The organism is Micromonospora citrea, assembly GCF_900090315.1.
In the GTDB taxonomy this organism is placed as follows: domain Bacteria; phylum Actinomycetota; class Actinomycetes; order Mycobacteriales; family Micromonosporaceae; genus Micromonospora; species Micromonospora citrea.
Genome location: NZ_FMHZ01000002.1, coordinates 1,088,902 through 1,146,201 on the forward strand (window position 1 = coordinate 1,088,902; position 57,300 = coordinate 1,146,201).

The window sequence follows — 57,300 nt, forward strand, 5'->3', positions numbered from 1 at the left end:
GCCACTGCGCCACCGTCTCGATCACCAGATCCGCCACGTCTGGCGGCCCGTCATGCCGCACAACAACCTGCTTAACGCCGTGCACGCGCTCATCGACAAGGACCTGCTATGACCACTCCCCCCACCCCGCCGGCCACCGCCCAGACCTCCGTGCCGTCCCAGCCGGAGCGGCGCCGCTGGTGGCACTCCATCCTCGCGCCGGCCGGCCCCATCCCGCTGCCCCGGCCACCGGCACCGCCGGTCCCCAGCACGGTGACGTTCCGGCATGACGTGCCGCAGCCGATCCTGATTCCGGCGAAGGGCGACGCCTTCGACTTCCGCCTGCACGCCGTCTACACCTGGACGGCACAGAACATGGTCTACGAGGAGCTGCGGCTTCGAGCTGAGCGGTACGTCGCCTGGGCGGGCGGCATCGTGCGGGAGCGGGCGGTGGACCTGTCCCGCCAGTACGATCCGCACCGCTCGCGCGAGTTGGAGCGGGCGCTGAACGACCGGCTGGCCGGCCAGCGCTGGCCGCGGGAGGGCACCCAGCCGTACTTCTGGGTACAGGTGCGGGTCAGCCCGGACGAGCGGGTACGGGAACGGCTGCGCCCGTACTGGGAGGAGCGGATCAAGCTCGAATGCGATCACGAACTGCAGAAGATCAGGGCCCAGCAGGCGGACGATCTGACGCGCCGGTGGTGTGCCGTGCTGCAGAGCCTGGAGGACGATCCGGTCACCGCACACGCGGCGCGGCTGACCGGTGAACAGTTCGCCGAGGTCTTCCGCCGCTACGTCCAGGAGCGTCGGGAGACCGTGCCGGACCTGGTGGAGCTGTTGCGCGAGGCCGTTCGCGGGCACGGTGACCTCGGCATGGGACCGTCGGAGTACACCGAGGCGTGGGACGCGGCGATCCGGACCTACGAGCGACGGCACGGGCTCTCCGAGCGGGCGAACTGACCGACGGGCCGCCCTGCGGGCCGCCGGGTCACCGGCACCTACCCGGCGTCGCTGGTCCGGCGGTCGCGACGGAGGCCGGCGGACCGCCGACGGCGGACGGCACGACGTCGCGCGGGCCGCGCCCGGGGCCCCGGCCGGCGACCAGGGCCGCCGCCAGGGTGAGCAGCGCCCCGGCGAGCACCGGCAGCCGCAGGCCGGGGCCGCCCGGCAGCAGCGCGTCCAGCAGCAGCGCGCCACCGAGCTGCCCGGCGACCAGCGCCAGCCCGGTCCGCAGCACCCCGACCGCCGGGACCCCCACCAGCAGGGCGGCCACGATGGCGACACCGAGCAGACCGCCGGTGTAGAGGTACCAGTCGGGCGGCCAGGTCGGGCCCGGTCCGGTGAGGGCGCCCGCCAGCGCCGCGACCAGCAGCACCACGGGCGTGGCGGTGGCGAAGTTGACGACCAGCCCGGCGGCGGGCGAGCCGGCGGCGGAGACCCGCGCGTTCAACGCGGACTGGAGCGCGACGCCCAACCCGCCGGCCACCGCGAGCAGGACCAGGCCGAGAGCGAGGTCGCCGACGGGCTGGCCGAGCTGCGCCAGCGTCACGGCCGCCACGCCGAGCAGCGCCCCGGCGACCCGGGGCCGGGTGAGTGCCAGCCGGCCCACCGGCGCCAGCCCGGCCCGGTCGACGGCCAGCCCGCCCAGGCTGCCGCCGGCCACCTGGGCGATGGTGAAGACCGCCACCCCGAGAACCGGCACGATGTACGCGCCGGCCAGCACGATCGCCGCCCCGCCGAGCCCACCCAGGTACGTCCACCAGGGCAACCGTGCCCGGCGCAGCGCGACCAGGCCGGTGCGGGCCGACGGCAGCGCCAGGACCCCGAGGCCGACCAGCAGCGCCCCGCCGAGGTTGTTGACCACCGCGCCCAGCGTCGCGTTGCCGGCCCGCTCACCCAGCTCGGCGTTGACCGCGCCCTGGGCCGCCGAGGCGACGCCGGCGAGGGTGACCACGACGAGCGCCGCCCACGGCGGCAGGACGCGCGACACCGGGGACGGGGCCGCGGCGCCCGCCGCCGTGGGCGGGTGGCTCACAGCCGGCAGGCGTGGATGTTGGTGACCAGGATCGCGCGGGCGCCGAGCTCGTACAGCTCGTCCATGATCCGGTGCACGTCGTCGCGGAGCACCATGGCCTGCACCGCCACCCAGCCCTCGCGGTGCAGCGGGGACACCGTCGGCGACTCGATGCCCGGGGTCAGCGAGCTGGCCCGGTCCAGCAGGCCGGCCGGAACGTCGTAGGCGAGCATCACGTAGCGGCGGGCGACCAGCACCCCGTGCAGCCGGCGCAGCAGCTGCGCGGCCTGCGGGTGGTCCGGCGCGCCGGCGCGGCGGACCAGCACGGCCGAGGAGCGCAGCAGCGGCTCGCCGAAGACCACCAGCCCGGCCTGGCGCAGCGTGGCGCCGGTCTCGACCACGTCCGCGACCACGTCGGCGACGCCGAGGCGTACGGCGTTCTCCACCGCGCCGTCGAGGCGGATGACCTCCGCCTCGACGCCCAGCTCCGCGAGGTGCCGTTCGACCAGACCGGGGTACGCGGTGGCGATCCGGTGCCCGCCCAGCTCCTGGACGGAGGCGATGTCGTCGGGGCGGGCCGCGAAGCGGAACGTGGCCCGCCCGAAGGCGAGGTCCACCACCTCCTCGGCGGGGGCGCCGGAGTCGATCAGCAGGTCCCGGCCGGTGATGCCGAGGTCCAGGTCACCGGAGCCGACGTAGGTGGCGATGTCCTTGGGGCGCAGGTAGAAGAATTCGACGTCGTTGGGCTCGTCCCGGCAGACCAGGTCCTTCGGGTCGATTCGCTGGCGGTAGCCCGCCTCGCGCAGCATCTGGGCGGCCGGCTCGGCCAGGGTGCCCTTGTTGGGAATGGCGACACGCAGCATGACGGAGTGCTCCTTCGATCGGTGCTGATCAACGACGGGGCGCACTCACAGATGTCGGTAGACGTCCTTGAGGTCGAGACCGCTGGCGAGCATCAGCACCTGGACCTGGTAGAGCAGCTGGGAGATCTCCTCGGCGGTACGCTCCGGCCCCTCGTGCTCGGCGGCCATCCACGACTCGGCCGCCTCCTCGACGACCTTCTTGCCGATGAAGTGCACACCCTTCTCGAGCGCGGCGACCGTGCCCGAGCCAGGGGTGCCGGCGGCGGCCTTGGCCTGCAGCTCGGCGAACAACTCCTCGAACGTCTTCACGCCGCGATTCTTCCAGCCACCCGCCGACGACACGTGCGCCGGGTCCGGCCGCGTCATCTTCCACACGCCGCCTCTCCCGCGCAGTGGGACGACCCGCGCCGGCGCCGTCCCGCCCGCCGGGCGCGGCCGTCAGCCGCCGAAGCCGACCCGGTGGCCGCTGGTGGCGAGGCCCCGGACGGCGAGCGCGGCGTCGAGCGCGGCGACGGTGGCCGCCCAGCCCTTGTCCTCCGCCGAGCCGGGCAGCCCGGCCCGGTCCCGGGCCTGCTCGATGGTGTCCACGGTGAGCACGCCGTGGGCGACCGGCTTGCCCTCGTCGAGCGCGACCCGGGTCAGCCCGTCGGTCACCGAGCGGCACACGTAGTCGAAGTGCGCGGTGGCGCCCCGCACCACCACGCCGAGCGCGACCACCACGTCGCAGCGCCGCGCGAGGGCCTGGGCCACCACGGGCAGCTCGACCGAGCCGGCCACCCGCGCGGTCACCGCGCGGGCCCCGCACGCCGCGGCGGCGGCCACCGCCCGGTCGAGCATGTGGTCGGTCAGGTCGCCGTGCCACCGGGCGGCGACCACGCCGACGGTCATCCCGGCGGCGTCCACCGTCGTCACGCCCGGTTCGCCGAAACCCGCCATGTCTACGCTCCGATCTCGTCGCCGGGCACCGGCCGGCCCATCGGGGCCTCGGTGACCTCGTCCAGCTCGTCCAGCAGGTGCCCCATCCGGTCCCGCTTGGTGCGCAGGTAGCGCACGTTCTCGGGGTGCGGCCGCACCGGCAGCCCCTCCCGGCCGGTGATGGTCAGCCCGTAGCCCTCCAGCCCGGCCCGCTTGGCCGGGTTGTTGGTGAGCAGCCGCATCGAACGCACCCCGATGTCGTAGAGGATCTGCGCGCCGGTGCCGTAGTCGCGGGCGTCGGCCGGCAGGCCCAGGTCGAGGTTGGCGTCCACGGTGTCGCGGCCCTGGTCCTGGAGCTGGTACGCCTGGAGCTTGTGCAGCAGGCCGATGCCGCGCCCCTCGTGGCCGCGCACGTAGAGGACCACCCCCCGCCCCTCGTGGGCGACCCGCTCCAGGGCGGCGTTGAGCTGGGGGCCGCAGTCGCAGCGCACCGAGCCGAAGACGTCGCCGGTGAGGCACTCGGAGTGCACCCGCACCAGCACGTCCCGCCCGTCGCCGATCTCGCCCATGACCAGGGCGACGTGCTCGGCCGTGTCGTGCTCGCTGCGGTAGCCCAGCGCCCGGAACACCCCGTGCCGGGTGGGCATCCGGGCCTCGGCGACCAGCTCGACCTGCTTCTCCGTCCGCCGCCGGTGGGCGACCAGGTCGGCGATGGTGACCAGGGTCAGCGAGTGCTCGGCGCAGAACTTCTCCAGGTCCGGCACCCGCATCATCGTGCCGTCGTCGTTGACCAGCTCGCACAGCACGCCGGCGGGGCGCAGCCCGGCCAGCCGGGTCAGGTCGACGGCCGCCTCGGTGTGCCCGGGCCGGCGCAGCACGCCGCCCTCCCGGGCGCGCAGCGGCACCACGTGGCCGGGGCGGGCCAGGTCGGCCGGGCCGGTGCCCGGGTCGGCGAGCAGTCGGATGGTGTGCGAGCGGTCGGCGGCGGAGATGCCGGTGCTGACGCCCTCCCGGGCGTCCACGGTCACCGTGTAGGCGGTGCCCCGCCGGTCCTGGTTGGTGTGGAACATCGGCGGAAGGTCCAGCCGGTCGCACTCGCTCTCGGTCAGCGGCACGCAGATGTAGCCGGACGTCCACCGCACCATAAACGCGACCAGCTCCGGCGTCGCCAACTCGGCGGCGAAGATCAGGTCGCCCTCGTTCTCCCGGTCGGCGTCATCGACCACGACGACGGGCCGCCCGGCGGCGATGTCCGCCACGGCCTGCTCGATGCTCCCGAACGTGCTCATGCCGCCACTCCGCTTCGCTCCGTGCCATCATGAGGCACCACCGCACCGCGCCCGATGATTCGCTCACTCCGCTCGCTCATGCCGCCACTCCGCTTCGCTCCATGCCGTCATGAGGCACCACCGCACCGCGCCCGATGATTCGCTCACTCCGCTCGCTCATGCGACGGCCTCCGAGTAGGTCGGCGGGATCGGGGCGGGCGTCGGGCGGGTGACCCGCGAGGTACGCCACCAGCTCACCAGACCCCAGGCGCAGAACGCGCCGTAGAAGAGGTACATGGCCGCCGAGGGGTAGAAACCGCCGCGCAGCAGCAGCGGCACGCCGACCGCGTCGACGGCGATCCAGATCAGCCAGAAGTCCACCCAGCCCCGGGCCATGCCGTACGTGGCCAGCAGGCTGCCGGTGAGGATCCAGGCGTCCGGCAGCGGCCCCCAGGAGCCCAGCGCGGCGAGCACCGGATGGAACGCGGCGGTGCCGAGGACGGCGGCGGCCAGCAGGCCCAGCCGCTCCCGGCCGGTGGCCCAGCGGGGCGCCACGGCGGCCCGGCCGCCGTCGTCGCCCTGACGCCGGTTGCGCGACCAGCGCCACCAGCCGTAGAGGCTGACGGAGAAGAAGAACACCTGCCGGCCGGCCTGCCCGTACAGGTCGTGCGCCTGCGGGGTGGCGAAGACCCCGCCGAGGAAGACGGTGAGCAGCAGCGCGTTGCCGATCATGCCGACCGGCCACGCCCACACCAGCCGGCGCAGACCGAGCAGCGCCGAGGCCAGACCGAACCCGTTGCCGACGATCTCGCGGACCAGCACCGGCGAGCCGGCGATGCTCACCTGCGCGTCGAGCAGCCACCCGAGCGGGCCCATCACGCGGCCCCGCCCGTCGTGGCCGCGCCCGGCAGCCCGGTGACCGTGACGCCTCCCGCGTCGGCGGGCCGGAGCCCCCCGGACGGGCCGGCGTCGGCGGGACCGGGTTCGGTCAGGCGTGCGCCCAGCAGCCGCTCGACGTACTTGGCGAGCACGTCCACCTCGAGGTTGACCGGGTCGCCGACGCGGCGGGCGCCGAGGGTGGTCAGCTTCAGCGTGGTCGGGATCAGCCCCACCGAGAACCAGTCCGCACCCACGTCCGCGACGGTCAGCGAGACGCCGTCGACGGTGATCGAGCCCTTCTCCACCACGTACCGGGACAGGGCGGCGGGCAGCCGGAACCGGACCGTCTCCCACTGCGCGGCCGGCTCGCGGGCGAGCACCTCGCCGACGCCGTCGACGTGCCCCTGCACGAGGTGCCCGCCGAGGCGGCTGTTCAGCGCGGCGGCCCGCTCCAGGTTGACCGGGTCGCCGGCGCGCAGCGCGCCCAGCGCGGAGCGGCGCAGCGTCTCCCCCATCACGTCCGCGGTGAAGGTCCCGTTCTCGACGTCGACCACGGTCAGGCAGACGCCGTTGACCGCGATCGAGTCGCCGTGCCGGGCGTCCGAGGTGACCAGCGGGCCGCGGACGGCGACCAGCGCCGAGTCCCCCGCCGTCTCGGTGACGCGGACGACCTCACCCAACTCCTCGACGATGCCGGTGAACATGTCAGCCCTCCCTCTTCCGGGGCAGCGCGGTGATCCGCAGGTCGGGTCCGATCTGCGTAACGTCGACGTACTCCAGGTCGATGGCCTCGGCGATGGTGGTCACACCGGCGTCGACCAGGGCGGTCGGGCCGGCACCGAGCAGCCGGGGCGCGACGTAGCCGACGATCTTGTCGACCAGGCCGGCGGCGAGGAACGCCCCGGCCAGCGTGGGGCCGCCCTCCAGCAGCGCCGCGCGGACCCCGCGCCCGTGCAGCGTGGCGAGCAGCGCCGGCAGGTCGACCCGGCCGTCGGGCCCGACGCCGACCTCCTCGGCGGTGGCGATCCACGTGCGGGCCGCGCCGTCGCGGACCCGGGCGTCGGCGGGCGTACGCGCCGACGAGTCCACCACCACCCGCAGCGGCTGGCGGATGGCGAGCGTGCCGTCGCGCAGGTTGCGGGCGGTGAGCCGGGGGTCGTCGGTGAGCACCGTGCCCACCCCGGCGATCACCGCGTCGACGGTGCCACGCAGCGCGTGCACGTCCATCCGGGCCGCCTCGGAGGTGATCCACATGCTCGTGCCGTCGGCGGCCGCCGACCGGCCGTCCAGCGTGGCGGCGAACTTCCAGATCACGTACGGCCAGCCGCGGCGCATGGAGGTGAGCCAGGCGATGTTGCCGGCCTCCGCCTCGGCGGCGCGTACCCCCAGGTCGACCTGGACCCCGGCGGCGCGCAGCGTGGCGGCCCCGCCGGCGGCGACCGGGTTGGGGTCGGGCACGGCGATGACGACCCGGGCGACACCGGCGGAGACCAGCGCGGTGCTGCAGGGGCCGGTGCGGCCGGTGTGGTCGCAGGGTTCCAGGGTGACCACGGCGGTGCCGCCGCGGGCCCGCTCCCCCGCCTGGGCGAGCGCGACGATCTCGGCGTGCGGCCCGCCGGCGTAGGCGTGGAACCCCTCGCCGACGACCTGGCCGTCGGCGTCGAGCAAGACGCAGCCGACCACCGGGTTGGGGCTGGTCGTGCCGAGACCGCGCGCGGCGAGTTCCACCGCGCGACGCATCGCCTCGTCGACGGAGACGCCGGCCATGCCCTGCCCTCTCACTCGCCGGTCGGCGCGCGGGCGGGCACGGGAGGCAACGGCACGGGCCGCGGGCGTGCGGCGGCGGAGTTCCGGGTACGGCGGGGCCGCCCCGGGGGGCGCGCACGGCACGCTGAGGTCAGCGGCCGGGCAGGGCCCGTCCGTCCCGCGCGCTGTCTCCCATCCGGACTGTCTGGGGGCGGGGATTGCCCGCTCCCAACCGTCGGCCCCGGATTCTCACCAGGTCCACCGGTGGCACGAGGCCGACCGGGTCGCGGGCTTACCACGGTCACGCCGTGGATCACCGCCGGTTCGGAATTACACCGAGTCCCGCCAGCGCGTGGTGGGTACACCGGCAGTCTTACACGCCCGGCGGGGGGTGTCGCCACCGAGGCGAGCTACTTCACAGCGGGAATATCCGCCTCACGTGACCCCGCGCCGCCGGTCCACCGCAACGTACGAGCCGGGCTGGCTCTTGGCCACCGTCTTCATCTCGGAGGCGACCGCGATGGCCTCCAGCGGGTCGGTGAACCGCTTGTCGGCGTCGGAGATGGAGACACCGATGGAGAGGGTGACGAGGGCGGCACGCCGGATGTTGCCCCGGCGGTCCTTCAGCTCCACGTAGCCTCGCGCCGCGTCGGCGGGGTCGTAGAGCGAGTCGGCGGCCTTCTCGAAGTCGGCGGAGACCCGGGAGGTGAGCGGCCGTACCTGCTCCGGGGTGCAGACGATGACGAAGTCGTCGCCGCCGACGTGGCCGAGGAAGGCCGGCGGCAGCCCCACCGAGACCACCGCCCGGTGCAGGCTGCGGGCCAGGGCGGAGATGAAGTCGTCGCCGCGCACGAAGCCGTACCGGTCGTTGACGCTCTTGAACCGGTCGATGTCGATGTAGCCGACGGCGTAGTCGACGCCGCTGCGGACCCGGTCGGAGATCTCCCGGCGGATCCGGCTGTTGCCGGGCAGCCCGGTCAGCGGGGAGACCTCGCGGAACTCCTTGTTGCGCCGCAGGGTCGAGCTGACCCGGGCCACCAGCTCGGCGGTGTCGAAGGGCTTGACCAGGTAGTCGTCGGCGCCGGCGCTGAGCCCGTGCACCTTGTCCACCGTCATGCCCTTCGCGGTCAGCATGATCACCGGCAGGGCCGAGGTCATCGGGTCGGCGCGCAGCCGTCGGGTCAGCTCCAGCCCGTCGACGCGCGGCATCATCAGGTCGACCACCGCCAGGTCGGGACGCTGGCGCTCGATCACCTCGAGCGCCTCCTGCCCGTCGCTGGCGTGGATCACCTCGAAGCCGTGCAGCCGCAGGTTGAACTCGACGAAGCGCGCGATGTCCTCGTCGTCGTCGACGACGAGGATGATGTCCTTGCGGTCGCCGGCGGGCTCCACGTCAGGCCCCGGGGGCGGCGCGTTCCGCGAGTGCCCGCAGCTTCCGGACGGCCTCGGCGGGGTCGTCGGCGCCGTAGACGGCGGTGCCGGCGACGAAGGCGTCCGCCCCGGCCTCGGCCGCCTGCTCGATGGTGTCGGCGGCGATCCCGCCGTCGACCTCGATGCGCAGCTCGAGGTGCCCGGCGTCGACGTGGCGGCGGGCGGCGCGCACCTTGTCCAGCAGCTGCGGGATGAAGCGCTGCCCGCCGAAGCCGGCCTTGATCGTCATGATCAGCAGCGTGTCGAAGCTCGGCAGCAGCTCCAGGTACGGCTCGATCGGGGTGTCCCGGTCGATCGCCAGCCCGGCCTTGGCGCCGGCCGAGCGGAGGTCCTTGGCCAGCGCCACCGGGTCGTCGCACGCCTCGGCGTGGAACGTGACGTTGTACGCCCCGGCGTCGGCGTAGCCGGGCGCCCAGCGGCGCGGATCCTCGATCATCAGGTGCACGTCGAAGGGCAGCTCGGTGGCGGCCCGCAGGCTCTGCACCACGGGCAGCCCGATGGTCAGGTTGGGCACGAAGTGGTTGTCCATGACATCCACGTGCAACCAGTCCGCGGCGTTCTCGACGGCGCGGACCTCTTCGGCGAGGCGGGCGAAATCGGCGGCGAGGATGCTGGGCGCGACGATCGGCGGCGGTACGGTCACCGGGCCAGTGTACGAACGCGGCCGGCGGCCCCCGCAGCGCCACCGGCGGGGACGCCGGGTGACCCGGCAGTGACCAATGGTGCACAATTGCCGTCCGGGCCGGGCGAAACCGGACGAAGGGCCGGCCGCGACTGGCCGGACGGCGGGAACGCGGCGAGACTCCATGGGGGACGGTGACGGGTGCCGCCAGCCCCGCGTGGCGGGCGGCGGTCGAGGCGTCGGCACCCGGAAAGGGCGGATGATGCGACGGTGGCTCGCGGCGCTGGCGCTGGCCGGCTCGGTGACGACCCTGCTGGCCGGCTGCACGGGGCCGGGCGGGTCCGACGCCGACCTCACCGACGACTGGCCGACGCTGGGCGCGCCGCGACCGTTCGTGCCGGCCGCCGACATCTGCCTCCCCCGGATCACCGCGACCGTGCAGGCCGGCACCCACGAGGTGGTCGACTGCTCCCGCAACCACCTCGCCGAGGCCGTCCACGTCGGCACGTTCACCGGTGCCGCCGCGGCGGGCGACCGGCCCGCCCCGGGTTCGCCCGGGCTGCGCCCCGCCCGCGCCGAGTGCGACCAGCGCGCCCGGGAGGTGCTCGGCGGCGACTGGCACGCGGCCCGGATCACCCTGAACGTCGCCCTGCCGTCGGCGCCCGCGTGGCGCGGCGGCGCCCGCTGGTTCCGCTGCGACCTGAGCGAGACCGACAGCATCGACAACACCCGGCCGGTGAACCGCACGGGCAGCCTGCGGGGCGCGATGATCGGCGACTCGCCGCTGATCCACCGCTGCTTCGACCCCAAGCTGATCGGCCAGAACCTCAACTACATGGCCCCGGTGCTCTGCACCGAGCCGCACCGGGCCGAGTTCGTCGGCGTGTACGCCGAACGCGACATGACCTGGGCGGAGTTCCAGCGGTCCCACCGGCGGACGCACACCCGCTGCATGGCGCTGATCGCCGCCTTCGCCGACGTGCCCAACAACAGCGACCTGCCGTACCGGGCGGGATCCATCTTCTATCCCCCGTCGGAGCGGGAGTGGAACGAGGGCGACCGCGGGGTGCGGTGTTTCCTGTGGAGCGACGACCGGAAGCTGACCCGTTCGATGCGCGGCGCCGGGCCGAAGGGACTCCCCGCGATCTGAGCGCGGTGCCGTATGCTGCCGCACCGTGGCGTGTCCGGCCGCATCCACGCCCGCCGGACCACGATCGGCGGGAGGTCGGGCGATGCGACGGAGGTGGACCGCGGCGGCGGCCGGCGCGGCGGCGGCCCTGGCGCTCGCCGGCTGCGGCGCCCCTGCCGGCACCGACGGGAACCTCACCGACGACTGGCCGGCGCCCGCCGCCCCGCAGGCCTTCGTCCCCGCCTCCGGCGTCTGCCACACGGTCGTGCAGGAGGTCGGCTACCTCACCGCCTACAACCCGGTCGACTGCGCCGCCTCCCACCAGGCGGAGACGGTGCACGTCGGCACGCTGACCGGGGCGGCGGCCGAGCGCACCACGCCCCCGCCGGCCGGCTCGGCCGGCATGCGCGCCGCCCGGGCAGAGTGCGACACGAAGGTCAACGAGGTGGTCGGCGGGGACTGGCGCTCCGGCCGGCTCGGGCTGAGCGTGGTGCTGCCGTCGCCGCGGGCGTGGGGCGGCGGCGCCCGCTGGTTCCGCTGCGACCTCAGCGAGCGGACCAGCCTCGACGAGGCGCACGCGAAGGCCCGGACGGGCAGCCTGAAGGGCGCCCTGGCCGGCGCGGCGCCGCTGGCCCACCGGTGCTTCAACCCGAAGGTCAGCGACGACGACGTCCGGGAGATGGTGCCGGTGGCCTGCACCAGCAAGCACCACGCCGAGTTCGTCGGCGTGTGGCGGGCCCCGGACACCAGCTACGAGGCCTTCAGCCGGGACAGCCTCAAGGTGCACCGGGCGTGCCGCGGGCTGGTCGCCAAATACGCCAAGGTGCCGAACAACAGCGACCTGCAGTACCGGGCCGGCACCATCTTCTACCACCCGTTCGAGCGGGAGTGGCGCAACGGCAACCGGGGCGTGCAGTGCTTCCTCTGGGTCAGCGACCGCAACCTGACCCGGTCGATGAAGGGCGCCGGCACGAAGGGCCTGCCGGTCACCTGACCGAGGGGCGGCCACCGACAGGTGACCACCCGATCCGGCAACCCGCCCGACCACCAGGGCGCGCGACGGCCATCGCACGCCCTCGATGGAGCCCACGACGTCGGTCGAGACGTGCTCCGCGGTGGCCTGCGTGTAGCCCGGCAGCAGCGCGGCCAGCCCGTGCACGAGGTCGGTGACCGGTTCGGTGGGCAGCTCCGCCGGCGCCGGACGAGCCCGGCGACGGTGGTCAGCACGTCGCCGGGAGCCGGGACCGCGCAGCCGGCGTCGCCGTGCAGCGGGCAGGCGACGCCGGCGTACGGCAGCCGGGTGGGCCAGACCGCGACACCCGGTGGGGTCACGCCGTCCGCGGTGAGGACGCCGGGTGTCGCGGCGAACAACGTCGGGTCACCGGCCGACGCGGTGGCGCCACGCGGCGCCCGGTTGGCCTCGAGCGCGACCAGCGCGCCGTTGGCGGCCAGCACGTCGTCGAGCCGCCGGACCAGCCCGGCCGGCGGTTCGCGCCGCCCGCTCTCCACCCGGCTGATCACGCTGTGGTGGTAGCCCACGCGCTGGCCGAGCTGCGACTGGGTGAGGCCGGCGGCACGCCGCCACCACCGCAGTTCCCGTCCGAACTCCACCCACGACCGCGCCGCGGCGGCCTCCTCGGCGTCCATCAGCCCCTCCCGTGCCCGTCCTGGGCGGCCCTCCCGGATCCGGGTGGTGCAGCACTACAGGAGCGGAAAACGGGCCTGGTCAATGTGGTCCGGGGCGGTCCACGCCGCTGGTCGACCGCCGGGGCGGGCCGGTCAGCCCCGGCGCAGCACCGCCAGGAACATCGCGTCGGTGCCGTGCCGGTGCGGCCAGAGCTGCACCGTCGGCCCGTCGCCGAGACCGGGCATCCCCTTCGGCAGCAGCGGCCGGGCGTCGACGAAGTCGACAGGCACGCCGGAGCGGCGGGCCGCCTCGGTCACCGTCACGTGCGTCTCCACGGTGTGCGGGGAGCATGTCACGTAGGCGACCAGGCCGCCCGGGCGCGCCGCCCGCAGCGCCGCCGTGAGCAGCTCGCGCTGCAACCGGGTCAGCGGCGGCAGGTCCGACGGCTCGCGCCGCCAGCGGGACTCCGGCCGGCGACGCAGCGAGCCCAGCCCCGTGCAGGGGGCGTCGACCAGCACCCGGTCGAAGTGCGCCTCCGGCAGCTTCGGGTCGGCGCCGACCGTGCGGCCGTCGGTGTTCAGCACGTTCACCGGCAGACCCCGGGTGGCCTGGGCGACCAGCCGGGCCCGGTGCTCCGAGACCTCGACGGCGGTCAGCCGCGCGTCCCGCTGCGCGGCGAGCGCGCCGAGCAGGCCGGACTTGCCGCCCGGGCCGGCGCACAGGTCGAGCCAGCGCCCGTCCGGGCCGTCCAGCGGGGCCACCGCCAGGGCGTTGGCCACCAGTTGGGAGCCCTCGTCCTGCACGTGGGCCCGGCCCTGCCCCAGCGCCGGCAGGTCGCCGGGCGCGCCGCCGGAGAGATAGACGGCGTACGGGGAGAACGCCCCCGGCGCGCCGCCGACCTCGTCGGCCAGCTCGGTCGGGTCGGCCAGCCCGGGCCGGGCGCACAGGTGCACCGGCGGGCGTTCGTTGTCCTCGATGAGCAGCCGGGCGGTCTCGCCGAGGTCGCCGCCGAGCGCCTCGGCGAAGGCCCGCACGATCCACTGCGGATGGCTGTACGCCAGCGCCAGGTGCCCGACCGGGTCGCTCTCCATCGGCGGGGCGAGCTTGGCCACCCAGGCGTCGGCGTCCCGGCCGGCGACCTCCCGCAGCACCGCGTTGGCGAATCCCGTCGCACCGGGACCGACGGCACGGACCAGGTCGACGGTCGAGGAGACCGCCGCGTGCGCCGGCACCCGGGTGTGCAGGAGCTGGTACGCCCCGATCCGCAGCGCGTCGCGCACCGGCGGGTCGATGCGCTGCACGTCCCGCCCGGCGGCGTCGGTGAGGATCGCGTCGAGGGTGCCGAGGTGACGCAGCGTGCCGTAGGTCAGCTCGGTGGCGAAGGCCGCGTCCCGGCCGGTCAGCCCGGCGTCGCGCAGCAGCGACGGGAGCACGAGGTTGGCGTACGCGTCGTCCCGGTGCACCGCCGCGACGGCCTCGTACGCCACCTGGCGCGGCAGGTCCACGGCCGGTCGGGCCGGGCGGCGCCCGCCGTCGCGCCGGTCGCCGCCGGGGCGGGCGCCCCACCGGCCGCCCTGCGTTGGCCGCTCGCCGCGCCGGCCGTCCGCGGGGCGTTCACCGTGCCCACCGGCGGGCCGGCCACCGCCGGCACGCTCGCCGCGCCGGTCGGCGGGGAAACGGTCGCCGGCGGGCCGCTCGGGGCCCGTCACGCGAGTTCCTCCCCCGCCGCGACCCGGGCGCCGCGCGCCCAGTCCGTCGCCGCCATGGCCCGCTTGCCCGCGGCCCGCACCTCGCCGAGCCGCACCGGCACGGTGGCCGTGCCGGCCAGCACCCGGGACTTCTCGACCAGCAGCTCGCCCGGCTTCAGCTCGGGGCCGTCGGCCACCGGCGCGACCGGGCCGAGCTTGACCCGCTCGCCCCGGAACGTCGTCCACGGGCCCGGGGCCGGCGTGCAGGCCCGGATCCGCCGGTCCACGGCGAACGCGGGATCCGACCAGCGCACCCGGGCGTCCTCCACGGTCAGCTTCGGCGCCAGCGACACCCCGTCGGCGGGCTGCGGCTCGGCCCGCGCCGTGCCGTCGTCGATCGCGTCGAGGACGGCGACCAGCAGGCCCGCGCCGGAGTGGGCGAGCCGCTCCAGCAGGTCGCCGGAGGTGTCGGCCGGGCGGATCTCGTCGGTGAGCGTGCCGTAGACCGGGCCCGTGTCCAGGCCCTCCTCGAGCTGGAAGACGCTGGCGCCGGTCAGCTCGTCGCCGTGCAGCACCGCGTGCTGGACGGGCGCCGCCCCGCGCCAGGCGGGCAGCAGCGAGAAGTGCAGGTTGATCCACCCGTGCCGGGGGATCTCCAGGGCGGCCGGCGGCACCAGCGCGCCGTAGGCCACCACGGGGACGCAGTCCGGGGCCAGCGCGCGCAGGCGGTCCAGGAACTCGGGCTCGCGGGGGCGGGCCGGGGTGAGCACCTCGACGCCGTGCTCGTCGGCCCAGGCGCCGACCGGGGAACGGGACAGCCCTCGGCCACGCCCGGCGGGCGCGTCCGGTCGGGTGACAACGGCGACCAGCTCGTGCCGCGAGGCCGCCACGGCGGCCAGGGCGGGCACGGCGACGGCCGGGGTGCCGGCGAAGATCACGCGCACGGGCGGCTCACCGCCCCAGGCCGAAGGGGCTGCTGGAGGCGTGCGGGTTGAGCTTGACCGTGGGCGGGGCGGCCGGGTCGTACCACTCCGCCTGGCGGATCGCCTTCATCGCCTCCTTGCGCCCGGCCGGGTCCAGCCGGTCCACGAAGAGCACCCCGTCGAGGTGGTCGGTCTCGTGCTGCACGCAGCGCGCCATCAGGCCGGTGCCGACGATCTGCAGCGGGTCGCCGTAGCCGTTGAAGCCCTTGGCGATGACGTTCTGCCGGCGCTTGGTGTCGAAGTAGAGGCCCGGGATGGACAGGCAGCCCTCCGGGCCGTCCTGCTCCTCCTCGTCGGGAAACTCCAGCACCGGGTTGACCAGGTGGCCGAGCACGTCGTCAACGTCGAAGGTGAACACCCGCAGGCCCACACCGAGCTGCGGCGCGGCCAGGCCGGCGCCGTTCTGCTCGCGCATCGTGTCGGTCAGGTCCGCGATGAGCTTGCGCAGCTCGGCGTCGAAGTCGACCACCGGATCGGCCGGCGTGCGCAGCACCGGATCCCCGAACAGACGGATGGGCTGGACGGTCACTCGGCGTGGCTCCTTCGGCTGGACGGCGTGGTGCCGTACCAGTCTACGGAGTGCCGGGAGCCGCCCCGGCCGGCGTACCGGGATGCGGCGGGGCCGATGCCGTGTCGGTGGTCACCGGAAGGGTCTCGTAGCCGCGCAGGGTCAACCGGGCCCGGTGCCGGGGCCGGCCGGCCAACGCCAGCCCGGGCAGCCGGCGCAGCAGCAGCGGGAATGCGACCTGCGCCTCCAGCCGGGCCAGGCCGGCCCCGAGGCAGTAGTGCGGGCCGGCGCCGAAGGAGAGCGGGTGGCTCTGCGGACGCCACGGGTCGAACCGCTGCGGCTCCGGGTAGCGCCGGGGGTCCCGGTTGGCCGCGCCGAGCAGCAGCAGGACCCAGGCGCCGGCGGGCACCTCGACGCCGCCCACGGTCGCCGGCGCGTCGCTGATCCGGGTGGTGAGCTGCACTGGCGAGTCGTAGCGGAGCAGCTCCTCGACGTGGCCGGGAGCGAACTCCGGGTGCCCGCGCAGCGCGTCGGCCTCGCGCGGATGCTCCAGCAGCACGACCAGGCCGTTACCCAGCAGGTTGGTGGTCGTCTCGAAGCCGGCGACCAGCAGCACCACGAGGTTGGCCAGCAGCTCGTCGCCGGAGAGCCGGCCGCCGTCGGCGTCGTGCGCCTGCACCAGCGCGGTGGTCAGGTCGTCGGTGGGCGCGCGCCGGCGGGCCCCCACCAGCTCGGCGAAGTAGTCACGCAGCTCGGTCGCGCCGCGGTCGGCCACGGCCAGCTCGTCCGGGGTGATCTCCGGCTCCAGGACGCCGGTCAGGTCCGCCGCCCAGCGCCGGAACAGCGGCCGGTCCGCCCCCGGCACGCCGAGCAGCGTGCAGATCACCCCGACGGGCAGCGGGTACGCGAACTCGGTGAGGAAGTCGACCGGCTCCCCGCCGGCGCCCCGCGCCGCCATCGCGTCGACCAGCTCGTCGGCCTGGGCCGCCACCACGTCCCGCATGGCGGCGATCCGGCGCGGGGTGAAGGTGCCGGCCGCGAGCCGGCGCATCCGGCTGTGGTCCGGCGGGTTGGTGCGCAGCATCGACCGGGAGATCGACGTGATGGCGGGGCTGTCGCGCCAGCCGGGCAGGAACTGGTCGCGCAGGGGCTCGTCGAGCACCCCGAACCGGGGGTCGCGCAGTATCTCGTCGGCCTCGGCGTAGCCGGTGACCGCGTAGATCGCCGGCCCGGCCTGGGCCACCGGCCCGTGGGCGCGCAGCCGCTCGTACGTCGGATAGGGGTCGACCCGCCCCTGCGGCGACATGAGCAGGCCGAGGGCCTCGGCAGCGTCCATCGTCCATCCTCCCGCCGGGGATCGAACGACTTCATCATGCCTCGTACGCCGCCCGACGGCTGTCCCGCCGGCCGGCGGCCGCGACGGTCGCCCGGTCGGCGCGACGGTCGGGGCGGCCGTTTCCGCGCCGGTCCGGCCGTGGCCGGGTCAGGCGCCGGTGCCCGGCTCCCCGGCCAGCACCGCGCCGCCGCCGAGCAGGGCGTGCTCGGGAAGCGGCAGCTCGATGGAGTGGGCGGCCTCCCAGTCGTGGATCAGGCTGGGCCGGGCCTGGGCGGCGAAGTAGTCGATGGCGCTCATCCCGCCGACCACCGGCTCGTCCACCTCCGCCACGAGCCGGGCCGGCACCAGGCGGAAGCCGTTCTGCAGAGCGGCGCTGAGCCGGCGGTGCCCGTCGACGACGAAGAAGTACTCCCCCGTGTAGCCGATGCGCAGCGGCTCCAGCGCCTCGTCGCCGGCCGCGGCCACCTCCCCGACGAACTCCGAGTCCCACAGATCGCGCAGGGCGGCCACGTCCTCGGTCGGGTAGACCCGGGCCGGGTCGAGCAGCAGCAGCGGCGGGGCGTCGCGCAGCACGTCCGCGCAGAGCCGGCCCTCGTACGCGTCGATGATGTGCTCGATGACCTCGGCGGCCGGGGCGCGGGTCGTGTCGCAGATCAGGTCGTAGTTGCGCAGCCGGGCCTTGTCCACCCCGTAGCGGACGATGAACCGGCCCCGCTCGCTCTCGCTGCGCTCCCGCAGCTTGGCCTTGGCCTCCTCCAGCGAGGTGTAGCTCTCCGCCGGGCCCGAGGGGCGGGCGAGCACCCGGCGGGCCGCCTCGCCCGGCTCGGTGATCATGTGCACCTTGAGCGCGTCGGTGAAGAAGTGCCAGGCCAGCCGGGAGTCCATGACCAGCCGCTCGCCGGAGGCGGCGATGTCCCGCTGGAGCTGGTCGACGTAGCCGTCGACGGCCTGGTCCAGCTCGGCGTGCAGGTTGAGCTGCAGCGCCGTCATCTGCCGCTCCTGCGCCATCTGCCGGTAGAGGTCGCCGACGCTCACCCGGCGCAGGCCGAGCCGCTTGGCGATCTCCACCGAGACGGTGCTCTTGCCGCTGCCGAGGTCACCATTGAAGACGATCGACTGACGAACGGTCACGACTGGTCCACCCCTGATCACCGGCTGACTGACATCATCGACACCGCCGGACCGACGCGCTCCCGCCACCGTCGCGCGATCCTGCGACGACCCCCGGCTCGGCGCGAACCGGCGCCGAGCCGCGACCTGGAGCCCTCGTACGCCCGGGCATGACGGGCGATGCTATCACCCGCTCGCCGGCGTTTCCCCGGACACGGCGTGCGACGGCGGCCCGGTGGAGCGGCGACACCGGCGCGACCGTGCGGCGAATCACGACCGGCGCCCCGGTGGGATCGCCGGGTGGGATCGTCAGAAGAGGCTGAGCGGGTCCACCTGGAGGCGGACCGGGTCGGCGGCCTTGCGCGCCGTGCGCACGCCCGCCGCCGAGTGCAGCGCGTCGGCCATCGCGGCCGCCCGGGCCCGGGGCACCCGGACCAGCATCCGCTCCCGCTCCCCGTCGGCCGGCACCGGGCCCAGCAGCTCGGCCTCGGCCGGGAGCCGGGCCTCCGCCAGCAGGTCGGCCACCGCCGCCGGTGGCCCGGTCACGCTGGCCATCCGCACCGCCGGCGGGAAACCCAGCTCCCGCCGCTCGGCCAGCTCCCGGGCCGCGAACCACGCGGCGTCCCAGCGCAGCAGCGCCTGCACCGGGGCGAGGGCGCCGTCGGCGACCACCACCACCCGGCCGCCCGCGGCCGCGGGGCGGGCCAGCGCGGCGGCGGCCAGCCAGCGGCGCAGCGCCTCCTCCCCCGCCCGCAGGTCGGCCCGGGTCAGCAGGGCCCACGAGTCCAGCAGGAGCACCGCGCCGAAGCCGCCCTCGGCGACCGGCTCCGCGCCCGGGGTGGCGATGACCAGACCGGCGCCGCCGGGCACCGTGGCCAGCACCTCCTCGCGACCCGAGGTGCGCACCGGCACGCCGGGAAAGGCCCGCCCCAGTTCCTCCGCGGTGCGCCGGGCGCCGGTGACGGAGGCGCGCAGCCGCCGCCCCCCGCACTCCGGGCAGGCGTACGCGGCGGCGACCCGCCCGCACCAGCGGCAGGCGGGGGTGCCGGTCGCTGACGGCAGGGCGAGCGGCCCGGCGCAGTGCGGGCACCGGGCCGGGGTACGGCAGTCGGCGCAGGCGACCGACGGCAGGTAGCCGCGGCGGGGCACCTGCACCAGCACCGGCAGGTCCGCCCGCAGCGCCTCGCGGGCGGTGGTCCACGCCAGGCTGGGCAGCCGGGCGGTGGCGGCCCCCGGGTCCCGGGCCAGCTGCGGGTCGTCGCCGGTGGGCGCGATCGCCGGCATCCGGGCCCGCAGCGTGGCACGGTCGGCCACCACCTCGCGGGCCCACCCGGTCTCCACCAGCAGCTGCGCCTCGGCCGTGCGGGCGAACCCGCCGACCAGGGCGGCCGCGTCGCCGAGCTGGGCGCGGGTGAGCAGCACCTCCCGGGCGTGCGGGTAGGGGGCCCGGGGCTCGGCGTGCAGGTCGTCGCCGTCGTCCCAGATCGCCACCAGGCCGAGCCGGGCGACCGGGGCGAACATCGCGGCCCGGGTGCCGACCACGACGGGCACGTCGCCGCGCCGGGCGGCGAGGAACGCCCGGTAGCGCCGGGCGGGACCGAGGGCGGCGGAGAGGCAGACGTGCCGCCCCGGGCCGAGGGCGGCGCGCAGGGCGGCGTCGAGGCGGTCCAGGTCGCGGTTGTCGGCGACCACGACGACCGCGCCCCGGCCGCCGGCCACGGTCGCGGCGACCGCCTCGGCGTAGCGGGCGGGCCAGTCCTCCCCGGGCAGCGCAGACCAGACCGCCCGGGGTGCCCGCCCGTCGGCGAGCGCCCGGAGCAGGGCCGGCCCGGCCGGGTAGTCCTCCCAGGCGGCCGGGCCGGGCGCGGCCACCGGGGGCGGCGCCCCGCCCGGCGCGGCCCCGGACGCGGGCACGGGCTCGACCACGGCCGAGGGCGCGGGCGGGCCGTCGGCACCGGTCCGGACCTCGGACACGGCCGGCGCGTCCGCGCCGGCCGCGGACCCGACCTCGGGTGTCGCCGGGACGTCGGGCGCGGCCGCGGACCCGACCTCGGGCGAGGCTTCGTCGCCCGGCGCGCCGTCCGCACCGGCCGCCGCCCCGGACCGGGCGCGGACGTCCTTCTCCACCCGGGCGTGCCGGGGCGGCACGGCGAGGCGGAGCACGTCGGCGAGGCTGCCGGCGTAGCGGTCGGCCACCGCCCGGGCGAGCCGGGCGACCTCCGGAGCCAGCACGGGCTCCGGCGAGACGACCTTCTCCAGGTACGCCAGGCGGCCGGTGTGCCCGGAGTCGTCGGCCCGCTCCAGCAGCCAGCCGTCGACGAGCTGCCCCGCGAAGCGGACCTTCACCCGCGTGCCGGGGACGGCGTCGGCGTCCAGCTCGGCCGGGACGAGGTAGTCGAACGGGCGGTCCAGGTGCGCCAGGGGCACGTCGACGCAGACGCGAGCGACCGGCGACCCCTGCGCGGGTCGCCGGTCGCTGCGCCTGGTGCCGGTCAGGCTCCCGCGGCCGACTTGAGGTCGGCGGCCCGGTCGGTGCTCTCCCAGGTCAGATCCGGCAGCTCCCGGCCGAAGTGGCCGTAGGCGGCGGTCTGCTGGTAGATCGGGCGGAGCAGGTTGAGGTCCCGGATGATGGCGGCCGGGCGCAGGTCGAAGACCTCGGTGACGGCCTTCTCGATCGAGGCGACCGGCACGGTCTCGGTGCCGAACGTCTCGACGAAGAGGCTGACCGGGTGGGCCTTGCCGATCGCGTACGCGACCTGCACCTCGCACCGCTCGGCCAGGCCGGCGGCGACCACGTTCTTGGCCACCCAGCGGGTCGCGTACGCCGCGGAGCGGTCCACCTTCGACGGGTCCTTGCCGGAGAACGCGCCGCCGCCGTGCCGGGCGTACCCGCCGTAGGTGTCGACGATGATCTTGCGACCGGTCAGGCCGGCGTCGCCCATCGGCCCGCCGATCTCGAAGCGACCGGTCGGGTTGACCAGCAGCCGGTAGCCCTCGGTGTCCAGCTCCAGGCTCTCCAGCTCCGGGCCGATGACGTGCTCGCGCACGTCGGGGGTGAGCAGCGAGTCCAGCGAGATGTCGGCCGCGTGCTGACTGGAGACGACCACCGTGTTGAGCCGGACGGGGCGCAGCCCCTCGTACTCGATGGTGACCTGGGTCTTGCCGTCGGGGCGCAGGTAGGGGATGATGCCGTCCTTGCGGACCTGCGCCAGCCGGCGCGCCAGCCGGTGCGCCAGCGCGATCGGCAGCGGCATCAGCTCGGGCGTCTCGGAGCACGCGAAGCCGAACATCATGCCCTGGTCGCCGGCGCCCTGGGCGTCCAGCGCGCTCTCCGACGCCCCGGTACGCAGCTCGAAGGCGTTGTCGACGCCCTGGGCGATGTCCTCCGACTGGGCGCCGATGGAGACGCTGACGCCGCAGGAGGCGCCGTCGAAGCCCTTCTTCGACGAGTCGTAGCCGATGTCGAGGATGGTCCGGCGGACGATGGTCGGGATGTCGGCGTACGCCTTGGTGGTCACCTCGCCGGCGATGTGCACCTGGCCGGTGGTGATCAGGGTCTCGACCGCGACCCGGCTGCGCGGGTCCTCGGTGAGCAGGGCGTCGAGAATGCCGTCGCTGATCTGGTCGGCGATCTTGTCCGGGTGGCCTTCCGTGACCGATTCGGAAGTGAAGAGGCGGCGTGTCACGGCACTCCTAGCTTGTGGATAAGTCGTTCCGCGGAAGTCTAGTCATCCGGATCAGCGCCGGGGGCCTTCGGTCATGCTCGGTTCCAGCCGTCAGGAAGGGCCGGGCAGCCGGGCCGCCACGAGATCCCAGACGCCGTCGGCGAGATCCTCCTTGGACTGTTCGGGCAGCCGGTTGACCGACCCGTCCGCGCCGATGACGGTCGCCGCGTTGGTGTCGGCGCCGAAGACCTTGTCGATGCCGACCTCGTTGATGACGATGAGGTCCGCCCGCTTGCGGGCGAGCTTGGCCCGCCCGTTGGCCTCGGCGTCGCCGGTCTCGGCGGCGAACACCACCAGCACCTGCTCCGGGCGACGGCGCCGGCCCAGCTCCGCGGCGATGTCCGGGTTGGTGACGAGCGCGATGGTGGGCGCCTCGCCGTCGTCCGACTTCTTGATTTTGCCAGCCGCGTAGGTCGCCGGGCGGAAATCCGCCGGAGCCGCCGCCATCACGACCACGTCGGCCTCGGCCGCCGCCGCCAGCGTGGCCTCCCGCAGCTCGGCGGTGGTGCCGACGCGGACCAGGTCGACGCCGGCCGGGTCGGGCAGCGAGACGTTGGCCGAGACCAGGGTGACCCGGGCGCCCCGCGCGACCGCGCAGCGGGCGAAGGCGTAGCCCTGCTTGCCGGAGGAACGGTTGCCGAGGAAGCGCACCGGGTCGAGGGGCTCACGGGTGCCGCCCGCCGTCACCACCACGTGCCGCCCGGCCAGGTCGGCGGGGGCCGCGACGCCCCGGGCCAGGGCCCGGCGGGCGACCTCGAAGATCTCCGCCGGGTCGGGCAGCCGCCCCTTGCCCGTGTCGGCTCCGGTGAGCCGGCCGACGGCGGGCTCGATCACCCGGACGCCCCGGGCGCGCAGCGTCGCGACGTTGGCGACCGTGGCGGGGTGCTCCCACATCTCGGTGTGCATGGCCGGGGCCAGCACGACCGGGCATCGGGCGGTGAGCAGCGTGTTGGTGAGCAGGTCGTCGGCGAGACCGTGCGCGGCCTTGGCGAGCAGGTCGGCGGTGGCCGGCGCGACCACGACGAGGTCGGCCTGCTGGCCGAGCCGGACGTGCGGCACCTCGTGCACGTCGGACCAGACGTCGTCGGCGACCGGCTGGCCGGAGAGCGCCGCCCAGGTCGGCGCCCCGACGAAGCGGAGCGCCGACGCGGTCGGCACGACCCGGACCCGGTGACCGGACTCGGTGAAGAGCCGCAGCAGCTCGCACGCCTTGTAGGCGGCGATGCCGCCACCGACCCCGAGGACGATCCGGGGGGACATCGGCGCGGGGCGGATTACGGCTGGTCGGTCGGCTCGGCGGTGAGCAGGCCCGCGTTGATCTCGCGCATGGCGATGGAGAGCGGCTTCTCCTGCGGGGTGGTCTCGACCAGCGGGCCGACGTACTCCAGCAGGCCCTCACCGAGCTGGCTGTAGTAGGCGTTGACCTGGCGCGCGCGCTTGGCCGCGAAGATGACCAGCGCGTACTTCGACGTCGTCTTCTCGAGGAGCTCGTCGATCGGCGGGTTGGTGATGCCTTCGGGGTTTGCGATGGATCCCACGAATTAACCTCTGCGTCTATCGCACCGCACACGGCGGCGCTGGCGGTCAACCGCGCAGACGCGGTCGCGCCGGAGCCAGGAAAGAAGAACCGGACAAGCCTACCAGCTCGTCGACGACCCGTTCGGCGAGGTCGTGCGCGACGGTGTGGTCGAAGGCCGCCAGGGGGGCCGTCGGGGGGACGAGGCCGGGCGGGTGCAGCAGCACCAGCCGGGCGTCCGGCAGCGCCGAGCGGACCAGCAGCGCACCGGGCGGGTCGAGGCCGAGCAGCACCGGCTGCCCGGCGGCGAGTCGGGACCGCACCGGCTCGGCCGGCGTGCCGCGCCGGAAGGGCCCGGCCCGGCTCCACTCCAGCAGCTCCCCCGCCGCGACCATGCGGTCGAACTCCGCCGGCGCCAGGAAGAGGCGGTCCACGCCGTCCAGCTCGCTCTCCCGGCGGGGACGGGTGGTGGCCGGCACCGGCACCCACACGGACGGAGAACGCGCCCGGACGCGCTCGACGACACTCTCCGTGCCCGAACCCGAAGGTCCGGTCAGGACAGTGAGCCGAGCCGCCGGGCGCGCCTCGTCATCCGTGCTCACTGCTTGTTTCTACACGCTGCCAGCCTCAGTTGGCGGCGAACTCCCCAAGCAGTGCCTTGCGCTGCTGCTCGCCGAGGCCACGCAGGCGACGGCTGTCGGCGATCTTGAGCTTCTCCATGATCTGGGTGGCCCGGATCTTGCCGATACCCGGCATCGCCTGCAGCACGGCGGAGACCTTGAGCTTGCCGACGACGTCGTCGGACTCGGCACGCTCGAGGACGGCTCCGAGGGTGGTCTTGCCCTGCTTGAGCTGCTCCTTCAGCTCAGCACGGGCCTTGCGGATCTCCGCGGCCTTCTCCAGCGCGGCAGCGCGCTGTTCCGGGGTCAGTGACGGGAGCGGCACCAGTTCTCCTCAGGTCCCTATCGCGACGGGCGGGTCGCCACGTCGCATCTGTGAAACGTGGTGTCGCTGTGAACCAAGGGGTCCGTGGTTCCCAGCGCGGGGAAAACTAGCGGTCGCCGACGGTTTCGGCAACGTGGGCGCGCGATGATCAACGCAAAGTGACCGAGCTGTCAGTCAGTCAACGGGCAGCCAGGACGGCCCGGCAGTCGGCCAGGGCCCGGTCCGCCGCGGCCCGCAGCGCGTCCGGGTCCGGGCCCGCGTTCAGCACCTCGCGGGAGTACGAGGGCAGCACGGCGGGCAGGCTGGAGCCGAAGACGACGCGCAGATCCGCCGCGGTGGCGCCCTGCGCCCCGAGGCCCGGGGCGAGCAGCGGGCCGTTCACCCCGGACAGGTCGTGGCCGGTGTCGCCGATGGTCGCGCCGACCACGAGGCCGAAGCTCCCGAGCGGCTCCGCACCCGCGTTGAGCTGGGAAATCTCGTCGACAACGGTCTGCGCCACGGTCCGGCCGTCGGCGGTGCGGGCACGCTGCACGGCGGCGCCCTCGGGGTTGCTGGTGAGCGCCAGCACGAAGACCCCGCCGCCGTGCTCGGCGGCCAGCTCGAACATCGGGGCGAGCGCGCCGACGCCGAGGTACGGACTGGCGGTCACCGCGTCGACACTGACGGGACTGGATGGGTCGAGGTACGCCGAGGCGTACGCGGCGACCGTCGAACCGATGTCGCCGCGCTTGACGTCAAGCAAAACGAGCGAGCCGGCATCGCGCAACTGTCGGATAGTTGACTCAAGAATCGCCACGCCGCGGGAGCCGAACCGTTCGAAAAAGGCCGACTGGGGCTTGACCACCGCGACCCGGTCACCGAGGGCTTCCGTGACCGTCCGGGCGAACCGGTCGAGCCCCCGGACGTCGTCCTCGAACCCCCACCGGGCCAGCAGCCCCGGGTGCGGGTCGATGCCGACGCAGAGCGGCCCCCGCTCGGTGACGGCCCGGTGCAGGCGGGCGCCGAAGCTCTCCATCCGGTTCTCTCCCTCTCCTCGCCCGGACGACCGCCGCCCGGGGCACTCTCCGCCCGGGGCGACCACCGCCCAGGACACTCCCGCCCGGGGCGACCACCACCCAGGGCACACTCCGCCCGGGGCGACCACCGCCCAGGACACTCCCGCCCGGGGCGACCACCGCCCACGGCACACTCCGCCCGGGCGACCGCCCGGAGGCACTTCTCCCCGCCCGGGCCGACGACCGCCCGGGGCGCACTCCCGGCCAGGGCGGCCGGGCCGCCCGCGTACCCCCGCCGAAGGGTGACCGGCGGTTCAGCCGGCCTTCACCGCGGCGGCGACCCCGGCGGCGATCCGGGCCAGGTCGGCGTCGTCGGTGACGTAGGGCGGCATGGTGTAGACCAGGTCGCGGAACGGCCGCAGCCAGACCCCCTCGGCGACGGCGGCGGCCGTGGCGGCGGGCAGGTCGACGTCGTGGTCGAGCTGCACCACGCCGATCGCGCCGAGCACCCGCACGTCGCGTACGCCGGGCGCGCCGCGCAGCGGCTCCAGGCCGGCCCGCAGGCCCGCCTGCACCCTCGACACCTGCCCCGCCCAGTCCCCGGCCCGCAGCAGCCCCAGGGACGCGTTGGCGACCGCGCAGGCCAACGGGTTGCCCATGAAGGTCGGGCCGTGCGCCAGCACGCCGTCGGCGGAGATGCCCCGGGCGACCTCCGCCGTGCAGAGCGCGGCGGCCAGAGTCAGGTAACCGCCGGTGAGCGCCTTGCCCACGCACATCACGTCGGGCGCCACCCCGGCGTGCTCGGCGGCGAACATCGTGCCCGTCCGGCCGAAGCCGGTGGCGATCTCGTCGAAGACCAGCAGCACGCCGTGCGCCCGGGTCACCTCGCGCAGCACCCGCAGGTACTCCGGGTGGTGGAAGCGCATCCCGCCGGCGCCCTGCACCACCGGCTCCACGATCACGGCGGCCAGCTCGTGGGCGTGCCGCTCCACCGCCTCGGCCAGGGCCGCGCAGTAGGCCGGGTCGGGCGGGGTGTCGTAGCCGCCCGGCGGGACGGGGGCGAACACCTGCCGGGGCAGCACGTCGCCCCACAGGTGGTGCATGCCGCCCTCCGGGTCGCAGACGCTCATCGGGTGGAACGTGTCGCCGTGGTAGCCGCCCCGCCAGGTGCCCAGCCGGCGGCGTTCCGGCCGGCCGGTGGCGCGCTGGTACTGCAGGCACATCTTGACGGCCACCTCGACGGCGACCGAGCCGGAATCGGCCAGGAAGACGTGCTCCAGCCCGTCCGGGGCCAGCTCGACCAGGGTGGCCGCCAGGCGGACCGCCGGGGCGTGGGTGAGCCCGCCGAACATCACGTGGCTCATCCGGCCGAGCTGGTCGGTCACCGCCGCGTCGAGCACCGGGTGCCGGTAGCCGTGGATGGCCGCCCACCACGACGACATCCCGTCGACCACCTCACGGCCGTCGGCCAGCCGCAGGCGTACGCCCTCGGCGCTCTCCACGACGTAGGGCGGGCTGGCCGGCGGCAGGGCCGCGTACGGGTGCCACACGTGCCGCCGGTCGGCGGCCAGGATCTCCTCGGGTGTCACGCACGCTCCTTCGTCGTCGCTCCCCGCGGCCTCGCACCCGTCCCGGCCGGCGCGCGGCGCGGGCCGGGACCGGACGCGCGCGACCGTGGGACGGAGGGGGTCACCGGGCCGGGGGCGGGGCGGCTGCCGCGGCGCGGGCGACGGCCCGGGGCAGGGCCGGGCCGCGGTAGATGAAGCCGGTGTAGAGCTGGACCAGGGCGGCGCCCGCGTCGAACATCCGGGCGGCGTCGTCGGGGTCCAGGATGCCGCCCACGCCGACGATCGGCAGCCGGCCGCCGGTCTCCCGGTGCACGAAGGAGACGACCTCGCGGGCCCGGTCGGCCAGCGGCCGGCCCGACAGGCCGCCCGTCTGTCTGCCGCGCTCCCGGTCGGCCGGGGCGAGGCCGTCGCGCGCCAGGGTGGTGTTGGTGGCGATCACCCCCGCCGCGCCCCGGGCCAGGCAGACCTCCAGCAGCTCGGCGATCGCCGCGTCGGTGAGGTCCGGGGCGATCTTGACCAGCACCGGCTTCTCCCCCACCAGCGCGGCGAGGAGGGCGTCCAGGTGCGCGCGGTCCTGCAACGCCCGCAGGCCGGGCGTGTTCGGCGAGGAGACGTTGACCGCGAAGTAGTCGCCGTGCCCGCGCAGCGCCCGGTAGGAGGCGAGGTAGTCCGCCACCGCCTCGTCCAGCGGGGTCACCTTGGACTTGCCCAGCGAGATGCCCAGCGGCACCCCGAGCGGGCGGGGCAGCGCCGCCAGCCGGGCCGCGAGGGCCTCCGCGCCGGCGTTGTTGAAGCCCATCCGGTTGACCACGGCCTCGCTGTCGGGCAGCCGGAACAGCCGGGGCCGGGGGTTGCCCGGCTGCGGGTGCGCGGTGACCGTGCCGACCTCGACGAAGCCGAAGCCCAGGGCCGGCCACGCCGGCAGCGCCGCGCCGTCCTTGTCCATGCCGGCGGCGAGCCCCACCGGGTTGGGGAACTCGACGCCGAACACCGTGCGCGGCGCCCGGACGGCGTACCGGGCGCGCAGGGCGGCCAGCGCCGCCGGCCGGCGGGAGAGCCCCGACAGCCGGCGCAGCGTCCACTCGTGCGCGGCCTCGGCGTCCCCGCCCCCGATCCGGAACAACCCGGGCCGAACCACCCGCTCGAACATCACCGCCCCCTCCCCCGCCGTCCCCGTGCCCCCGGCCTCCCGGCCGACCCCGGGCCTCCCGGTCGACCCCGTTGATCATGAAGTTGTCGCCCGTCACGTCGGCGTGTCACGACAACAACTTCATGATCAAGCGGCTGGGGGCGGGTCACTCGGCGGCCCGCAGGGCGGCGTGCAGCTCCTGCAGCGGGCGGACCTGCATGTCGCCGCGGATGCGGGCCTCGATGCCCATCACCGCCGCCGCCGCGCCCGGCACGGTGGTGATGCACGGGATGTCCGCCGTGACGGCGGCGCTGCGGATCTCGTACCCGTCGGAGCGGGCGCTGGCGCCCGAGCCCTGCGGGGTGTTGACGACCAGGGCGACGTCGCCGCCGAGGATCAGCGACACCGCGTCCTCGCCCGCGCCCGACTCGTAGTGCTTGCGGATCTGCTCGCACGCGATGCCGTGCCGGCGCAGCACCTCGGCCGTGCCGGTGGTGGCGACGATCTCGAAGCCGAGGTCGGCCAGGCGCTTGATCGGGAAGATCATGCCGCGCTTGTCCCGGTTGGCGACCGAGACGAAGATCTTTCCGGCGGTCGGCAGCGAGCCGTACGCGGCCGACTGCGACTTGGCGAAGGCGTGCCCGAAGGCCGTGTCGATGCCCATCACCTCGCCGGTGGACTTCATCTCCGGCCCGAGCAGCGAGTCCACGCCCTTGCCGGTCGGGGTGCGGAACCGCTTGAACGGCAGCACCGCCTCCTTCACCGCGATCGGGGCGCCGGCCGGCAGCGAGCCGCCGTCCCCCGTCGCCGGGAGCAGCCCCTCGGCGCGCAGCTCGGCGATGGTGGCGCCCAGCGCGATCCGGGCGGCCGCCTTCGCCAGCGGCACCGCCGTGGCCTTGGAGACGAACGGCACCGTCCGGGACGCGCGGGGGTTCGCCTCCAGCACGTAGAGCACGTCGTCCTTCAGCGCGTACTGCACGTTGAGCAGGCCACGCACGCCGACGCCCCGGGCGATCGCCTCGGTGTAGCGGCGGACCTCGGCCAGGTGCGAGCCCGCGAGGGTGATCGGCGGCAGCGAGCAGGACGAGTCGCCGGAGTGGATGCCGGCCTCCTCGATGTGCTCCATCACCCCGCCGAGGTAGACCTCGCCGTCGGCGTCGCAGAGCGCGTCCACGTCGATCTCGATCGCGTCGTCGAGGAAGCGGTCGACCAGCACCGGGTGGTCCGGGGAGATGTCGGTGGCCCGGCCGATGTAGTCGCGCAGCGTGGCGTCGTCGTAGACGATCTCCATGCCCCGGCCGCCCAGCACGTACGACGGCCGCACCAGCACCGGGTAGCCGATCTCGTCGGCGATCGCCTTCGCCTCGTCGTACGACGTCGCCGTGCCGTGCGCCGGGGCGCGCAGCCCGGCCCGGGCCAGCACCGCCCCGAACGCGCCCCGCTCCTCGGCCAGGTGGATCGACTCCGGGGAGGTGCCGACGACCGGCACGCCCGCGTCCTTGAGCCGCTGCGCCAGACCCAGCGGGGTCTGCCCGCCGAGCTGCACGATCACCCCGACCACGCCCGGCCCGCCGGCCGCCCTGCCGGAGGTGTCCTCGGCGTGCCAGACCTCCAGCACGTCCTCGAAGGTGAGCGGCTCGAAGTAGAGCCGGTCGGCCGTGTCGTAGTCGGTGGATACCGTCTCCGGGTTGCAGTTGACCATCACCGTCTCGAAGCCGGCGCCCGCGGCACCGGACCCGGCGGCGGTGCCCGTCGGCGCGCTGCGCAGCGCCTGGACCGCGTGCACGCAGGAGTAGTCGAACTCGATGCCCTGCCCGATCCGGTTCGGCCCCGAGCCGAGGATGATCACCTTCGGCCGGTCCGACCCGACGACCTCCGTCTCGGAGTCGTAGGAGGAGTAGTGGTAGGGCGTGGTCGCCTCGAACTCGGCGGCGCAGGTGTCCACGGTCTTGTAGACCGGGCGGACGCCCAGACGGTGCCGCAGCGTGCGCACGCCGTCCTCGGCGGCCAGCTCCGGGCGCAGCGCGGCCAGCTGCCGGTCCGACAGGCCGGCCCGCTTCGCCCGACGCAGCAGGTCCGCGTCGAGCACCGGGGCGGCCACGATCTCGGCGCGCAGCTCGACGAGGGCGGCGATCTGGTCCAGGAACCAGGGGTCGATCCCGCCGGACGCGGCGGTCACCTCGGCGATCGACGCGCCCAGGCGCAGCGCCCGCTCGACGGTGTAGAGCCGGCCGTCGTGCGGCATCCGCAGCGCGGCGAGGGTGTTCTCCTTCGTCGCGCCCTCCGGGTCGGGGACGGTCCAGAAACCAGATGATTTGGTTTCCATCGAGCGCATCGCCTTGTTCAGCGCCTCGGTGAAGTTCCGGCCCAGGCTCATCGCCTCGCCGACGGATTTCATCGTGGTGGTCAGCTCCGGGTCCGCGCCCGGGAACTTCTCGAACGCGAACCGGGGGATCTTCACCACCACGTAGTCCAGGGTCGGCTCGAACGCCGCCGGGGTCTTGCGCGTGATGTCGTTGGGGATCTCGTCGAGGGTGTAGCCGATCGCCAGCTTGGCGGCGATCTTCGCGATCGGGAAGCCGGTGGCCTTCGACGCCAGCGCCGACGACCGGGACACCCGGGGGTTCATCTCGATCACGACGATCCGGCCGTCGGCCGGGTTGACCGCGAACTGGATGTTGCAGCCGCCGGTGTCCACGCCGACCTCGCGCAGCACCGCGATGCCCAGGTCGCGCAGCCGCTGGTACTCCCGGTCGGTGAGCGTCATGGCCGGGGCGACGGTGACGCTGTCGCCGGTGTGCACGCCCATCGGGTCCACGTTCTCGATCGAGCAGACGACCACCACGTTGTCGTGCCGGTCGCGCATGAGTTCGAGCTCGTACTCCTTCCAGCCGAGCACGCTCTCCTCGATCAGCACCTCGTGCACGGGGCTGGCGGCCAGCCCGTCGCCGGCGATGCGGGCCAGGTCCTCGGGGGTGTGCGCCATGCCGGAGCCGAGGCCGCCCATCGTGAACGACGGCCGGATCACCACCGGCAGGCCCAGCTCGGCGACCGTGGCCTCGACCTCCGCCATCGAGTGGCAGACCCGGGAGCGGGGCACCAGGCCCGCCGGGTCGTCGATCCCCAGGCGTACGCCGGCCTTGGCGACGATGTCCTTGAACAGCTGCCGGTCCTCGCCGCGGTTGATCGCCTCGATGTTGGCGCCGATCAGCTCCACGCCGTACTTCTCCAGCACGCCCGCCTCGTGCAGGGCGACGGCGGTGTTCAGCGCCGTCTGCCCGCCGAGGGTGGGCAGGATCGCGTCGGGGCGCTCCTTGGCGATGACCAGCTCGACGAACTCCGGGGTGATCGGCTCGACGTACGTGGCGTCGGCGAACTCCGGGTCCGTCATGATCGTCGCCGGGTTGGAGTTGACCAGGCTGACCCGGATTCCCTCGCTGCGCAGGACCCGGCAGGCCTGGGTGCCGGAGTAGTCGAACTCGCAGGCCTGCCCGATCACGATCGGCCCGGAGCCGATGACCAGGATGTGCTTGAGATCGGTCCGCTTAGGCATGTGTGCGCCCCTCGCTGTGGTTGCGGCCCTCGATGAGCTCGGCGAAGCGGTCGAAGAGGTAGTCCGCGTCGTGCGGCCCGGCCGCCGCCTCCGGGTGGTACTGGACGGTGAAGGCGGGCACGTCCTTCGCCCGCAGCCCCTCGACCACGTTGTCATTGAGGCAGACGTGCGACACCTGGACGCCGCCGAACTCGGTCTCGATCACCTGGTCGGGTACGACGGCACCGTGCCGTGCCCCCGGGACCTCGACGGCGAAGCCGTGGTTGTGGCTGGTCACCTCGACCTTGCCGGTGACCCGGTCGAGCACCGGCTGGTTGATGCCGCGGTGGCCGTAGCCGAGCTTGTAGGTGCCGAAGCCCAGCGCCCGGCCGAGGATCTGGCTGCCGAAGCAGATGCCGAACAGCGGCACCTTCCGGCGCAGCACCTCGCGGGCCAGCGCCACCGGCGCGTCGGCGGTGGCCGGGTCGCCCGGGCCGGGCGAGAGGAAGACCGCGTCCGCGCCGGTGGCGAGCAGGTCGTCGATGGTGGAGCCGGCGGGCAGCACGTGGGTGGTGACGCCCCGCGCGGCCAGCCGGCGCGGCACGTTGCGCTTGATGCCCAGGTCCAGCGCGGCCACCGTGAAGCGGTGCTCGCCCTCGGCGGTCACCACGTACGGCTCGGCGGTGGTCACCTCGGCGGAGAGGTCCGCGCCGACCATCTCCGGGGACTGCCGCACCCGGGCCAGCAGCGCCCGGGGGTCGGTCTCGACGCTGGAGATGCCGACCCGCATCGCGCCGCGCTCGCGCAGGTGCCGGGTCAGCGCCCGGGTGTCCACGCCGCTGACGCCGACGACGCCCTCGGCGGCCAGCCGGTCCTCCAGCCCGCCGGTGGCCCGCCAGTTCGAGCCGATCCGGGCCGGGTCGCGCACCACGTAGCCGGCGACCCAGATCCGGGACGACTCGTCGTCCTCGGCGTTGACGCCGGTGTTGCCGATGTGCGGGGCGGTCTGCACCACCACCTGACGGTGGTAGGAGGGGTCGGTCAGCGTCTCCTGGTAGCCGGTCATGCCGGTGTTGAAGACCGCCTCGCCGAAGGTCTCCCCGACGGCGCCGTACGCCTCGCCGTGGAACGTGCGCCCGTCCTCGAGCACGAGGATCGCGGGCCTTCGCTTGCTGGTCACTTGACCGCCTTTCCGTCCAGGACCGTCGGCTCGCCGCGCAGGAAGGTCGCCACGATGCGACCCGGCAGCGTCATGCGGGCGTACGGGGTGTTGCGGCTACGACTGGCCAGCTCCGCCGGCTCGATGGTGCGACGGGCGGCCGGGTCGACCAGGGTCAGGTTGGCCGGCACGCCGGGCGCCGGGTCGAGGCCGTGCCCCTCCAGGCCGGCGATGCGGGCCGGGGTGCGCGACATCCGCTCGGCGATCAGGTCCCACTCTGGGCCGAGCACGTCGAGGGCGATCGACAGCGCCGTCTCCAGGCCGAGCATGCCCGGCCGGGCGTACGCCCACTCGCACTCCTTGTCCTCCACGGCGTGCGGGGCGTGGTCGGTGGCGACGACGTCGATCACGCCCTCGACCAGGGCGGCCCGCAGCGCGGCGATGTCGGTCGCGGTGCGCAGCGGCGGGTTGACCTTGAAGACCGGGTCGTAGCTCGCCGCCCGCTCGTCGGTGAGCAGCAGGTGGTGCGGGGTCACCTCGGCGGTGACCCGGACGCCCCGGGCCTTGGCCTGACGCAGCACCTCGACGCTGCCGGCGGTGGAGACGTGGCAGACGTGCAGCCGGCTGCCGACGTGCTCGGCCAGCAGCACGTCGCGGGCGATGATCGCCTCCTCGGCGACCGCCGGCCAGCCGGTCAGGCCGAGCCGGGTCGACACCTCGCCCTCGTGCATCTGCGCGCCCTCGGTCAGCCGGGGCTCCTCGGCGTGCTGGGCGATGATCCCGTCGAACGCCTTCACGTACTCCAGGGCCCGGCGCATCAGCTTCGGATCGGCGACGCAGTGCCCGTCGTCGGAGAAGATCCGCACCCGGGCCGCCGAGTCGGCCATCGCGCCCAGCTCGGCGAGCTGCTCTCCGGCCAGGCCGACGGTGACCGCGCCGATCGGCTGCACGTCCACCAGTCCGGCCTCCCGGCCGAGCCGCCAGACCTGCTCGACCACGCCGGCGGTGTCGGCGACCGGCGAGGTGTTGGCCATCGCGCAGACGGCGGTGTAGCCGCCGAGCGCCGCCGCCCGGGATCCGGACTCGACGGTCTCGGCGTCCTCCCGGCCCGGCTCGCGCAGGTGGGTGTGCAGGTCGACCAGGCCGGGCAGGGCGACCAGCCCGGTGCCGTCGATCACGGTGGCGTCCGGGTCGCTCAGCCCGGCACCGGTGTCCGCGACGACGCCGTCGCGGAGCAGCAGGTCGGTCGGCGCGGCGCCGACGACACTCACGTTCCTGATCAGGTACGAGCTCACCGGTTGTTCCCTCCGAGCAGCAGGTAGAGGACGGCCATCCGCACGGAGACCCCGTTGGCGACCTGTTCGACGATGGTGGAGCGGGGCGAGTCGGCGACCTCGGGCGTGATCTCCATCCCCCGGTTCATCGGGCCGGGGTGCATGACGATCGCGTGCTCGGGCAGCCGACGCATCCGCGGGCCGTCCAGGCCGTAGCGGCGGGCGTACTCGCGGGCGGAGGGGAAGTAGGAGTCGTTCATCCGCTCGCGCTGCACCCGCAGCATCATCACCACGTCCGACTGCGGCAGCACCGCGTCGAGGTCGTAGGAGACGTCGGTGCCGGGCGCGAGGGCCTGCGCGATGTGGACGGGGATCAGCGTCGGCGGCCCGACCAGCGTCACCTTGGCGCCGAGCGTGGACAGCAGCAGCACGTTGGAGCGGGCCACCCGGCTGTGCAGGACGTCCCCGACCACCGCGACCGACAGGCCGGCCAGCCGCCCCAGCCGGGAGCGCATCGTGTACGCGTCGAGCAGCGCCTGGGTCGGATGCTCGTGGGTGCCGTCGCCCGCGTTGACCACCGAGCCGTCGACCCAGTCGGCGAGCCGGTGCGGGGCGCCCGAGGCGGGGTGCCGGACGACCACCGCGTCGGCCCCCATCGCCTGCAGGGTCAGCGCGGTGTCCTTGAGGCTCTCGCCCTTGGCCACGCTGGAGCCCTTGGCCGAGAAGTTGATCACGTCGGCGCTGAGCCGCTTCGCCGCGGCCTCGAACGAGATCCGGGTGCGGGTGGAGTCCTCGTAGAAGAGGTTGACCACGGTGCGTCCGCGCAGCGCGGGCAGCTTCTTGACCTCCCGGCCGGCGACGGTGGCCATCTCCGCGGCGGTGTCCAGGATCTGGGTTGCCGTGGCGGCGTCGAGGTCGGCGCCGGAGAGCAGGTGCCGGATCATGAGGGGGTCCCCCCGTACAGCTTGACCTCGTCGGCGCCGTCGGTCTCCGCGAGGGTGACCTTGACGCTCTCCACGAGGGAGGTCGGGATGTTCTTGCCGACGTAGTCGGCGCGGATCGGCAGCTCGCGGTGCCCGCGGTCGACGAGGACGGCGAGTTGCACGGAGGCCGGGCGCCCGACGTCGTTGAGCGCGTCGAGCGCCGCCCGGACGGTGCGGCCGGAGAAGAGCACGTCGTCGACGAGGATGACCCGCTTGCCGTCGATGCCGCCGGGCGGCACCTGGGTCGGTCCGACCGCACGGGTGGCGTGCCGGCGCAGGTCGTCGCGGTAGAGGGTGATGTCCAGCACGCCGACCGGGACGGTCACGTCCTCGAAGGTGCTGATCCGGGCGGCGAGCCGCCTCGCGAGGGGGGCGCCCCGGGTGGGGATGCCCAGCAGCACCGTGTTCGCGGCGCCCTGGGTCTTCTCCAGGATCTGGTGGGCGATGCGGTCGACCACGCGCTGGACGTCGGCGCTGGCGAGGATCACCTTCACCGAGGGTTGTCGCGGCGGCGACGACTGGGCAGCAGGTGGGTAGGCCACGGCGGACCTCCTTCCCCGCCTCACGGGACGGGTCGTTAAAGGACGTCGGATGCCGGCGCCGGACCGCGAGCGGCCCGGACCGGGGCTTCCCGCCACGTTACCAGTGGTCACCGCACCGACCGCCGCCGGCCACTGACCCCCTGGTCAGCCCGGCGAAATGGGGACAACTCCCCCGGTGATCCCAACGGTAAGGTCACGACCACTTGACCAGTTGTGCCAATCCCCGTACCGTCACGCTCCGTAGCGATCGCTGGGAGAACCCCGAGCAGCACTGGGAGTGTCCGAATGCCCTCTGAATATGCCAAGTCTCTGGGCGCCCGCCTGCGCTCCATCCGCCAGCAGCAGGGCCTGTCCCTGCAGGGCGTGGAGGAGAAGTCGAACGGGCGGTGGAAGGCGGTGGTGGTCGGTTCGTACGAGCGCGGCGACCGCGCCGTCACCGTGTCGCGCCTGGCCGAGCTGGCCGACTTCTACCGCGTTCCCGTCTCGGAGCTGCTGCCCGACGGCAGTGGGGTTCGCCACGAGCCGACCAGCAAGATCGTGCTGGACCTGGAGCGGCTCTACGACGAGGCCTCCGAGGACCTCGCCTACGTCGCCCGCTACGCCCGGGCCATCCAGCAGCAGCGCGGTGACTACAACGGGCGCGTGCTCTCCATCCGCGCCGACGACCTGCGGGCCCTCGCGATCGTCTACGACGCCTCGCCGTCCGGCCTGATCGAGCGGCTCACCGAGCACGGTGTGCTGGTCGCCGACCCGCGGGCGTTCTTCGCCTCCTGAGGCTCGACGACGAGAAGGGCCCGTGCCGGTCGGCACGGGCCCTTCTGTCGTTCGTGTCACACGCTCTGCCGACGGTGACGTGCGCGTCAGCGGGTGGCGTACTCGGCGATGCGGCCGAGGATGCCGTTGAGGAAGCGCGGCGAGTCGTCGGTCGACATCTGCCGGGCCAGCTCGACGGCCTCGCTGATCGCCACCGCGTCGTCGATCTCGTCGACGTAGAGCAGCTCGTAGACCGCGATGCGGGCCAGGTTGCGGTCGACCACCGGCATCCGGTCGAGCGTCCAGCCCTCGGCGTAGCTGGCGATCACCTCGTCGATCCGGTCGAGGTGGGCGGCCACCCCCTCGACCAGGCTCACCGCGTATCCCAGGTGCTCGGGGCGGGGCTTCTCGATGCGCTCGATATAGCCGGCGAGCACCTCGACGGGCGGGCGGTCCCGCAGGTCGGCCTCGAAGAGCACGTCCAGCGCCCGCTTGCGCGCCTTGCGGCGCGCCGGCATCTGCTGCTTGGGACCCTCGGCCATCAGGCGCGGCCGAGGTAACGGCCGTCGCGGGTGTCGACCTTGATCTTCTCGCCGGTGGTGATGAAGAGCGGGACCTGGACGGTCGCGCCGGTCTCGACGGTGGCCGGCTTGTTGCCGCCGGTCGACCGGTCGCCCTGCAGACCGGGCTCGGTGTAGGTGACCTCCAGCACGACGCTGGTCGGCAGCTCGATGTAGAGCGGCACGCCCTCGTGGGTGGCCACGGTCGCCTCGGCCTCCGGCAGCAGGTAGTTCGCCGCCTCGCCGACCGTGCCGCCGGGCACGGTGATCTGGTCGAACGTCTCCAGATCCATGAAGACGTAGTCCTCGCCGTCGGCGTAGAGGTACTGCATCGTGCGCTTGTCGACGGTCGCTGTCTCGACCTTGGTGCCCGCGTTGAAGGTCTTGTCGACCACCTTGCCGGACAGCACGTTCTTCAGCGTGGTACGCACGAACGCACCACCCTTACCAGGCTTGACGTGCTGGAACTCGACGACGGCCCAGAGCTCTCCGTCGAGGTTGAGTACCAGGCCGTTCTTCAGGTCGTTGGTGGTGGCCATTTCCTGCCTTGATCATCAATTGGCGGACAGACCTGGAAAGTCTACTAGTTGCGCCGAGCACCGCTGCCCGCCGCTGCCCGCCGCTTTGCGCAGATACCGGTCACCACCCCGCCGGCCGACCGGCCCGACCGCTACTCAGCGCACGCGCCCCCGCCCGTCGGGGAGAACCCCCGCGCGCCCTTTGCTCTGCACCCACGGAGGCACCGCTCACCCTCTGTGACGCACATCGCACACCGGCGCCTCGCGGCCGAAAAAGAAGACGCAGATCACAGGGCCGGTGCGTATCGGGGTGCAGAGCAAAGCGTCCGCGAGCCTTTCGGCCGCCGTCCGGAACGCAGCCACGGAGCGTGACAAGCGCGGAGGTTACTTTCTGTAACGCGCGCTCGCGGTCGCCCGGCTAGCTGCTTACCTGCTCGCCCGGTCCCCCGGCCGCAAGGTCGCCCGGTCCCCCAGCCGCAGGATCGCCCGGTCCCGGCCGCAGGATCGCCCGGTCCCGGCCGCAGAATCGCCCGGGTCCCCGGCCCTCGGGCCCTCGGCCCCCCGGTCACCAGATGGCCTGGTTGCCCGCCAACTTCCTCTCCGCCCACCGGCCCGGTCCGGCCCTGTCGGCGCCGGGCGTCGGCGGCCGGGCGGGGCGAGGGTTCGCCCGCGCCGTCAGCCGCTTCGGGCGGCCAGGTGGTGCAGGGCCAGGCGGTAGCCGTCGACGCCGAGCCCGCAGATCACGCCGGTCGCCACGGCGGAGACCACCGAGTGGTGCCGGAACTCCTCCCGGGCGTGGATGTTGGAGATGTGCACCTCGACCAGCGGCCCGCGCAGCATCGCGCAGGCGTCGCGGACCGCGTACGAGTAGTGCGACCAGGCCGCCGGGTTGAGCACCACGGCCGCGCCCTCGTCGGCGGCGGCGTGCAACCAACCCAACAGCTCGTGCTCGGCGTCGGTCTGCCGGACCGTGACGTCCAGTCCCAGCTCCCGCCCCGTCGCCTCGCAGAGCGCCACCAGGTCGGCGTGGCTGGTCGCCCCGTAGACGTCCGGCTGCCGGGTGCCGAGCCGGCCGAGGTTCGGGCCGTTGAGCACGTACACCCTCATGCCGCGACCTCGCGGAAGGCCGCCTCCAGCAGCTCGTCCTCCGGGCCTTCGAGGATCGCCGGGCGGGCGAGCCCTTCCAGCACCACGAAGCGGAGCTGGTTGCCCCGGGCCTTCTTGTCGACCCGCATCGTGGCCAGCAGCTGCGGCCAGGCGTCGCCCGGGTAGCTGGTGGGCAGGCCCAGCGCCGCCGTCACGGTGCGGTGGCGCTCGGCGGTGGCGGCGTCCAGCCGGCCGGCGAGGCGGGCCAGCTCACCCGCGTAGACCATGCCGACGGAGACCGCGTGCCCGTGCCGCCAGCGGTAGCCCTCCACCTTCTCGATGGCGTGGGCGAGGGTGTGGCCGTAGTTGAGCACCTCACGCACGCCCGACTCGCGCAGGTCGCCGGAGACCACGTCGGCCTTGACCCGGACCGCCCGCTCGATCAGCTCGCGGGTCACCGGACCGGCCGGGTCGGTGGCCGCCGCCGGGTCCCGTTCCACCAGGCCGAGGATCGCCGGGTCGGCGATGAACCCGCACTTGACCACCTCGGCCAGGCCGGCGGCGAGGTCGGCCGGGGGCAGGCTGTCCAGGGTCGCCAGGTCGGCCAGCACCCCGACCGGCGGGTGGAACGCGCCCACCAGGTTCTTCCCCGCCGAGGTGTTGATCCCGGTCTTGCCGCCCACCGCGGCGTCGACCATGCCCAGCAGCGACGTCGCCACCGGCACCCAGCGCACGCCGCGCAGCCAGGAGGCCGCCACGAATCCGGCCAGGTCGGTCACCGCGCCGCCGCCGACCCCCACCACCGCGTCGGAGCGGGTGAATCCGGCCTCGCCCAGCCGGTCCCAGCAGGCCGCGGCGACGTCGATGTGCTTGCCCGCCTCGGCGTCCGGCACCTCGATCGGCAGCGGGGCGGCGCCGGCCGCCCGCAGCCGGCCGCCGATCGCGTCGGCCAACTCCTTCAGCGGGGGCGCGTGCAGCACCGCCACCCGGGTCGCGCCCGGCAGCAGCCCGGGCAGCGTGTCGAGCAGGTCGCGTCCCACCAGCACGTCGTACGGGCGCTCGCCGCCGACCGGGATCCGGGTCACCTCGTCCATCGCCGGCAGCCTAGTCCAGCCGCCCCCCGGCCGACCGCGGTTGTCCACGTGGTGGCCACACCGGCACACCCCGGATCCGTCGCCGAGCGGCGGCGCGCCGCCGGCGTCCCGGTCAGCCCGGCGTACGCCCGGCCCAGTCGGCCAGCCGGCGGGCGTGCTCGGCGACGGCGGCGCGCAGCGCGTCGGGGTGCCGCACGGTGAACGGCCACCCCAGCCCGGCCAGCAGTCGGGCCATGCCGTCCAGGTTCTCGGCGCGGGCACGCAACAGCACCCCGCCGGCGTCGGCCGACAACTCCGCCACGCTCGGCGGGATGCGACGGCGGGCGGTCGCCAGGTCCACCTCCAGCACCACCTCGACCTCGTGGGCGTACGGCACGCCGGCCAGCGAGCGGGTCACGTGGGCCACCGGGTCGAACCCGTCGGGCACGGTGAAGGTCTCCTCCCCCGTCTCCACCGCGTCGATCCGGTCGAGCCGGAACGTGCGCACCTCCCCGCGCAGGTGGTCGTGCCCGGTGACGTACCACCGGCCGGCGTGGAAGACCAGGCCGTACGGGTCGAGTCCCCGCCGGGTGGCCGTGCCGGACCAGGACCGGTAGTCCAGGCGCACCCGCCGCCGGTGCCGCGCCGCCGCCCCGAGGGTGAGCAGCGTCCCGGTGGCCGGGCGGGCCTCCGTCGCGGAGCGACGCAGCGTGAAGCCGAGGTGCTCCTGCACGGCGGCCAGCCGGTCGCCCAGCGCGGGCGGGAGCACCCGGCGGATCTTGGCCAGCGCGGTGGCCGTGGCCGGCTCCTCGGTGCCCAGCCCGAGCCGCTCGGCGGCGGCCAGGCCGAGCAGCACCGCCACCGCCTCGTCGTCGGTGAGCATCAGCGGTGGCAGCTTGTAGCCGGGGCGCAGCCGGTAGCCGCCGTGGCGGCCCCGCTCGGCGGCCACCGGGATGCCCAGGTCGGCCAGGGTTGCCGCGTAGCGCCGCACGGTGCGCTCGTCGACGCCCAGCCGGCGGGCCAACTCGGCCCCCGTGAGCCGGTGGTGGCTCTGGAGCAGCTCCAGCATCCCGAGCACCCGGGCGGCGGGATGTGACACGGCGCACTCCTGAAAAGCGGGCGGAAACCGTCCGGATTCGATCGTACGGTATTCCGGAGCAACGACAGAGGGAGATCGCAGATGGCGACGTTCGTGCTGGTTCCGGGGTTCTGGCTGGGTGGCTGGGCGTGGCGGGAGGTCACCTCCGCGCTGCGCGAACGGGGGCACGAGGTGCACCCGGTGACGCTGACCGGGGTGGCCGAGCGCGCCCACCTCGCCGGTCCCGAGGTGGGGCTGGAGACGCACACCACCGACATCGTCCGGCTGATCGAGATGGAGGACCTGCACGACGTGGTGCTGGTCGGGCACTCCGGGGGCGGGCTGCCGGTGACCCAGGCGGCGGACCGCGTCCCGGACCGGATCGCCCGGGTGGTCTACGTGGAGAGCGGGCCGATGCCGGACGGCATGTCGCAGTTCGACAGCAACCCGCCGGAGGAGCAGGAGCGGCTGCGCGCCCGGATCGGCGACGGGCACCTGTTGCCCCCGCCCGCCTGGGACCCGGCCGAGGACCCGGAGAACCTGGCCGGCCTGGATCCCGCCGCGCTCGAACTGCTGCGGCGGCGGACCACGCCCCACCCGCTGCGCGCCGCCACCGACCCCGTGCGCCGCACCGGCGGTCGCACGGTGCCGACCGCGCTGGTGGCCAGCACCTTCCCGCTCGAGGTGGTGGAGGGCATGATCGCCCAGGGGCACCCGTTCTTCGCCGGCCTGGCCGGCGGCCAGTTGCACGCGCTGCCCACCGGGCACTGGCCGATGCTCAGCGAGCCGAAGAGGCTGGCCGACGTCCTCGACCGCATCGCGGGAAGCTGACCGACGCGGTCGGCCGGCCGCTCCGGGCGGCGCACCAGCTGACGTGCGGCGCCGCTGCCGGCCCGGCGGGCAGCGGCGTGGTCGGCCGCGCGGGCCGCGCGGCGAGGTCGTGACCGGCCGGCGCTCAGCGCTTCAGCAGCGCCGCGATCTCGGCGGCGATCTCCTGCGGGGCCCGCCCGTCGGTGGTCACCGTCGCGGTGGCCACCTCGGCGTAGAGGGGTCGACGCTGGTCCAGCAGGTGCTTCAGCGTGGCCCGCGGGTTGAGCGCCAGCAGCGGCCGGCCCGCGCCCAGCCCGACCCGCCGCACCGCGTCGGACAGCTCGACGGAGAGATGGACCACGGGGTGCCCGACCAGGGCGGCGCGGTTCTCCTCGGCGAGGACCGCGCCCCCGCCGAGGGCGAGCACCCCGTCGCAGGAGGCCAGCGCCGCCGCCACCGCGGCCCGTTCGAGGGTACGGAAGTGCTCCTCGCCCTCGTCGATGAAGATCTCGGAGATCGGCTTGCCGGCCAGCCGCACGATGTCCAGGTCGGTGTCGCGGAACTCCACCCCGAGCAGGTCGGCGAGCGCCTGCCCGACCGTGGTCTTGCCGGAGCCCGGCGCCCCGACCAGTACGCAGACCGGCGCCATCAGCGGCACCGCCCGCCGCCCGCCCGGACCGCCCGCTGTCGGGCGCTCACCGGATCACCAGCGCGTCGAGGTAGCCGGCCAGGTTGCGGCGGATCTCGACGACCGAGTCGCCGCCGAACTTCTCGGTGGCGGCCTCGGCCAGCACCAGCGCCACCATGGCCTCGGCCACGACGGCGGCGGCGGGCACCGCGCAGACGTCGGAACGCTGGTTGATCGCGGTGGCCGGCTCGCCGGTGGTGACGTCCACGGTGGACAGGGCCCGGTTCAGCGACGAGATCGGCTTCATCGCGGCCTTGACCCGCAGCGGCTCGCCGGTGGTGATGCCGCCCTCCAGCCCGCCGGCCCGGTCGGTGACCCGGCGCACACCCGTGGCGGTGGGGATGATCTCGTCGTGCGCCTCCGAGCCCCGGGTACGCGCCTGCTGCCAGCCGTCCCCGATCTCGACGCCCTTGATGGCCTGGATGGACATCAGCGCGGTGGCGAGCCGGGCGTCGAGCTTGCGGTCCCACTGCACGTGGCTGCCCAGGCCCGGCGGCACCCCGTACGCCAGCACCTCGACCACGCCGCCCAGGGTGTCGGCGGCCTTCTTCGCGGCGTCGACCTCGGCGACCATCCGGGCGCTGGCCTCGGGGTCGAGGCAGCGCAGCGGGTCGGCGTCGATGCGATCGGCGTCGGCCGGCGCCGGGCGCAGCCCGGGCTTGGCGGCGACCGGGCCCAGCTCGACCACGTGGGAGACGATCTCGATGCCGAGGGCCTGCCGGAGCAGCGCCTTGGCCACCGTGCCCACCGCGACCCGGGCGGCGGTCTCCCGGGCGCTGGCCCGCTCCAGGATGGGCCGGGCGTCGGTGTGGCCGTATTTCTGCATGCCGGCCAGGTCGGCGTGGCCCGGGCGGGGCCGGGTCAGCGGCGCGTTGCGCGCCTGCCCGGCCAGCTCGTCGGGGTCGACCGGGTCGGCGGCCATCACGGTGCGCCACTTCGGCCACTCGGAGTTGCCGACCCGGATCGCGACCGGGCTGCCGATGGTCACCCCGTGCCGGAGCCCGCCGATGATCTCGACCTCGTCCTGCTCGAACGACATCCGGGCGCCCCGGCCGTAGCCGAGCCGGCGCCGGGCCAGCTCGCCCGCGATCTCCCCGGTGGTCACCTCGACACCGGCGGGCACGCCCTCCAGCATCGCCACGAGGGCGGGCCCGTGCGATTCCCCTGCAGTCAACCAGCGCAACACAGCGGTCAGTCTGTCACGCCCGGTGGCCGCCGCCGTGCGGTCCCCGCCGCGTCCCGCCCTGCGGACGCCGCCGTCCGCCGGCCGGCCGGCGGGCCGGCGGGCCGGAATCCGGGTGCCGGATCCCGGGTCGCCCGCCCGTCCTCAGATGCCCCGGCCGCGCCTGTGCAGGGTGCGCAGCACCGCGTCGGCGCGGACCATCCGCCCGGCCACCGCGAGGGCGAGGTAGGCCCTCGGCTCGCGCGGGTTGCGCCGGATGGTGTGCCGGGCCCAGCGCATCGCGCCCCGCCGGTCACCGGACGCGGCCCGCGCGAAGGCGATCTGACCGGTGACCCGCGCCTCGCCGGCCGGCTGGGTGCCGAACTCGGGGTAGCGCTCCAGCAGCCACTGCAACGCCTCCGAGATGGTGTCCCAGCGCTGCGCGAAGTAGGAGCGCTTGTGCCAGCGCACCAGCACGTACGGCGTGCGGTGGTTGACCAGCGGCGCGCTGCGGGCGGCCCGGAGCAGGAACTCGTAGTCCTCCGCGTAGCTGCCGGGGATCTCCTCGTCGACCAGCCCGAACCCGTCGCGCAGCGCGGCGGCGCGGATCAGGAAGGTGGACGGGTGCAGCTCGGTCATCCGGTCGCGCAGCAGGTCGGCCAGGGTGACCGCGTCCATGGGCAGCACCCGGTCGACGGTGTGCCCGTCGTAGCTGACCCGGATGCCGCAGCAGACGAACTCCGCGTCGGGCGCGGCGGCGAGCGCCTCGACCTGGGCGCGCAGCTTGCCGGGCAGCCACTCGTCGTCGTCGTCGCAGAACGCGACCAGCTCTCCGGTGGCCGCCAGGATGCCCGAGTTGCGGGCGCCGGCCAGGCCCGGGGTGCGGGTGTTGCGGATGACCCGCACCGACCGGTCCGGGCGGGACAGCTCGGCCAGCGAGGCGTCGGGCTCGGACCGGTCGTGGACGACCACCACCTCGACCGGGCCGGGGTGCTCCTGGTCGAGGACGGCGCGCACGGCGGCCCGCAGCAACTCCGGGCGGTCCCGGGTCGGCACCACCACACTGACGCTCGGGTGCTCGCTCATCGCCGCTCTCCGTTCCGGCCCGGCCGCGCCCACGGCCGCCACCTCGTCCGCTGCCGCCGTCCGGTCGACGCGGCCACCAGTTCCTCCACGATCCGTCCCACCTGCTCCACGGCGGCCCGGCGCGCCTCGGCGGCCCCCCGGTCGGCCGCCACGGCGAACCGGGACGGGTCGGCCAGCCCCGCGTCGAGCGCCGCGAACAGCTCCTCCCGGGTCTCGGCCAGCGCCACCATGCCCGCCGCGCCCAGCCGGCGGGCGAAGAGTTGCTGGTGGTCGTCGACGTGCTCGCCCCGCGCCGGGTCGCGGGGCACCACGATCGGCAGGCGACCGTGCCGGCGGGCCTCCAGGATGGTGGCCGGCCCACCGTGGCAGACGACCAGGTCGGCCTCGGCCATGGCGGCCTGGAGCGCGTCGTGGCCGAGGAACGGCACCGCCCCCGGCACGCCGGCCGCCGGCGTGTGCCCGTGTTGGACGGTCGATGCGACGTCGGTGCCGCGACGCCACTCCGCGAGCCAGCCGACCAGCCGGGTGAAGGGGTGCTTGTCGGTGCCGACGGCGACGAGCAGCCGCAGCCGGGCGACGTCGGCGTCGCGAGGGCGGGGCACCCGGTTGACCTGCGACGGGCGGGACCGGCCGGGTGCGAGCCGGTGCGCGGGGGCGGGGGCGGTGCTCTCGGCGTTCACAGCAGGGTCCCCACGACGGTGGCCTCCGGGTACTGGCGGCGCTGCTCCTCCCACTGCACGAGCATCGCGGACAGGAACGGGCGGCAGAGCCGGGCGGTCAGGGTCGGGGTGTCGATGCGGTCGTACACCTCGATGTAGACGGTCGGGACGCGCCGCAGCCGGGCGAGCACCACGAACGGAACGGCGACCCCGGCCCCGGTGGTCACCACGGCGGCGACCCGGCGCGAGCGCAGCACCCGCCAGGCGAGTACGGCGTTGCGCAGCAGGTTCGGCACGTTGCGGGTGGTCGGGTGGTGCGCCGGGACGAGTTCCTCCCCGGCGAGCAGCGAGACGGCCTCGGGCGTGTCGAAGGTGACCCAGCACCGGTGCCAGCGTTCGTACCAGGGCCGCAGGGCGAGCAGTTGGGCCAGGTGGCCGCCGCTGGACCCCACCAGGAGCAGGACGCCGGGATCACGGGCGTCCTCGATTGTCGTTTCCACGCGACTCCCCACACGTGCGCTTGGAGTTTCGGTCGGCGCCACCCGACAGCAGATCACAGGTCCGGCGGCCGTCGGAACAGGCGACCGGGCCGCGAGCCGATCTCCGCGGGTGGCGGAACGGGTGCGCCGCGCCGCCGTCGGCCACCGACGGTCGTCACGACCAGGAGTTTCCGCGTCACCGTCCGAAGCGGACCTTGACGCTCGATCTCGCCGGATCGGGCGGATCAGCCGCTATGTCGTTTCTCGACGACGTCCAACAGGGCGGGATGCAGCGCCGCGTTCCAGCCCGCGCCCGCATCGGCGAGCCGCCAGGTGCGCAGCCACATCTCCAGCAGGTAGCCGTCGGCCACCAGCCGGCGCGCCGCCGGATCGAGCCCCAGCCCGGCACCGTGCCGGTCGAGGTGGGCGTCGACGGCCCGCGCCGCCGTCGCCGCCGGCTCGCCGCGCAGCACCAGGGCGCGCTGGAACGCGTCGTGCGCCAGGTCGAAACCGAGCGGCACGTCCGGCCCGCTGTGCTCCCAGTCCCAGGCGACCAGCCCGTCGGCGTGCACGCCGAGGTTCCACGGCACCCAGTCGCCGTGCCAGTGCCCGAACTCGACGGTCGTGTCGCCGTGCCGGCGGGCCAGCGCGGCCACGGCGGCGACGGCCCGGGCCCCGTCGGGCGTGCCGGCGGCGGCGCGCTCCGCCTCGGCGACCAGCCGGGCCAGGAAGGCCGACCCGGCCAGCGGGCGCGGCGGCGCCGGCGGCCTGCCCCGGCGGGCCACCGCGAGCAACGCCGCCAGCCGCGGCGGATCGTCGGCCGGCACCCCCCGCACGTCCGACGGCAACGGCTCGACCAGCGCGATCACCTGCCCCGCCACGGCCACCTCGGCCAGCAGCCGGGGCGCCGCCGGATGGTCGGGCGTGCCGGCCACCCGAGGCAGCTCGCGCAGCGCCGCCGCCTCCGTGGACACCAGCGCCCGGGTGGCGCCGTTCCAGCCGATCTTCGCGTAGCCGAGAGGGCGGCCGGCCGGGTCGAACAGTTGCAGGGTCGGCTTGTGGTTCGGGTCCGGCGGCCGGACACCGCAGGCCGCGTGTACCGCCGGCCCACCGGCCAGCCGGCGCGCCAGCAGCACCTCGTCGGCGGCGAGACCGCCGGGCAGCCACACCGTCAGCCGTGGGAACGGGGCCAGGTCGAGGGCGCCGACCCGGGCGAGCCCGCCGAGCACGGCCCGCACCGCACGGACCTTCGGCGGGCGCAGCGCGTTGTACGCCAGCAGCGAGGCGGCCGTGGCCCGGGGCGCGCCGAGCGGCAGCAGGAACCGGGCCCGGGCGACCGACGGGACGACCGCGTACCGGGCGGCTGCGCGGTGGCCGGGCGGCGGTGGGCCGCCCACGGTCAGCGCGATCCGCTCGTCGCCGAACACCGCCCGGGTGACCCAGCCCAGCCCGTCCGCCCGGGACCGGGGGTCGGCCGGCGCGGCGACCCGCGCCGTCACGCGGCCCGGTCCGGCCAGTCGAGGTCCAGCCCCAGCCGCTGCCGCAGCGCGTCGTTGTACGGGCGGTAGTACTCGGTCAGCTCGGCGCGCACCGTCGGCTCCAGCGGGGCCGAGCGGCGGTCGTTGTAGACCTTGAAGTCGGGCAGGTCGTGCGGGGGCAGGCCAAGGAAGTCCAGGGTGCGGCGGTAGGTGGACCGGGCGTCGCGGTAGAGGTCCTCGCTGGGCAGGAAGAGGATCTGCGCCCGGTCGAACCGCTCCAGCCACGGCTCCAGATGCTCCAGGTAGCGGCCCCGGGCCCGGTAGGTGTACCAGTCGTACGGCTCGCTGAAGTACTCCGGCTCGGCGATCAGCCGCTCCCGCTCCCCCGCCGTGCGTTCCTCCTCGGCGGCGAGCGCGGCGGCGAAGTCGAGCGGCTCGATGCCGTGCGTGCGCCGCTCCTTCCAGTGCGAATACGCCCGCTCCACCGGGTCGCGCAGCAGCACGATCAGCCGCACCGACGGCATGAGGGCGGCGACCCGCTGCGCCGCGAGGGGGTGGAACATGTACAGCGGCGCGGCCTCGCCGACCCGCACCGGCCCGCCGTGCCGCCGCTGGAGCGCCTCCCGCTGCCGCTGCGTCGGGAAGTGCGACCGGTACCAGGCCTCGCCGCGCCGCCAGTGCTCCTCGAAGTAGTGCGCGGACTTGGTGTTCCACGCCGGAAAGAGCCGGGGCACCAGCGGGTGCTGGATGAGGTAGTTCCACAGCGACGTCGTGCCGCCCCGTTTGGTGCCGATGATGAGGAAGTCCGGCAGCGGCCGCCGGTCGCTGGTGCGCACCCCGTAGTCGACGAGGGACTCCTTCACCCGGTTCGTCACCTGGGTCGGGACGAGCTGCTTCACCCGGTCACGGATGGACGGCACGACGGACCTCACCTGCCCTTCGACTCCTCCGGGGCGGGCCCGGCGGCGGCCGGGGCCGCCTCCCGTCGCCCACGGATCTGCACCATGGTCACCCGGACGCGCGCCCGTACCACGGGCAACGTCAACAAGCCGACGCAGCCGGCGGCCAGCACGCCCACCGCCACCGCCAGCCCGCCGGTCCCCCGCCCGCCGGCCAGCACCCCGACCGTCGCCGCGATCCCGACCCCGGCGACGGTGGCCGCTCCCGCGCGCAGCATCGCCGCGTCGACCAGCGGCTGGCCGACCACGACCCGGGCGCAGCCGGCCGCGGTGAGGTTCTCGGTGGCGATGCCGGCCGCCCAGGCCAGCGCCGCCCCGGTCGCCCCGTGCGCGGGGATCAGCCACAGGCCCAGGGAGACGGTCACCAGCAGCCCGGCCAGCGTGGCCGCCAGGTGCAGGCCGCTGCGACCCCCCATCAGCAGCAGGCTCTGCACGTTGCCGACCCCGGTGTTGACCAGCATGGCCAGCGCGAGCACGGTCATCGCGGTGGCCCCGGCGGTGAACTCGGGCCCGAAGAGCTGGAGGAAGGCCAGGCCGAAGACGGCGAGCAGCAGGTAGACCGGCCACGACAGCACCAGCCCCCAGGTGGTCAACTGCCGGTGGACGGCGGCCGCCGCGCCCCGCTCCCCCCGCCCGAGCAGCCGGGACAGCTGCGGCGACACGGCCACCCGCAGCCCCTGCATGGCCAGCTGGCCGGCGAGGATGTAGCGACCGACGGCGCCGAACACGCCGGCGTCGGCCGGCCCGGCCAGCACCGAGGTGAGCAGCACGCCCACCCACATGTTGCCGGCGTCGATCGCCGCGGAGGCGGCCCGGGGCAGGGCGAACCGCCAGAAGGCCGACCAGTCGGCCCGTGCCGGCCGCAGCGCCGCGCCACGGCCGACGCCGAGCGGCCCCGCGACCAGTGTCAGGCAGGCCAGCAGGGCGAGCGCCGCCGGCACCAGCCAGCCGGCCATGCCGGCGAGCAGCCCTCCGCCGGCCAGCACCGCCGCGCCGACCAGCACCGGCCGCGCCACCGGCAGCAGGAAGAACTGCACCCCGACGTACGCCCGGATGGGGCGCACGCAGCGCAGCGCGGCGAGCAGCAGCGTCGTCGCCACCACCACCGGCACCGCGGCGAAGCTGACCGTCAGCAGGGCGGCGCCGCCGTCGCCGGAGTCGTCGAGCAGGCGCGGGGCGAGCGCGTCCGCGGCGAGCACCCCGGCCACGGCGACGACGACGGCGGTCAGCAGCGGCGGCAGCAGCGCCACCGGAAGCATCCGGGCGGCGTCGCCACCGGTGCCGCCGCGCCGGCGGGGCAGCGCCCACATCAGCCCGGTCTCGGCGCCGAGGGTGCAGACGGCGGTGGCGACGGTGACCACGCCGATCGCGGCGAAGAACGCGCCGGAGCCCGCCGTGCCGTAGCCGCGGGTGATGACGACCGCGAGCAGGAAGCCGAAGAGGCCGCTGGTGGCGGCGCCGACCAGGCCGGCGGCCCCGCTGCGGGCGCTGCGCCGCGTCTCGGCCGCGCCGTCGACCGGCCCGTCGCCGTCCCCGCTCCGGCCGACGGAGCCCGCCGGAGCACCGACGCCGGACGCGTCGACGGCGCCCGTGTGTGCGGCGCCGGCCGGGCCCCTGGCGCCCCTCGGGTCCCCGGCGCCGGTCGGAGGGCGGGTGGCGGCGGTCATGCCGGCACCGCCCGCGCGTCGAGCGGCCGGGGGCGGTGCGGGCGCAGCGCCGCCTCCCGCTCGGTGAGCGCCATCGCGAAGGCGACGGCGAAGAAGGCGACCGCGAGGTTCTGGTTGGCCATGCCGTAGAACGGGATCTGCACCAGGCAGACCACCGGCACCACGGACAGCCACTGCCCGGCCGCCGAGGTGGCCCGGGCGCAGATCAGCGCGGCGGCGACGAACCAGGCGAGGAAGCACAGCAGCGCCGGCACGCCGTGGCTGAACAGCACCATCCAGAGCTGCCCCTGGGTGCCGATGGGCGCCTGGGCGGTGACCGTGTCCACGTTGACGGGCGCGCCGTAGCCGAGCCACGGCGACTCCTTCACCCGGCGGATCACCTCGACGTAGAGGGAGAGCCGGTCGGTGTTCGTGTCGCTGGACTCGACGCGGTTGCCGATCAGCTCGGCGACGGGTATGAACAGGGTGGTGAGGCCGCCGACGACGACCACGCCGACGATCGACGCGGCCACCCGGACGTTGCCGCGCAGGGCGGCCCGGACGCCGAGCACCGCGAGCCCGGCGCCGATGCTGAGGAACATCGCGCGGTTCAGCGTGAGGAAGGCGGGCACGAGCGACAGCGGCAGCGACGCCAGCAGCGCCCAGCGCAGCACGCCGCGCCGACGCAGCATGGTGAAGGCCACCACGCAGGGCAGCGTCATCGCGTACGCGCTGCCGTAGTTGTTCGTGTACGCGAACGGCGCGGCCGGCCGGTAGATGGGGTTCAGCGACCGCTCGCTGTATTCCGCGGTGGTCAGGTGGACCATGTCGTGGATGAACGGGGTGCGGGCCACCGCGCCGGGGAGCAGCACCTCCATCGGGGTGGTCAGCGCGAACCGGGGCGTCAGCACGCCCAGCCAGCCCAGCGCGACCAGCGCGAACCAGAACGCGCAGAGCGGCACGAGCACGGCGACCAGGTCGGCACGTTCCCGGGCGACCGCGTAGACGTAGACGCCGACCACGAGCGCGGTCAGGTAGAAGGCGAGCCGCAGGGCGAAGGTCAGCACCGAGGCCGGCGACTGGAGCTGGGTGGCGCTGACCACGACGACGGCCAGGAAGAGCAGCCAGATCCCGGCGGCCGGCGGCAGCGGCACCCGCCCCCGGATGACCAGCAGCGCGAACAGCAGCGCGCCGAGCAGCGGCCAGCCGAGGTAGAACGCCCCGGTCAGCCACCACACGGGCACCAGGCCGAACATCGCGGCCAGCGGCCAGAGCGGCAGCCGGGGCGGGGCCGGCGGTCGCGGCGGCGGGGCGGCGGCGTACGGGCGCCCGCCGGGCTCGCTCGTGGCCGGCGCTCGGGTGAGCGGCACCGTCAGCCCCGGCCGCTGCGGGTCAGCACGAAGCCGAGCGGGGTGACCCCGGCGGCGCGCAGGCGCTCCACGAGCCGGCGCAGGTCGTTCTGCCGGGTGCGATCACGCTCGACCACCACGACGGCGGTGCCCTGCCGGGCGACGGCGACGCCGCGCTCGTCGGACTCGGCCGGCGGGGCGTTGAAGAGCACGAGGCTGTGGTCGGCGCCCTGCCGCCAGGTGCCGAACCGCACGCTGCCCGCACCCACGCTCACCGGGTCGGCGCCCGTCACCCGGCCCTTGTCGCCGGTCACCACGTTGGAGACGCGGGGCAGGGTGAGCGTGGCGTCCGGGTCGGTGGAGGGGCGCGCGCCGGGCGGGTGCGGCGACGGCCGGCGGGCCGGCGGCTGCGCGGGCGCGTCGCCGGGCGCCGCGTCGGCCGAGCCGGATGTGCGGGGCTTCGGGACGGCCGGGCGGGACGGGTCGGCGGCGGCGGGCAGCCGCTCCCGGTCGGCGAGCACCGTGCCGCGCAGCCGCTCGGCGCGACCGCTGTCGTCGGCGACGAAGACCTCCCGGCCGACGGCCGCCAGGGCGACGGCCAGACCGGCGGTGATGGCCGTCGGATCCTCCTCGCGGGCGGTCAGCAGCGACACCCGGGCGGGCTGGCGCACCCGCTCGGCGATGGCCATCGCCACGTACCGGATGTCGGCGTCGACCGCCTCCCTGCCGCCGCGCCACCGGCGACTGCGGACGGTGCCGAGCAGGGGCAGGCCGGTGGCGTCGCGGCCGTCGTCGACGGACCGGATCCGCCGGTCGAGCGACTCCCAGGCGTACGCCAGCACCACGCCGAGCAGCGTCCCGCCGAGCAGGCCGGCGAGCACGAAGAGCGGGCGGTTCCCGGCGGAGGACGCGAGGGCCCGCTCGGCGGTCTGGGTGACCCAGCCGGGGTTGACGTCGACCGCGGCGATCTCGGTACGGGCCGCGTTGAGCTGCGTGAGCTGGTTGTTGATGCCGGCGAGCTCGGTCACCGCCGCGTCGACCGCGCCCTCCCGGGCGTTGTTGACGCGCTTCTGCAGGGCGGCCTGCTGGGCGGCGACCTTGCTGATGCTCTCGTCGTACGAGCGCAGCATCTCCTCGCGCTGCTTCTCGTACATCGCCCGACGCACCTCCAGGTAGGCGCGGGCGGCCAGGTTGACGCCCTCCACCGCCTGCTCCGCGGTGGGCGCCTGGTAGACGAAGCGCAGGATCTGCCCGCCCGTGGGCACCTCCACCTCGAGGGCGTCGCGCACCGCGCGCGGATCCTGCCCGCCCGCCTCGGCCAGCCGCTGCACCACCTCGGTGCCGGTGGCGATGCCGCTCTCCACGTTCATGTTGACCGCCCGGTCGGCGTTGGCCCCGCTGGGCGTGAACGCGTCGGTCACGACGGGCCGGACCGCCACGACCGCGCTGGCGGTCACCGCGGCCGGAACGAGGAACACGTAGCCGAGCGCGGCGACGAGGCCGAGCGCGGCGACGGCCGCCACCAGCCGGATCCGGTGCACCGGCACGCGGAGCACGTCGGTCAGCGTGACGGTGCGGCCCGCCCCGCCACCGTTGGCGGGTGCGTCGGTGGACCAGGAGCCGGCAGGAGCGTCAGTCATGGAACTTCTTCACCGTCTGTTGTGGATTTCCGGCGACCACGACCCGCGGCGGCACGTCGGTGCGGACCACGGTGGCGGCGCCCACGACGCTGTCCCGGCCGATCCGCACGCCCTTCATCACCAGGGCGTGCGCCCCGATCCACACGTTGTCCTCGATCGTGATCGGGGCGCGGGTGGCCGGCACGGGCGGGTCGTGCCGCCGCTCGGGCGGCAGGTTGTGGAAGTCGTTGTCCAGCAGCTCGCAGTCCGAAAGCAGGCACCGGTCGCCGATCGTCACCGACGTCCAGGTGCCGATCCAGGTGGCGTTCAGCAGGCAGTCGGCGCCGACGGTGACCTCGCCGGGGCCGGCGAAGCGGACCAGCTTGTTGAGCCGCGTGCGGTCGCCGATGCTCACCCGTACGCCCCGGCGCAGGCGGATCCGGCCGCGGATCTCGACGCCCCGGCCGAGGGTCAGCCGGGGGTAGCGCAGCCGGTACCAGCCGCGCTTGACCGCGAAGACCGCGCGCACCGCGAGCCCCCGGCGGAGGCCACCCGCGCCGACCAACGACCCTCCCTACGTCGCGGGGGCCGGCGACGGCTGATCCGTCGCCGGCCCAACGTGAACAATCTACCGATGTCCGTCACGAACTGTTGACCCTCACTGCACGGAGAAGAACGTCGACGGGGTCGACCAGGTCACACCGGCCGCCGCCGGGGCGACGACGGTCGCCGCCGTCCCGTCGACCGCCGGGGCGGCCGTCGGGTCGAACGGCACGCTGCGCAGCGTCCCGTCGGTGGCGCCGTACACGATCTTCCCGGCCACCCAGGCCATGCCGCGCACGGTCGACCAGGCGACCCCGGTGGTGGGCAGGGTGAACTCGGTGGCGCCGAGGTAGTTGCCGTCGATCTCGAAGTAGCGGTAGTAGAGGCCGCTGGCGCCCGTGCGGGTGTAGTAGAGGCGACCGTCGAGATAGAACGCCCCGCTCATCGCCGCCGGGTTGAACCAGTCGTTGTAGCCGGACGCCTCCCAGGGCGCGCCGATCGTCACGCCGTTGAACATCGAGATGTCGATCCGGCTGCCGGTGGGGGTGCCGGCGACCGTGTGCGACCAGTAGATCCGGTCGGCCACCCGCCAGGTGGCGCCGGCCGCGGTGTAGTTGGGCTGGCTGACGGTGGTCGGGGTGCCGACGCCGGTGCCGTCGAACGGGACCCTGGCCAGCTGGCCGGGACCGGTGCCGACGTAGAGGTTGCCGGCGGTCGCGGTCGGCGCGTTCTTCGGGGTGATGGTGCGCCCGCCGGTCAGCGGGAACATGCCGAGCCGGCCGTGGTACTCGTTGCCCATCCCGTCGGAGTTGTGGCCGAAGTAGAGGCCGTCGCTGCCGCGCCAGAGCACCGGCACCGACGAACCCCAGTTGCTGGTGCCGGCCGGCATGGAGGCGCTGCCGCTGCGGCGCGGGTTCCAGTTGACCGGCATCCCGGTGGCCGGGGTGACCGCGGCGATGCCGAGCCGGTCGATCGCGCCGGCGCCGGCCCGGTCGCTGGCGTTCGGGTTGTTCAGCCAGCGGAAGTGCCCACCGAGGTAGATGACGTTGTCGGCGACCTCCACGGAGGTGATGGTGTCGTTGCCGGTGTAGTCGACCCAGGTGCCGAGCTGCCCGGCGCCCCGGGCCGCGGTCTCGAACCGCACCAGCGCGTCGCAGTACGCGGCCGGCCAGCCCGCGCCGCCGTTGGTGCCGACGACGAACCAGCTGCCGTCGCCGCCGAACTTGACGTCCTGCACGTAGTGCACGAAGGTCGCCGGGGCCGCGCACGGCGGGACGAACTTCTCGGTGCTCCAGTTCAGCACGGTCGGCGTGCCCGACAGGTCGACCAGCGCCATCTGGTTGCGCGGCAGGTCGTCGACGTAGAGGAAGTTGCCGCCGACGGCCAGCGTGCCGCCGTCGGGCGAGACGTCGATGGTCCACACGTACGAGGTGGTGCTGTGGCGCCCGACGGTGGCGTCGACGGTGAAGGTCGGGTCGATGGCGCCGGTAGTGGCGTCGAGCCGGCCGAGGCCGGAGTGCGCGGTGCCGTTGAGCCAGTTGAACGCCCCGGCCACGTAGAGCCAGTTGCCGTGCAGCGCCAGGTCACGCACGGTGCCGCCGTCGGAGCGGCCGACCCAGCTGTCGACGATCGCGCCCGTGGTCGGGTTCAGCGCCACCAGGTTCTTGCGCGACACGCCGTTGACGGTCTTGAAGGCGCCGCCGACGATCAGCGTGCCGCCCGGCCCGGCGACCAGCGTGTTGACGGCCCCGTCGAGCACCGGCAGGAAGGTGGTGGAGATCGTCCCGGTGGCCCGGTCGTACCCGAAGAGGTAGCGCTGGGTGGTCCACGCCGCGCTGGCGGTCTGCCGGATCTGGGTGAAGCTGCCGCCGACGTACACCGTGGAGCCGACCTGGGCGAAGGCGCGGGTCTCGCCGTCCCTGGCGTGGGGTGTGGCGTCGGCGGGGTTCGCCGAGACCAGGGTCGCCGGTTCGGGAGCCGGCACCACGGCGGCCGACGTCCCGGTGGGGACGGCCAGCACGGCGGCGAGGGTCACCAGGCTGACCACCGCCGCCCGGGTGCGGAATCCGGCTGGTCGCCGAGAGAGCGGAGTTCCGGGCACGCTACGCCTCCAAGGTGGAAGAGAACCCGCGTAGCGTGCCCTGCCGACCCCGCTCGGCGATATCCGCCGATTGGGCGGTGACGCGTCGGTTCCACGACAGCGCGCGCGATGAGTCGGATGTCCGACTCATCGCGACCGCAGTCGATTCTCGGATGGCCATCCCCCGTCAGCGGCGTCCTCCGGTGGTCGGCTGCCGCAGGTAGCTGTCGCGGCCGGCACGGGCGAACCCGGCCACCGCTGCCGCGTCGTGGTTCATCGTCATGTCGCAGGTGCTCGTCCGGCGGGTCATCCCGGCGGAGTTGAAGTAGATCGCCGCCTTGATCTTCGGGTGCGCCTTGAGCGCCGCCGGGAACTCCTCGAACCAGCGCCGCTTCGCGTCCGGGTCGGCCGCGTCGAAGTTGGTGCCGAACTCGGCCAGCATCCGCGGCTTGCCGACGCCGAGGCGGTGCTCGTCGAGCCACCGGTAGAAACCGCCGATGGTGGTGGCCGGGCTCTTCCACACCTTGCTGCCGTTGCAGACGTGGAAGTTGTACGGGTCGTAGCCCACCCAGTCGACGTACCGGTCGCCCGGGTAGAGCCCGGCGTACCGGTCGTAGTGGCCGGACCAGCCCATCATCGTCCACACCCAGACGGCGTTGTGGGCGCCCGCGGCGGCGAACCGGTCGTGCACGTGCCGCCAGGCGCGGACGAAGTCGGCGTCGCTGCCCTTCTCCGGCTCGTCCTCCGGCTCGTGGTCGAAGCCCATGAAGACCGGCACGCCGGTGTCCCGGATCCGGCCGGCGACCGCGTCGATGGTGGCGTCGTACCGGCCGCTGTAGACGTCCCGCCAGGTGAGCACGGCGCCGGAGGAGAACACGCGGGACTCCCAGGCGAAGAACATCAGCCGGCCCTCGCGCATCTGCTGCCGCTGGTAGGCGTCCGGGAAGGCGCCGTTGCTGCCGGCGTTGGAGAAGTCGTGGTAGCGGTGCACGACGTCGAAGTTCCGCCCGACCTGCGCCTCCACCTCGGCGACCGCGGCGCCGTGGTCCCACCCGTCGGCCGCGCTGGCCGGGGAGTACATCCCCCACCAGGCGCCGCAGGAGGGCACGAGCTTGCCGGACACCTCGCCGCACCGGCCCGTGCCGGTCGAAGGGCTGGCCGACGGGCTCGGCGTCGGCCGGGTCGGACCGGCGCTGGGCGTCGGCGCGGGCGGCGGCGGCGCCAGGGTCCGGCTCGGAGAGGGTGCGGCGGTGGTCACCACCGGTGTGGGCGCGGCGCCGACGTCGTAGCGGATCTCCAGGCGCGGGCGCAGGTCGGGGTTGCGGTTCTCCGTCGACGCCCAGTAGATCCTGCTCTCCAGGCCGGTCTGCGCCAGCGACACCGTCCAGGTGCCGTTCCCGGTGACCAGCCCCGACACGTCCCACTCGTTGAACCCGGGCACCACCCCGGAGACGGTGTCCAGGGCCGGGCCGGCCGGCGCGGGCGCCGGGCGCGCCGCCCGGGCGTCGACCGTGGCGGCGTGCGCGGTCACGGTCGCGGGGAACTTCTGCCAGGCGTGCACGCGCAGCGTGGCCCGGACGTTGACGGCCGACGCCGGCAGCGTGGTCACGGCGAAGCGGACGACCGCCTGCCGGGCGCCGCGCGGGTTGCCGTCGCAGGGGGCCGGGCAGGTCGCCAGGGTGGTCTTCGCGCCGTTGTCGCCGTCCTGCGGCACCGTCGTCGCCGTGGTGTCCGCGGCCGCCGGGATCGACACGTCGTCGGCGGCCAGCAGCGGCATCGTGCCGGCCACGATGCCGGCGACGACGGTGGCGCCGACCACGCCGAGCACCACGGCCTTGCGCCGTGGGCCGCGGTCGCGGGTGAGGCGGTGCAGTCCGTGCCTGCTCAAGGAACACTCCCTGTGTCTGGGACGGTGACGGTCAGCAGCGTAACCATGACCGCCACGCGACGTGCGCAGGACAGCCGGACGTAAGCGCGTCTTAACCGTCGCCTAAGGATGCCCTCGATGACCACAGGGGACACTCCCCGTCCCACGGGGTCGGTCAGGCGGCGCGGGCGGCGGCCAGCGCGGCGGCCATCGCCGCCCGGGGCGCGGCGACGCCCGTGAAGTGCTCGAACTGGCCCACCGCCTGGGCCAGGAGCAGGTCGAGCCCGGAGACGATCCGACAGCCGACGGCCTCGGCCGAGGCGGCCAGCGGCGTCGGCCAC

The 57,300-nt window shown here is 74.8% G+C and carries 54 protein-coding genes, 1 pseudogene and 1 riboswitch (2 of these 56 cut by a window edge); of the genes and pseudogenes, 6 read left to right on the forward strand and 49 right to left on the reverse strand.

Annotated elements, in window-relative coordinates; translation table 11 throughout:
- Positions 1–112: the 3' portion of a hypothetical protein gene (locus GA0070606_RS05135; RefSeq protein ID WP_091095526.1), read on the forward strand. 2,141 nt of this gene lie to the left of the window's left edge; 112 of the gene's 2,253 nt are visible here — the last part of the coding sequence; its start codon lies beyond the left edge, outside the window; it ends in the stop codon at positions 110–112.
- Positions 109–939 (forward strand): hypothetical protein, encoded by an 831-nt coding sequence (locus GA0070606_RS05140; protein WP_245724570.1) that lies wholly within the window; start codon positions 109–111, stop codon positions 937–939. The genes GA0070606_RS05135 and GA0070606_RS05140 overlap by 4 nt, the downstream gene beginning before the upstream one ends.
- Before the next feature lie 28 nt (positions 940–967).
- Here the strand turns inward: GA0070606_RS05140 and GA0070606_RS05145 are convergent, their stop codons facing one another.
- From GA0070606_RS05145 to rpe, 10 genes are all read right to left on the reverse strand, one after another.
- Entirely contained in the window at positions 968–2,014 is a 1,047-nt protein-coding gene (locus GA0070606_RS05145; protein ID WP_245724571.1) for a DMT family transporter, read from the reverse strand.
- The gene (gene hisG / locus GA0070606_RS05150; protein ID WP_091095528.1) at positions 2,011–2,856 is read right to left on the reverse strand and encodes an ATP phosphoribosyltransferase; all 846 of its coding nucleotides are present in this window, start codon (positions 2,854–2,856) and stop codon (positions 2,011–2,013) included. The genes GA0070606_RS05145 and hisG overlap by 4 nt, the downstream gene beginning before the upstream one ends.
- A gap of 45 nt (positions 2,857–2,901) precedes the next feature.
- Positions 2,902–3,165 carry a phosphoribosyl-ATP diphosphatase gene (locus tag GA0070606_RS05155; protein WP_088947482.1) on the reverse strand — a complete coding sequence of 88 codons (264 nt, stop codon included), beginning with the start codon at positions 3,163–3,165 and terminating at the stop codon, positions 2,902–2,904.
- A 129-nt stretch (positions 3,166–3,294) separates the two neighbouring features.
- Complete coding sequence (gene ribH / locus GA0070606_RS05160; RefSeq protein ID WP_091095530.1) at positions 3,295–3,792, reverse strand: 6,7-dimethyl-8-ribityllumazine synthase; 498 nt, start codon at positions 3,790–3,792, stop codon at positions 3,295–3,297.
- 2 nt (positions 3,793–3,794) lie between these two features.
- Positions 3,795–5,060 (reverse strand): bifunctional 3,4-dihydroxy-2-butanone-4-phosphate synthase/GTP cyclohydrolase II, encoded by a 1,266-nt coding sequence (locus GA0070606_RS05165; protein WP_091095532.1) that lies wholly within the window; start codon positions 5,058–5,060, stop codon positions 3,795–3,797.
- A gap of 156 nt (positions 5,061–5,216) precedes the next feature.
- Positions 5,217–5,915 (reverse strand): nicotinamide riboside transporter PnuC, encoded by a 699-nt coding sequence (gene pnuC / locus GA0070606_RS05170; protein WP_091095534.1) that lies wholly within the window; start codon positions 5,913–5,915, stop codon positions 5,217–5,219.
- On the reverse strand, positions 5,915–6,622 hold the full coding sequence (locus tag GA0070606_RS05175) for a riboflavin synthase (RefSeq protein WP_091095536.1): 708 nt from the start codon (positions 6,620–6,622) through the stop codon (positions 5,915–5,917). The genes pnuC and GA0070606_RS05175 overlap by 1 nt, the downstream gene beginning before the upstream one ends.
- Before the next feature lies 1 nt (position 6,623).
- Complete coding sequence (gene ribD, locus GA0070606_RS05180; protein WP_091095538.1) at positions 6,624–7,685, reverse strand: bifunctional diaminohydroxyphosphoribosylaminopyrimidine deaminase/5-amino-6-(5-phosphoribosylamino)uracil reductase RibD; 1,062 nt, start codon at positions 7,683–7,685, stop codon at positions 6,624–6,626.
- Between the two features lie 159 nt (positions 7,686–7,844).
- Positions 7,845–8,018: riboswitch (FMN riboswitch) on the reverse strand.
- Positions 8,019–8,099: 81 nt separating this feature from the next.
- Positions 8,100–9,056 carry a GGDEF domain-containing response regulator gene (locus GA0070606_RS05185; protein ID WP_091095540.1) on the reverse strand — a complete coding sequence of 319 codons (957 nt, stop codon included), beginning with the start codon at positions 9,054–9,056 and terminating at the stop codon, positions 8,100–8,102.
- Position 9,057: 1 nt separating this feature from the next.
- Complete coding sequence (gene rpe / locus GA0070606_RS05190) at positions 9,058–9,738, reverse strand: ribulose-phosphate 3-epimerase (RefSeq protein WP_091095542.1); 681 nt, start codon at positions 9,736–9,738, stop codon at positions 9,058–9,060.
- 241 nt (positions 9,739–9,979) lie between these two features.
- Here rpe and GA0070606_RS05195 point away from each other — a divergent pair, with 241 nt between their 5' ends.
- Positions 9,980–10,867, forward strand: a complete 888-nt coding sequence (locus GA0070606_RS05195) for a septum formation family protein (protein WP_091107321.1) — start codon at positions 9,980–9,982, stop codon at positions 10,865–10,867.
- Between the two features lie 82 nt (positions 10,868–10,949).
- On the forward strand, positions 10,950–11,840 hold the full coding sequence (locus GA0070606_RS05200) for a septum formation family protein (RefSeq protein WP_091095544.1): 891 nt from the start codon (positions 10,950–10,952) through the stop codon (positions 11,838–11,840).
- A 443-nt stretch (positions 11,841–12,283) separates the two neighbouring features.
- Here GA0070606_RS05200 and GA0070606_RS33985 read toward each other — a convergent pair.
- The 20 genes and pseudogenes from GA0070606_RS33985 to pyrR form a co-directional block, all read right to left on the reverse strand.
- Positions 12,284–12,493 (reverse strand): annotated as a pseudogene (locus GA0070606_RS33985) (helix-turn-helix domain-containing protein); the annotation flags it as partial.
- A gap of 132 nt (positions 12,494–12,625) precedes the next feature.
- Positions 12,626–14,182: an RsmB/NOP family class I SAM-dependent RNA methyltransferase gene (locus GA0070606_RS05210; RefSeq protein WP_176737239.1), complete on the reverse strand. Its 1,557-nt coding sequence runs from the start codon at positions 14,180–14,182 to the stop codon at positions 12,626–12,628.
- Complete coding sequence (gene fmt / locus GA0070606_RS05215) at positions 14,179–15,105, reverse strand: methionyl-tRNA formyltransferase (RefSeq protein WP_091095548.1); 927 nt, start codon at positions 15,103–15,105, stop codon at positions 14,179–14,181. Before fmt ends, GA0070606_RS05210 begins: the two co-directional genes overlap by 4 nt.
- A gap of 7 nt (positions 15,106–15,112) precedes the next feature.
- Positions 15,113–15,673 (reverse strand): peptide deformylase, encoded by a 561-nt coding sequence (gene def / locus GA0070606_RS05220; RefSeq protein WP_091095551.1) that lies wholly within the window; start codon positions 15,671–15,673, stop codon positions 15,113–15,115.
- A 43-nt stretch (positions 15,674–15,716) separates the two neighbouring features.
- Positions 15,717–16,988 carry a cytochrome P450 gene (locus GA0070606_RS05225; RefSeq protein ID WP_091095554.1) on the reverse strand — a complete coding sequence of 424 codons (1,272 nt, stop codon included), beginning with the start codon at positions 16,986–16,988 and terminating at the stop codon, positions 15,717–15,719.
- 147 nt (positions 16,989–17,135) lie between these two features.
- Positions 17,136–18,119, reverse strand: coding sequence for an AAA family ATPase (locus GA0070606_RS05230; protein WP_091095556.1), 984 nt, complete (start codon positions 18,117–18,119; stop codon positions 17,136–17,138).
- A 288-nt stretch (positions 18,120–18,407) separates the two neighbouring features.
- Complete coding sequence (locus GA0070606_RS05235; protein ID WP_091095558.1) at positions 18,408–20,525, reverse strand: primosomal protein N'; 2,118 nt, start codon at positions 20,523–20,525, stop codon at positions 18,408–18,410.
- Between the two features lie 65 nt (positions 20,526–20,590).
- Positions 20,591–21,784: a methionine adenosyltransferase gene (metK, locus tag GA0070606_RS05240; protein WP_091095560.1), complete on the reverse strand. Its 1,194-nt coding sequence runs from the start codon at positions 21,782–21,784 to the stop codon at positions 20,591–20,593.
- A 90-nt stretch (positions 21,785–21,874) separates the two neighbouring features.
- Positions 21,875–23,083 carry a bifunctional phosphopantothenoylcysteine decarboxylase/phosphopantothenate--cysteine ligase CoaBC gene (coaBC, locus tag GA0070606_RS05245; protein ID WP_091095562.1) on the reverse strand — a complete coding sequence of 403 codons (1,209 nt, stop codon included), beginning with the start codon at positions 23,081–23,083 and terminating at the stop codon, positions 21,875–21,877.
- Positions 23,084–23,097: 14 nt separating this feature from the next.
- A complete protein-coding gene (gene rpoZ / locus GA0070606_RS05250) occupies positions 23,098–23,361 on the reverse strand; it encodes a DNA-directed RNA polymerase subunit omega (protein WP_007075826.1) in 264 nt (87 codons plus the stop codon).
- 46 nt (positions 23,362–23,407) lie between these two features.
- The gene (locus GA0070606_RS05255) at positions 23,408–23,941 is read right to left on the reverse strand and encodes a nucleoside/nucleotide kinase family protein (RefSeq protein ID WP_091095564.1); all 534 of its coding nucleotides are present in this window, start codon (positions 23,939–23,941) and stop codon (positions 23,408–23,410) included.
- Positions 23,942–23,966: 25 nt separating this feature from the next.
- Complete coding sequence (gene mihF, locus GA0070606_RS05260; protein ID WP_007458370.1) at positions 23,967–24,284, reverse strand: integration host factor, actinobacterial type; 318 nt, start codon at positions 24,282–24,284, stop codon at positions 23,967–23,969.
- Between the two features lie 178 nt (positions 24,285–24,462).
- Entirely contained in the window at positions 24,463–25,299 is an 837-nt protein-coding gene (gene pyrF, locus GA0070606_RS05265; protein WP_091095566.1) for an orotidine-5'-phosphate decarboxylase, read from the reverse strand.
- 294 nt (positions 25,300–25,593) lie between these two features.
- Positions 25,594–26,868, reverse strand: coding sequence for an adenosylmethionine--8-amino-7-oxononanoate transaminase (locus GA0070606_RS05270; RefSeq protein WP_091095568.1), 1,275 nt, complete (start codon positions 26,866–26,868; stop codon positions 25,594–25,596).
- Positions 26,869–26,968: 100 nt separating this feature from the next.
- Positions 26,969–28,000, reverse strand: coding sequence for a quinone-dependent dihydroorotate dehydrogenase (locus GA0070606_RS05275; protein ID WP_091095570.1), 1,032 nt, complete (start codon positions 27,998–28,000; stop codon positions 26,969–26,971).
- Between the two features lie 142 nt (positions 28,001–28,142).
- On the reverse strand, positions 28,143–31,529 hold the full coding sequence (gene carB / locus GA0070606_RS05280) for a carbamoyl-phosphate synthase large subunit (RefSeq protein WP_091095572.1): 3,387 nt from the start codon (positions 31,527–31,529) through the stop codon (positions 28,143–28,145).
- Positions 31,522–32,688 (reverse strand): glutamine-hydrolyzing carbamoyl-phosphate synthase small subunit, encoded by a 1,167-nt coding sequence (gene carA / locus GA0070606_RS05285; protein WP_091095574.1) that lies wholly within the window; start codon positions 32,686–32,688, stop codon positions 31,522–31,524. Before carA ends, carB begins: the two co-directional genes overlap by 8 nt.
- Positions 32,685–33,962, reverse strand: a complete 1,278-nt coding sequence (locus GA0070606_RS05290) for a dihydroorotase (protein WP_091095576.1) — start codon at positions 33,960–33,962, stop codon at positions 32,685–32,687. Before GA0070606_RS05290 ends, carA begins: the two co-directional genes overlap by 4 nt.
- On the reverse strand, positions 33,959–34,885 hold the full coding sequence (locus GA0070606_RS05295) for an aspartate carbamoyltransferase catalytic subunit (RefSeq protein ID WP_091095578.1): 927 nt from the start codon (positions 34,883–34,885) through the stop codon (positions 33,959–33,961). The genes GA0070606_RS05290 and GA0070606_RS05295 overlap by 4 nt, the downstream gene beginning before the upstream one ends.
- Positions 34,882–35,466 carry a bifunctional pyr operon transcriptional regulator/uracil phosphoribosyltransferase PyrR gene (pyrR, locus tag GA0070606_RS05300; RefSeq protein WP_091095579.1) on the reverse strand — a complete coding sequence of 195 codons (585 nt, stop codon included), beginning with the start codon at positions 35,464–35,466 and terminating at the stop codon, positions 34,882–34,884. The genes GA0070606_RS05295 and pyrR overlap by 4 nt, the downstream gene beginning before the upstream one ends.
- 285 nt (positions 35,467–35,751) lie before the next feature.
- Between pyrR and bldD the strand changes: the two genes are divergently transcribed.
- Positions 35,752–36,240 carry a transcriptional regulator BldD gene (gene bldD, locus GA0070606_RS05305; RefSeq protein WP_013285505.1) on the forward strand — a complete coding sequence of 163 codons (489 nt, stop codon included), beginning with the start codon at positions 35,752–35,754 and terminating at the stop codon, positions 36,238–36,240.
- 86 nt (positions 36,241–36,326) lie between these two features.
- Here the strand turns inward: bldD and nusB are convergent, their stop codons facing one another.
- From nusB to GA0070606_RS05330, 5 genes are all read right to left on the reverse strand, one after another.
- Positions 36,327–36,737 (reverse strand): transcription antitermination factor NusB, encoded by a 411-nt coding sequence (gene nusB, locus GA0070606_RS05310; RefSeq protein WP_176737511.1) that lies wholly within the window; start codon positions 36,735–36,737, stop codon positions 36,327–36,329.
- 23 nt (positions 36,738–36,760) lie between these two features.
- Positions 36,761–37,318, reverse strand: coding sequence for an elongation factor P (gene efp / locus GA0070606_RS05315; RefSeq protein WP_091095583.1), 558 nt, complete (start codon positions 37,316–37,318; stop codon positions 36,761–36,763).
- A 654-nt stretch (positions 37,319–37,972) separates the two neighbouring features.
- On the reverse strand, positions 37,973–38,404 hold the full coding sequence (gene aroQ / locus GA0070606_RS05320; RefSeq protein ID WP_091095585.1) for a type II 3-dehydroquinate dehydratase: 432 nt from the start codon (positions 38,402–38,404) through the stop codon (positions 37,973–37,975).
- Positions 38,401–39,477 (reverse strand): 3-dehydroquinate synthase, encoded by a 1,077-nt coding sequence (aroB, locus tag GA0070606_RS05325; RefSeq protein ID WP_091095587.1) that lies wholly within the window; start codon positions 39,475–39,477, stop codon positions 38,401–38,403. Before aroB ends, aroQ begins: the two co-directional genes overlap by 4 nt.
- 112 nt (positions 39,478–39,589) lie before the next feature.
- Entirely contained in the window at positions 39,590–40,555 is a 966-nt protein-coding gene (locus tag GA0070606_RS05330; protein WP_091095589.1) for a helix-turn-helix transcriptional regulator, read from the reverse strand.
- Between the two features lie 81 nt (positions 40,556–40,636).
- Between GA0070606_RS05330 and GA0070606_RS05335 the strand changes: the two genes are divergently transcribed.
- Positions 40,637–41,365, forward strand: a complete 729-nt coding sequence (locus tag GA0070606_RS05335; protein ID WP_091095591.1) for an alpha/beta fold hydrolase — start codon at positions 40,637–40,639, stop codon at positions 41,363–41,365.
- Positions 41,366–41,489: 124 nt separating this feature from the next.
- Here the strand turns inward: GA0070606_RS05335 and GA0070606_RS05340 are convergent, their stop codons facing one another.
- The 14 genes from GA0070606_RS05340 to GA0070606_RS05405 form a co-directional block, all read right to left on the reverse strand.
- The gene (locus GA0070606_RS05340; RefSeq protein ID WP_091107324.1) at positions 41,490–41,993 is read right to left on the reverse strand and encodes a shikimate kinase; all 504 of its coding nucleotides are present in this window, start codon (positions 41,991–41,993) and stop codon (positions 41,490–41,492) included.
- A gap of 46 nt (positions 41,994–42,039) precedes the next feature.
- Positions 42,040–43,218, reverse strand: coding sequence for a chorismate synthase (gene aroC / locus GA0070606_RS05345; protein ID WP_091095592.1), 1,179 nt, complete (start codon positions 43,216–43,218; stop codon positions 42,040–42,042).
- 141 nt (positions 43,219–43,359) lie between these two features.
- The gene (locus GA0070606_RS05350) at positions 43,360–44,280 is read right to left on the reverse strand and encodes a glycosyltransferase family 2 protein (RefSeq protein ID WP_091107326.1); all 921 of its coding nucleotides are present in this window, start codon (positions 44,278–44,280) and stop codon (positions 43,360–43,362) included.
- Positions 44,277–44,843: a glycosyltransferase gene (locus GA0070606_RS05355; RefSeq protein ID WP_091107329.1), complete on the reverse strand. Its 567-nt coding sequence runs from the start codon at positions 44,841–44,843 to the stop codon at positions 44,277–44,279. The genes GA0070606_RS05350 and GA0070606_RS05355 overlap by 4 nt, the downstream gene beginning before the upstream one ends.
- Positions 44,844–44,956: 113 nt before the next feature.
- Positions 44,957–45,439, reverse strand: a complete 483-nt coding sequence (locus tag GA0070606_RS05360) for a glycosyltransferase family 28 protein (protein ID WP_091095594.1) — start codon at positions 45,437–45,439, stop codon at positions 44,957–44,959.
- Between the two features lie 224 nt (positions 45,440–45,663).
- Positions 45,664–46,917, reverse strand: a complete 1,254-nt coding sequence (locus GA0070606_RS05365; RefSeq protein ID WP_091095596.1) for a hypothetical protein — start codon at positions 46,915–46,917, stop codon at positions 45,664–45,666.
- Positions 46,914–47,816, reverse strand: coding sequence for a sulfotransferase domain-containing protein (locus tag GA0070606_RS05370; protein ID WP_091107331.1), 903 nt, complete (start codon positions 47,814–47,816; stop codon positions 46,914–46,916). Before GA0070606_RS05370 ends, GA0070606_RS05365 begins: the two co-directional genes overlap by 4 nt.
- Positions 47,817–47,824: 8 nt before the next feature.
- Positions 47,825–49,522 carry a lipopolysaccharide biosynthesis protein gene (locus GA0070606_RS05375; protein ID WP_091095597.1) on the reverse strand — a complete coding sequence of 566 codons (1,698 nt, stop codon included), beginning with the start codon at positions 49,520–49,522 and terminating at the stop codon, positions 47,825–47,827.
- Positions 49,519–50,871, reverse strand: coding sequence for an O-antigen ligase family protein (locus GA0070606_RS05380; RefSeq protein ID WP_091095599.1), 1,353 nt, complete (start codon positions 50,869–50,871; stop codon positions 49,519–49,521). The genes GA0070606_RS05375 and GA0070606_RS05380 overlap by 4 nt, the downstream gene beginning before the upstream one ends.
- A 2-nt stretch (positions 50,872–50,873) precedes the next feature.
- Positions 50,874–52,490 carry a P-loop NTPase family protein gene (locus GA0070606_RS05385; RefSeq protein ID WP_091095602.1) on the reverse strand — a complete coding sequence of 539 codons (1,617 nt, stop codon included), beginning with the start codon at positions 52,488–52,490 and terminating at the stop codon, positions 50,874–50,876.
- Positions 52,483–53,034, reverse strand: coding sequence for an acyltransferase (locus GA0070606_RS05390; RefSeq protein ID WP_091095604.1), 552 nt, complete (start codon positions 53,032–53,034; stop codon positions 52,483–52,485). The genes GA0070606_RS05385 and GA0070606_RS05390 overlap by 8 nt, the downstream gene beginning before the upstream one ends.
- Positions 53,035–53,127: 93 nt before the next feature.
- Positions 53,128–55,059 carry a hypothetical protein gene (locus GA0070606_RS05395; RefSeq protein ID WP_176737512.1) on the reverse strand — a complete coding sequence of 644 codons (1,932 nt, stop codon included), beginning with the start codon at positions 55,057–55,059 and terminating at the stop codon, positions 53,128–53,130.
- A 220-nt stretch (positions 55,060–55,279) separates the two neighbouring features.
- Positions 55,280–56,980, reverse strand: a complete 1,701-nt coding sequence (locus GA0070606_RS05400) for a glycosyl hydrolase (protein ID WP_091095608.1) — start codon at positions 56,978–56,980, stop codon at positions 55,280–55,282.
- A gap of 154 nt (positions 56,981–57,134) precedes the next feature.
- On the reverse strand, positions 57,135–57,300 hold the 3' portion of the coding sequence (locus GA0070606_RS05405) for a shikimate dehydrogenase (protein ID WP_091095610.1). 659 nt of this gene lie beyond the right edge of the window; 166 of the gene's 825 nt are visible here — the last part of the coding sequence; its start codon lies beyond the right edge, outside the window; its stop codon occupies positions 57,135–57,137.

Coding starts and splice junctions, on each gene's coding strand:
- GA0070606_RS05140 (WP_245724570.1), top strand. CDS start 109: ATGACCACTCCCCCCACCCCGCCGGCCACCGCCCAGACCTCCGTGCCG.
- hisG (WP_091095528.1), bottom strand. CDS start 2,856: ATGCTGCGTGTCGCCATTCCCAACAAGGGCACCCTGGCCGAGCCGGCC.
- ribH (WP_091095530.1), bottom strand. CDS start 3,792: ATGGCGGGTTTCGGCGAACCGGGCGTGACGACGGTGGACGCCGCCGGG.
- GA0070606_RS05165 (WP_091095532.1), bottom strand. CDS start 5,060: ATGAGCACGTTCGGGAGCATCGAGCAGGCCGTGGCGGACATCGCCGCC.
- pnuC (WP_091095534.1), bottom strand. CDS start 5,915: ATGGGCCCGCTCGGGTGGCTGCTCGACGCGCAGGTGAGCATCGCCGGC.
- GA0070606_RS05175 (WP_091095536.1), bottom strand. CDS start 6,622: ATGTTCACCGGCATCGTCGAGGAGTTGGGTGAGGTCGTCCGCGTCACC.
- ribD (WP_091095538.1), bottom strand. CDS start 7,685: ATGGCCGGCGTCTCCGTCGACGAGGCGATGCGTCGCGCGGTGGAACTC.
- GA0070606_RS05195 (WP_091107321.1), top strand. CDS start 9,980: ATGCGACGGTGGCTCGCGGCGCTGGCGCTGGCCGGCTCGGTGACGACC.
- GA0070606_RS05200 (WP_091095544.1), top strand. CDS start 10,950: ATGCGACGGAGGTGGACCGCGGCGGCGGCCGGCGCGGCGGCGGCCCTG.
- GA0070606_RS05225 (WP_091095554.1), bottom strand. CDS start 16,988: ATGGACGCTGCCGAGGCCCTCGGCCTGCTCATGTCGCCGCAGGGGCGG.
- coaBC (WP_091095562.1), bottom strand. CDS start 23,083: ATGTCCCCCCGGATCGTCCTCGGGGTCGGTGGCGGCATCGCCGCCTAC.
- pyrF (WP_091095566.1), bottom strand. CDS start 25,299: ATGGAGAGCTTCGGCGCCCGCCTGCACCGGGCCGTCACCGAGCGGGGG.
- carB (WP_091095572.1), bottom strand. CDS start 31,529: ATGCCTAAGCGGACCGATCTCAAGCACATCCTGGTCATCGGCTCCGGG.
- GA0070606_RS05295 (WP_091095578.1), bottom strand. CDS start 34,885: ATGATCCGGCACCTGCTCTCCGGCGCCGACCTCGACGCCGCCACGGCA.
- bldD (WP_013285505.1), top strand. CDS start 35,752: ATGCCCTCTGAATATGCCAAGTCTCTGGGCGCCCGCCTGCGCTCCATC.
- nusB (WP_176737511.1), bottom strand. CDS start 36,737: ATGCCGGCGCGCCGCAAGGCGCGCAAGCGGGCGCTGGACGTGCTCTTC.
- efp (WP_091095583.1), bottom strand. CDS start 37,318: ATGGCCACCACCAACGACCTGAAGAACGGCCTGGTACTCAACCTCGAC.
- aroQ (WP_091095585.1), bottom strand. CDS start 38,404: ATGAGGGTGTACGTGCTCAACGGCCCGAACCTCGGCCGGCTCGGCACC.
- aroB (WP_091095587.1), bottom strand. CDS start 39,477: ATGGACGAGGTGACCCGGATCCCGGTCGGCGGCGAGCGCCCGTACGAC.
- GA0070606_RS05335 (WP_091095591.1), top strand. CDS start 40,637: ATGGCGACGTTCGTGCTGGTTCCGGGGTTCTGGCTGGGTGGCTGGGCG.
- GA0070606_RS05340 (WP_091107324.1), bottom strand. CDS start 41,993: ATGGCGCCGGTCTGCGTACTGGTCGGGGCGCCGGGCTCCGGCAAGACC.
- GA0070606_RS05350 (WP_091107326.1), bottom strand. CDS start 44,280: ATGAGCGAGCACCCGAGCGTCAGTGTGGTGGTGCCGACCCGGGACCGC.
- GA0070606_RS05375 (WP_091095597.1), bottom strand. CDS start 49,522: ATGACCGCCGCCACCCGCCCTCCGACCGGCGCCGGGGACCCGAGGGGC.
- GA0070606_RS05385 (WP_091095602.1), bottom strand. CDS start 52,490: ATGACTGACGCTCCTGCCGGCTCCTGGTCCACCGACGCACCCGCCAAC.